This window comes from Hymenobacter sp. 5317J-9 (assembly GCF_022921075.1).
Classification (GTDB): Bacteria; Bacteroidota; Bacteroidia; order Cytophagales; family Hymenobacteraceae; genus Hymenobacter.
The window spans coordinates 4749563-4806413 of record NZ_CP095050.1; the positions used below are offsets into that span (position 1 = coordinate 4749563).

The window sequence follows — 56851 nt, forward strand, 5'->3', positions numbered from 1 at the left end:
CTGATGATTAGCCTATTTTCCTTTTTTCAATTCCCTTTCTAGCGATTGGGAGTGCAAAGGTAAGAAAACTTTTTGAATTGGCAAGCAAAAGGTGAAAATTTTTATTTTTCGTCGTTTTGCTTTTGAATCCATTTCCGCCTCCTATTGAAGCGGGGTGCAAAGGTAAGGCGCTTTTTTCGACTTTCGCAAACACTTTCGAAATTTAATTTTCTGAGGGTTTGCGCAGCGGGCACGGGTGGCAATACAAGCATCGATGCCGTGAAGTTCCTGACCTTTCAATTTTCTCTGCGGCGCGGTTGCGGTGGCAGAGTCCAATGCCCTGTTGGCGATTGGGAGTGCAAAAGTAGAAAGAAATATTGGGGACGCAAGGGCTGGAGGACAACATTTATGGGATGCGGTCGTAATGGCGTCCTTTTTGATGCAGTGACATTCTTGAAATCAGGAACTTACCAAGTATGATATTTTAGAAAAATTTAGCGATTGGGTTCGGGGGCGAAGAACTCGTTGAGGTTGGGGCGGTGGTGGCGGGGGCGCTGGGCTTCGTATTGCTGGATTTGGCGACCTAATTGAGCGAGAAAGGGCTGCCCAATGATTTCGTATTCGTAGGCTCCGTCGTTGATGATACCGTCCTGGTTGACGTAGAGGACGGCGCTGAGAAGGAATTCGGACTGGTGGAGAGAATCGGCGAAGTAGGCCACATCGGCCAAGTAGCCATGCGACATGCCGACGATGTTGTAGATGTGGAGGGCAGACTGCCGGGGAATTTCAGGGTTGCGGCCGTAGTAGAGGTACTTCTTATAGGCGTCGAAGTAGCGGAGGGGAGCGTAAGTGTGGAAGCCGGACTCGTGAGGAGTGGCGTGCAAGTAGCGGCGGAGGAAGGCATAATCGGTAGGCGTAAGGCGGAGGCGCTGGGTGGGGGGACGGATTCGGGGAAGAGAATGCTTTGGAGGAGGGCGGTAATGTCGGGGAGTGGGAGGTGGTTGGCGGTGGTGAAATCGTAGGGTTCGGGGATGAATCGGCGGCCGGCCTGGTGGGCGCGGCCTTTGAGGACGCGGCCGAGGGGGCTGCGGTAGGTGATGGGGTTGTACTGGGCGGGTTGCTTATAAATGGTGTCGCCCTGGGGGGTGTGGAAGCTGATGGGGTTGGTGTGGCGGTTGGCAGCGGTGTCGCAGGGGGCGAAACGGCGGGTGATGCGGGCGTTGGGGTAGCCGAGTTCCTGGAGACGCTGGTTGAGGGGGCGCTGGCCGAGAAATTCGTAGAGACGGTTGTAGGCGACGTTGTCGCTGACGAGGAGCATCCGCTTGATGTAGTTGCCGACGGTGGCGGTGCGGTCGCTGTCGGCAGGGGCAACGAAGGGGACAGGGGTTTGGCAACGGTAGGCAGTGCCGGTGGCCATGATGGTACGACGGTTTACCCCCGGCTTATTGAGGTCGTTGAGCTTTTCGAGGGAGAGGGCGACTACGGGGAGTTTTACAAGACTGGCGGGGTTGAAATACTGCTTGGGGTTGAGGTGGTAGGTGTGTGGCGTGAAGATGGGACGGTTCTGCGCGTCGCGGTCGATTTGGGTGTAGATGATTTGCAGCTCGTATTGGGGATTGAGGGCGACGCGCTTTAGTAGCGGGTTTGCTTTCAGGAGGGAGTCCAATAGTGGCGAGTCGGCTGGCGTTGAATTCTCTCCCGGGCCGCTCATCTGCTTCATGCGCAGAACGGCATGGAGAGGGGAAGCCAGCCGGCTATTTGCGGAGACGGCTGCGAGGGTGGTTAGAGTCAGCAATGAGGCTACTCCTATTACATACCATAGAGCGCGGCGAAACTGACGAGGCGTTTTCATAGTGTAGCGACAATAAAAAGGGCCGTGATGTTGCCACCACGGCCCTGTGGGGCAGCTTCGGGGTTGCTTAATCGGCCAAGGGAACCTGGCGTTTGGCCAACATAAGGTTGGAGTCGGTTTGGCGCCAGTTGTAGCCGGTGCCGAAGGGAAGCGGTTTGGGTGGGTGAATGCTGTCGTGGTAGGCAGCGGTGAGCTCGGGTTGGTACTGCTTGGCGAAGAGGTTGATGGGGCGGCGGTAGGTGCCGTAGTAGTCGAACTGCCAAGCGCCTTTCTGGAAGTATTTCATGGCGATGCCGGAATCGTCTTGCAGGATGTAGCGGCTGCGGCGCAGGACGGTGCGGCGCACTTTGTTGAAATACGACTTGTGCATGAGGTAGGTGGCCGACTTCACGTAGGTGGTGAGGGGGCCGAGATGGCGCACAAATTCGAGCGGGGCGCTTTTGGAAGTGAGTTTCCAGTCGCTGAGGTCGGCGGAGAAGTAGTAGACGGTTTTGGGCTGGCCGTCGGGGCCGCGGAGCTTCATTTCGACGCCGGGAATGGATTTCGGGTCGGGGGTTTGGGTGGTGTCGTTGGGGGCGGCCTGGAGTTGGCCGGCGGCATCGAGCTGCACGGGGCGGATGGCAGTGATTTGGTTGCCGGTGCGGGCTGCGAAGAGCATCATCAACGGCAAAGCGCCGTCGAGCTCGACGGATTTCAAATCCACGGCCATGTCATTGGTGCGGAAGAAGCTGAAATTGAGCACCGACCAGAGCGAGGTTTTGACGGCGGGCAGCAACTTGGGGTTTTCGAGGGAGGCGCGGGCCGGGATGCTGCCCACGGGTTCGAGGCCCATGAGCACGTAGGTTTGGCTGGTGGGGAACATCGTGACGACGTTCAGAAAATCGGGGCCGCTGAAGGGATAGAAGATAGTGGGGCTACTGGCATGCACCGAATCGAGCTCGGTGTTGGCCCACTGCGTCATGCGGGTGGTGTGGGTGGCGCGGTATTTATCCCAGCTTTTATCCTGGTCTTTGGCGAAAGCCTGCCAGGCGGGCGTAGCGGCCAGGGCGCTGAGGTCGCTGTGCTGGCTGGGCTGCAGGCCGCCGAGGAACAGGGCTACGTCTTGGGCGTAGGCAGTGTCGGGAGCAGTGAGGCGGTTGGGGCGCGGGGTAGTGGCGGCGGCTTTACCCGATGCGGCGACGGGCGACTTGGTGGAGTCGATGGCATCGGCCGTGGTGGCCATGGTTTCTTCCTTGCCGGAAGTGGCAGTTTCGGTTTTCTTGTTCGACTCGGAGCAGGCGGAAAGCAAGAGCAAGGCGGCGGGCAGGAGACGAAGCGCGGCGGTGCGGAAGAGCATTATATAGTAGGAGTGATTGGGGGTGCAAGTTACAGAAGCTCGTTCGGGCGGGTCACTTCACCCCCCGGCCCCTCTCCTTAGAGAGAGGGGAGACTGGCTGAGAACTAATGAGTCGGCGGCGCTAAGCGCTGGTGCGGCTGGAAGTTTCGTCGGCTACGGGCCGGCCGATGCGCGTGGTGAGGAAGTAGACCAGCGCGCCCACGGCCAGGGTGGCGAGGCCATAGAGCGACTCCCAGGGCTTGTCGCGCAGAATGAAGAAAAGCGTCCAGCCGCTGAGGGCAAGGAAAAGCAACGGGGTAATGGGGTAGCCCCAGGCGCGATATGGGCGCGGCAGGTTGGGCCGGCGCACGCGAAGGACGAACAGGCCGAGCACCGTGAGGAAAGTGAACAGGTTCAGCACAAAGCCGGCATACACGAGTACGCCCTGGAAACTGGGCCGCAGAATGAAGGCCAGGGTAATGGCCGTTTGCAGCAGCAGGGCGCGTACGGGAATGCCCGCGCGGCTTTTGGGGGCCAGGAAACGCAGGGCGGGCAGGTCCTCCCCCATCGTCTGGACGATGCGGGGGCCGGCAAACACCATCGAGCTAATGGTGGAAACCAGCAACGCGGCGATGACGCCACCCATCAGCCGGCCACCGAGCGGACCAAAAAGCGAGGTGGCGGCAACAAACCCGACTTCGACCTGCCCCTTCAAACCGGCAATTGAGGTAGAGCGCAGAAATACGTAGTTCAGCCCTACATATAATAGGAGCACGACGGCGGTGCCGGCCAGCAGGATGCGCGAGAGGTTGCGCCGGGGGTTTTCGATTTCGCCGGTGACGTACACGGCGGCGTTCCACCCGGAGTAGGCGTAGCTCACATACACGAGGCTGACGGCGAACGCCGGGCTGAGCAGCGCCTGCCAGCCGGCGGCATCGGCCACAAAGCTGATGGGCTGCCCCTCCCCTACCACCATGCCCGCGCCAATGAATACCACCAGCACGCCCACTTTGAGGGCGGTAATGATAATCTGAAGGCGGCTGCCGACGCGGGTGCTGCTGCCGTGTACCAGCGTGAGCAGCAGCACCACGGCCACCGAAAGCCAGGTGGGCTGCAAGCCTGGCCACACGCTTTTGGCGTATTGGCCCAGGGCCAGCGCGGCCAGGGCAGTGGGCGCTGCAAAGCCCACCGTGGCCGAAACCCACCCCGAAAGAAAGCCCAGCGCGGGGTGGTAAATCCGGCTCAGATAATGGTATTCGCCGCCCGAGCGGGGCATGGCGGCCGCCAGCTCGGCGTAGCTTACGGCCCCGCAGAGGGCAATGAGGCCGCCCACCAGCCACAGCATCAGCAGCGCAAATCCGCTCTGGATGCCCATTACCTGAAAGCCGAGACTGGTGAACACGCCCGTGCCCACCATGTTGGCCACCACAATAGCAGCCCCGGTGAGGAAGGTGATTTTATAAGGGGTTCGGGCAAGCTCGGGCATGGTGCAAAGATGCGAACCAATGCGAGAGGCCCAGCTTAGCCGTCCTGCTGAACGCAGTGAAGCACCTTATCACGTCCGAACAGGTCGTCCTGACGTGATAAGGTGCTTCACTGCGTTCGGCAGGACAGGCGGAGCAACTATTCCACTGCGCTGGCAGCCTTCGGCTTTTTGTAGAGCGGCACGGTGCTGCACGGCTCGCCGTACATGATGCTGCTCGTGACCGGCAACAGCTTTTGCATGACGGCCACATAGGCAAAAGTGGGCACGGGCTTGTCGCCGCAGCCCTTCACCACCACTTTGGCGTCGCGGTATTCTTCGAGATTGAGGGCGGCAATGGCTTCTTCGAACAGCGACTGCTCCAGCGCGTCGAGGTTGCCAAACACGTAGCGGTGGGCGTGGCCCTGCAGCTTGGTGGCGAGCAGCATGTAGGCCCAGGTGGGCACAATGGCATCGGCCGAGCAGACGATGGCGACGTTCTGGCCGTCGTACTGCGTCCAGTCGTGGGTTTTTACGAACTCGCGGAAGTCCTTTTCGCGCAGCATCAGGCCGTGGAAGAGGTTGTCTTTGATGTCGTACACCACCCGCTCGCCGGGATGGATGAATTCTTCCAGATTGAGGGTGACCAAGCCGGAATTAGCGACACGGTTGACGAAAAGAGGTTCCATATAGTAGCGCGGAATTTTAGTCCGCGATGAATAGGGTTTTGAAATGCAAAAGGCCTTCCGGCGCTGACTCGCGGACTAAAAGTCCGCGCTACTTCGCTTTCGGCGTGGTCGTGTATACTTCCTTCAGGTAAAACGGCTCGTAATAGGCCACATCCTGAAACTCCTGCCGGTGGAAGGCAGCAACGCCCAGCTGCCCTACCGAAATCGCCGAAGGCTCAATCCCCGCCAGGAAACCAGCATTGGAATGCGCCCTCAGCACCGCCTGAAACTTGGCCGCACCGTGACCAAAGAACAACACGGAACGATGGGCCAATTGTTCGGCCAGCGTGTCGGCGTCGAGGATGAGCGGTATGGGCGCGAGGACTTCCCGGCCATCGTGGGTATAAAGAGCGGCGTATACTTCCTGTCGCCGGGCATCCAGCATGGGGCAATACAGGAATTTTTCGGGCCATGCAGTGCCGGCTGCCACCTGCGCGGCCAGCGCCCGCAGTGTAATCACGGCCACCAGCGGAATATCGAGCGCGAAGCAGAGGCCTTTGGCGGCAGCCCCGCCAATGCGCAAGCCGGTGTAGGAACCCGGCCCGTCGCTCACGGCCACGGCGCCAAGGTCGGCCAGTTTGTGGCCGGTGTTGGCCAGCAACTGCTCGATGAGCACGGTGAGGTGGGTGGAATGCGACTTATCCAGCCGCAATTCTGACTGACCGAGGAGGGAGCCGTCTTCGAGTTGGTGCAGGGCCACCGAGCAGACGGGGGAGGAGGTTTCGAGAGAGAGGAGGAGCATTATTAAGCTAGCTGGCTACGTAGTTAGGATTACGGCTGATGTAATCCTCTATCACATCCTCCAATAAATAGTCTTCTTCATCCTCAGAGAAATGGTCAATGTATTCCGTCAGTTCCTCCGCGGAAAATACAGGGCTAATTAACACCTCCTGGATATGGTCAGCCAAAAGCTGCTGCAAAATGGCTTTGTAAGTGCCCGTGAAAATGATGTCAGCTTTTTCCGGTCCCTCATCACAATCCCAAAACTCATATCGCGTGACACTTCTGGCTTCCAGTGAAGTGTAGAACCATTCATCGGCATGCTGGTTGTCGCCCCAAGAAGTACTGTGTGCTCGAAATCGCCACAAAAAGCCATTCTTAAAATCGTCAATCTCAACTAGCTTTTCTGAGAAGCTGGGTATTCCCCAAGCTTCCCGGTTGGTGTTAAAGTTTTCTGCATCCTGATTTCGAATAAAAGCCGCTCTACTTCTCGAAGCCTCAGTTGCTAAAGCATCCAGCCGTCGCGCAATTTCTGATTGCAACTTGCTGGAGTTGCTCACACTTTCTAACTCTGTTGGTGAATCAACAACAGACACTAGAATACTTGGCTGCTTGACGAGCTCTTCAATTGACATTTTTCCTTCGCTCATGATACTCAATAAAAAAGCAGGCACCTCCCAGCGCCTGCTTTTCCAATTCTAACGCAACTCAAAATTACTTCGTCCCGGCCGACTTGCGGGCGCTGGCGGCCTGGCCCGTGGGCTTGAGCAGGGCGGCGTAGCGGTTCGGGTCGTTCAGGACGGCGACAGCGGCGATGATGTTGGGGTCGTCGTCGAAGCCGGCTTCTGTACGGCCCTTCTCGAAGTAATAGCGCGACACGATTTCCTGCTCCAACAGCTCCTTGATTTCGGGCTTGAAACGCTGCAGGTCGTTGGCCTTGTTCACGGTGATTTTTTTGCGGACGGCTTCAAGCTCCAGCTTCACGTCGTCGTAATGCTTTTCCTCTTTCACCTTTTTGCTGAGGTCGGTGAGGGCCTTTTCGGCGTCGGTGCTGTAGCTGATGTTCTTGCCTTGCAGGAAAGCCACGAATTTCTGGTACTCCGCATCGGTGAGCTTGAAGGCGCGGGCGGCCGGAATGCTGGCGTGCTCGGCGCGGTAGCGGGTGGCGTAGTCGAAAAGGTAGCTTTTCTGGAGCAGGATGCGGGTGATGTCGGCGATTTCGCGGTCCTGCACCTCAATGTCGGGGGCCACACCGCCGCCGTCGTACACGGTGCGGCCGGCGGTGGTTTTGAAGGCCGTGCGCAGTGAATCGGGGAATTTGCCCAGCGTGCCATCGTCGGCACGGTGCGCATAGTCGATTTCCTGAATGCAGCGGCCACTCGGGATGTAGTATTTGGCGGTCGTCACCTTCAGCTGCGAGTTGTAGCTCAGCGGCCGGGTGGCCTGCACCAAGCCCTTGCCGAAGGTGCGCTCGCCCACCAGCACGGCGCGGTCGTAGTCCTGCAACACCCCCGACACGATTTCTGAGGCCGACGCCGAGCGATTGCTCGTGATGATGGCAATCGGAATCTGGGTATCGAGCGGCTGGTCGAGGGCTTTGTAGGTTTTGTTCCACTCCGTCACCTTGCCCTTGGTGCTCACCACGTCGAGGCCTTTGTCGATGAAGAGGTTGGAGATATTCACCGCCTCGTTCAGCAGGCCGCCGGGGTTGTCGCGGATGTCGAACACAATTTTCTTCGCGCCCTGCTCCTTAAGCTTGGTCACGGCGTTGCGCACTTCTTTGCCAGCATCCACCGTGAAACCGCCCAGCTGGAAGTAGCCCACATCGCCGGAAATCATGCCGGTGTAGGGCACGTTGTCGACCTGAATTTTATCGCGGGTGATGTCGATTTCGATGGGCTTGTCTTGGCCGTAGCGCGTTACCATCAGCTTCACCATCGAATTGGCCTGGCCCTTGAGGAGCTTGCTGATGTCGGCGTTCGACTTTTTATCCACCACCACGCCGTTGATGTCGAGGATTTCATCGCCGGGGAGCAGGCCGGCTTTCTGGGCCGGGTAGCCTTCGTAGGCGCTTTGCACCACGGTTTTGCCGTTGCGCTTCACCACCGAGGCCCCGATGCCGCCGTACTGCCCGGTGGTCATGGTCCGAAAATCCTCGATGTCGTCTTCCGGAATGTAGTTGGTGTAGGGGTCGAGCGAGCGCAGCATGGCGTCGATGCCGGTTTTCACCAGCTTGGCGGGCGTAATCTCGTCGACGTAATAAGTGTTGACTTCCTTAAAGAGCGTAGCGAAAATGTCCAGATTCTTGGCAATCTCGAAGTACCGCTCGTTATCGGAGCCGGCTCGGAAGGAAGCCAGCCCCAGGGTGCTCAAGGCCAGGGCAGCGAGTAGCTTTTTGCGGATAGTCATACGGAACAGGTAGCGGCTAAGCGAATCTACGGAGCCGGCGGCGGGGCGGATGCCTCAACCGTCGTGCCCACCAAACGAAGAATACCGGAAATTAATTTTTTTTCCACCAGGACCAGTGGACTTTTTTCCTTCCCCGTGAAGATAATACCTAGCAGAGCGACTTGGTGCCCGCCTGGTTGCTCCGTAAGCCGATATTTATTGAGCCGATACGCCTCCCGAATGAGCCGCTTGAGGCGGTTGCGGTCGACGGCCCGTTTGAAGGTGCGCTTGCTCACGCTGATGAGCACCTGCGGCGGAGCCGTGGTGGCTACCTCGGTTTTGGTGTAGACGAAGCGCAGGGGATAAACGCCAAAAGAGGAACTCTGCTTCCCAAAAAGCTCTTCGATGAGCTTCTTGCGGCACAGGTGTTCCTCTTTCGGAAAGGTATGGCGGCGCGGGGGCGGCGCGGTACCGGTAGCCTCATCCCCCGGCCCCTTCTCCGGAAGAGAAGGGGTGCCAGGTGATTGTGGGTCTTGCATTTTCAGCGGTTAGCTAACAGCTATTAGCTAGTGGCTAACAGCTTAATTCCTAGCGCTTGTGCTTGCCTTCGTCGGATACGGTGAGGCGCTTGCGGCCTTTGGCGCGACGACGGGCCAGTACGTTACGGCCGTTGGCAGTTTCCATGCGGCTGCGGAAGCCGTGCTTGTTGACGCGCTTGCGCTTCGAAGGTTGGAAGGTACGTTTCATATCAAGGAATCTTAAAAAGACGAGTTTCGAGTTGGGCCGGCAAAGGTACGGGCTTCAACTGGAAAAGACAAGGGCCTCAGCTACTTTTACGAAGGGCACGTTGGCGAGCCGTAGCTTTAGGCCGTTCTAACCCGTTTTGGCGATGATTCACTACCGCGTTTCCTACGAGAACCCGCTCACCTTTTACCTCCAGATTGAACTCACGCTGGAAGTAGCGGCCGATGCCGCCGCGCCCCTGGAGCTGCAGCTGCCGGCTTGGCGTCCGGGCCGCTACGAACTGCAGAACTTCGCCCAGAAAATTCAGAGAGTGGAGGTTTTCGACGCTGGCTCCAGCCAGCCCCTCCCCTACCGCAAGCTCACCAAAGACCGGTGGGAAGTGGCGAACGCCGCCGGCCGCACGGTGCAGGTGCGCTACAATTTCTACGCCCACCAGATGGACGCCGGCGGCTCCTGGCTCGATGAGTCGCAACTCTACCTCAACCCCGTGCAGGCACTGATGTACGCCGAGGGCCGGCAGCAGGAGGCGTGCGACCTGACCCTGATGCTGCCCGATGACTGGGAAATAGCCTGCGGCCTGCTTCAAACCGCTCCCAATGTGCTTTCGGCGCAGAATTTTGACCAGCTCGCCGATTCGCCGCTGATTGCCAGCCCTACGCTGGCGCACCACGAGTACGAAGCCGGCGGGCTGCTCTTTCATGTGTGGGTACAGGGCGAGGCCGATGTGAACTGGCCGCAGCTGCTACACGATTTCAAAGCATTTTCGGAGGTGCAGTTGGAGTTGTTTGGGGGTTTTCCGGTGCCCGACTACCACTTTCTGAACCAGTTTCTACCTTACAAGCACTACCACGGCGTGGAGCACAACAACTCCACGGTGATTACGCTGGGACCGGCCGAGCTGATTATGAGCGAGGGCTTGTACAAGGAGTTGCTGGGCGTGAGCTGCCACGAACTGTTCCACACCTGGAACATCAAGAGCATTCGGCCCGCTGAGATGCAGCCCTACGACTATAGCCGCGAGAATTACTTCCGCACCTGCTTCATCGCCGAGGGCATCACTACGTATTACGGCGAGTACCTGCTGGCCCGCAGCCACGTGCGCACACCGGCGCAGTATTTTGAGGAGCTGAACACCGTGCTGCGCAAACACTACGACGATGCCGGCGGCGACAATCTCTCCCTGGCCGACGCCAGCATGGACCTGTGGCTGGACGGTTACAAAAACGGCGTGCCCGACCGCAAGGTATCGGTGTACCACAAGGGCGCGCTGGCCGCGCTGATTCTGGATTTGACCCTGCGCCAGCTGTCGGGCCACGCCCGCAGCCTCGATGATGTGATGCGGCGCCTGTACGAGGAGTTCGGCAAAACCGGCATCGGCTACACCGAGGACGACTACGTGCGCGTTGTAAACGAAGTGGCCGGGCGCGACATGCATGCGTATTTCGACAAATTCATCTACGGCACGGCGCCGCTGCAGGAAACGCTCGACCGGGTGCTGCACACCGTGGGCTGCCAACTGCTGGTGGGCGAAAACGCCTCGGCCTCGGAAGGGCTGTTCGGGTTTCGGACGGTGGTGAAGAACGAGCGCACCGAAGTCACGGCCATCTGGCCCGGCTCGCCGGCCGCCGCGGCCCTGACCGTCGACGACGAGATAGTGGCCATCAACGGCCGGCGCGTCGACATGAACCTGCAGTCGCTGCTCAGCAGCGGCGCGGCAGACTTTGAGGTGAGCGTGTTTCGCCAAAACCGTTTGCTGACCGTGCGGCTGGCCGCCACGCCCGGCGTCAGCTTCGGCCAGCGCTACGCCATCGACAAGCTCGACACGACCGACGCCGCCCAGCAGCGGGGGTATCAGCAGTGGCTGGGCTGGGAGTTTTAGGTTATTGGTAAATAAAAAGGCCCCGCCGGACGAGTCCGACGGGGCCTTTTTTATAGATGTAGCAGCTGCTAATTGCCCTGTTTGCCGGGGCCTTTGCCGCCGCCAACCGACATGGGGCGGTTGCCCTGCGGGTTGCTGCGGATGTTGTCGACGCCATGGCCGGCGCTGTTGCCGTCGGTGGTGTTGCCGTGCGCGGAAACGTCCATCGTGTTCGGGCTCTGCACTTGGGTGCTTTTCTTTTTGGTATTGGCGGCCGGGTTCACAGACGTTTTCTCATTCTGCAAGTCGGTGTCTTTCTTGGCGTGTCCCATGGCGGAAGGTGGTTGAGTGGAAGATGAGTAGTTGTACCCCTCCGCCGCCAAAAAGTTGCCTCCGATAACCTACGCCGGCACGTTGGCCACGGCCGTGGCCGGCACCACCTTCACCAGTTCGCCAAACTGGGCTTCGCGGGCTTCCACCTCCTCGTCGGTGAGGTTGAGCAGGCGCTCCGAGCCAAACTTCTCGACGCAGAACGAGGCCATGGCCGAACCGTGAATCACGGCGCGCTTCATGTTTTCGAAGCTGATGTCGTCGGTGGCCGCCAGGTGGCCAATGAAGCCGCCCGCAAACGTGTCGCCGGCGCCGGTGGGGTCAAACACTTCTTCCAGCGGCAGGGCCGGGGCGTAGAACACCTTGTTTTTGTGGAAAAGCAGCGCGCCGTGCTCGCCCTTCTTGATGATGAGGAACTTGGGGCCCATGGCCAGGATTTTCTTGGCAGCCTTCACCAGCGAATACTCGCCGGAAAGCTGACGGGCTTCCTCGTCGTTGATGCTGAGCACGTCCACCATTTCGATGGTGGCGATGAGCTCCTCGAGGGCAATGTCCATCCAAAAGTTCATCGTGTCCATCACAATCAGCTTGGGCCGGTTCACGAGGCGCTGAATGACGAGGCGCTGCACCTGCGGGGCCAGGTTGCCCAGCATGAGGTATTTGCAATCCTGGTAAGAATCCGGGATGATGGGGTCGAAATCGGCCAGCACGTTGAGCTCGGTCACGAGGGTTTCGCGCGAGTTCAGGTCCTTGGAGTACTTGCCCGACCAGAAGAACGACTTCTCGCCCTGCTTCACCTGCAGGCCTTCGGTGTCGACGCCGTGCTCTTCCAGCAGCAGGATGTCGGACTGCGGAAAGTCCTCGCCCACCACGGCCACCAGCTTCACCGCTTTCAGCGAATAGGATGCCGACAGGCTGATGTAAGTAGCGGCACCGCCGATGATTTTATCGGTTTTGCCGAAGGGCGTTTCGATGGCGTCGAACGCAACGCTGCCGATGACGAGAAGACTCATGGATGAAAAATGTGGTGAGTAAAAACGGTCGAAATTAGCTCCGCATTAAAACGGTGTTAAAGCAAGCAACAAAAAAGTCCCCGGATAATTCTCCGGGGACTCATTTTTGGTGGGTAAATAATGGGGCTCGAACCCACGACCTTCGGAATCACAATCCGACGCTCTAACCAGCTGAGCTATATCTACCGTGTTTGTTTTGGTAGGGCAAAGATAGAAAAAGAAGCGGGAATCGGCAAAAAAAGTTCGGACGGGTTGTGTAGAACGTCATGCACAGCGCCGCGAAGCATCTTGCCCGCAGTCACTAAACATAAAGTGGCAACGATTGAATTAGTAGTAGCGAGCAAGATGCTTCGCTGCGCTCGGCATGACTGCCTTTTGTTTCGGGAGAAGAAAGGCCGCATAAAAAATGCCGACCTTTGCCGGATGGAACCCACTACTGTCCCGTCGTTCAACGATTTCAAGCTCAATAAACAACTGCTCACCGCCGTGGCCGACGCCGGCTTTACGGAGCCCACGCCGGTGCAGCAGCAAACCATTCCGCTGCTACTAGCCGGGCACGACGTGCTGGGCATTGCCCAAACCGGCACCGGCAAAACGGCCGCCTTCGGCCTGCCGCTGCTGATGAAGGTGAAATATGCCCAGGGCACGAACCCGCGGGCACTGGTGCTAGCGCCCACGCGCGAGCTGGCCATGCAGATTGAGACCCACCTGAAAGCGCTGGCGGTGAATACCGACCTGCGCATTTTCGCCATTTACGGCGGCTTGGGGCCCAAAACGCAGATTGAAACCATTGCCCAGGGCCTCGATGTGCTGGTGGCCACGCCAGGCCGGCTGCTGGAAATCTACCTGAAAGGCGCCGTGCGCCTCACCGACCTGAAGACCTTCGTGATGGACGAGGCCGACAAGATGATGGACATGGGCTTCATGCCCCAGATTCGGCGCATTCTGGAAATTATTCCGCGCAAGCGGCAGAACGCGCTATTCTCGGCCACCATGCCGGAGCGCGTGACCGCGCTGAGCGAAGAATTCCTGGAATTTCCGGTGCGGGTGGAGGTGAGCCCGCCGGCCAAGACGGCTTCCACGGTGAGCCAGGTGCTGTATGAGGCGCCCAACCTGCTCACCAAAATCAACCTGCTCCACTTCCTGCTGCACCGCGACGCCGATACCATGACGCGGGTGCTGCTCTTCTGCCGCACCAAGGAGCACGCCGACCAGGTGGCTCACTTCCTGGAGCGCAAGGCTCCGGTGGGTGAGGTGCGCGTCATTCACGGCAACAAGGGCCAGAACGCCCGCATCAACAGCATGGACTCATTTCGGGCCGGCGAGGTGCGCTACATGGTGGCCACCGACGTGGCCGCCCGCGGCATCGACGTGCCGCAGGTGACGCACGTTATCAACTTCGACGTGCCCATCGTGCACGACGACTACGTGCACCGCATCGGGCGCACGGGCCGGGCCCAGCACATCGGGGCGGCCATCACCTTCGCCAACGAGGCCGAAATGGTGCACATCGGCGAGATTGAACAACTCATCAACCAGCAGATTGAGCTGCTGCCCCTGCCCGAAGAAGTGAAAGTGGAGGAAACGCCTTTTGAGGAAAAGCAGAAGATGGGCCGCGAACTCGACGACCGCCGCAAAAAGCTGGACCCCGAATTCAAGGGCGCTTTCCACGAGCGCAAGGAATGGATTAAGCCGGGCGTGACCATCGACAAGCGCACGGGCAAGCCCTTCGTGGAAGGCCAGAAAAAGAGCCGCAAGGGCGCCAAAGCCTTTGTGGGCAAGAAAGGCGGCTCGAACCCCGGCGTGAAGGCGCTGAAGCGGCGCGGGCGGTAGAGGAGTCGAGTTAACAAAAATCAGAACGTCATGCTGAGCGCCGCCGAAGCATCTCTACTGCAGCACTAAATCAAATTAGTCGCGCAGTAGAGATGCTTCGGCGGCGCTCAGCATGACGTTCTTTCTTTCTCAATTGTCAATTCAGCCAGCTACCTGCCGTGGTGGAACAGGTGCCCGAAGTGCATGCTGGCGAAGGTGAGGGCCGAGCCCCAGAACACCGCGCTTAGAAACATGTGGAGCAGGATGCGCTGCCGCGGCACGCCCAGCAGCGTGGCGATGACCGTGCCGCCGATGGGCGAGAGCAGAATGGGCGTGAGGAAGGCAATACCGCCCATCCCAAACTTGCGGAAAACCTTGATGATGTTGCGCGAGCGTTTGGTAAAAATGGGCTCGCGGCGCAGGCGGCGCTGCTTCTGGCGGTGCTGCATCCAGGCGCGGCCCACGCCCGAGAAGACGAACACGCTGGTCATCATGCCGGCCACGGTGAGGGCCAGCGTGGGCCAGAAGTGCAACCCCATGGAAGTGCCGGCCAACGGGCCGCCCAAAAACTTGACCGTGCTCAACAAGAACACGGACGCGCATTTAACGGCGGGATGAAGCACGGGACGACGGAAGGCAGGCGGTGGAAGGGGCAACAAACGCGGGGTGGGCGCGTGGCAAAGATACCCATTTCGAGGAGCCAGGGTTCAAAAGCACGTGAAGGATTTTAAACCCTGGCGATGCCTACAGCTTGCTGCCGTAGCTGAGGTCGCCGGCGTCGCCGAGGCCGGGCACGATGTAGGCCTGCTCGTTGAGCTTTTCGTCGATGGCGGCCACCCAGAGGTTGGCTTCGGGTATTTCGCGGGCCACGTAGGCCAAGCCTTCGGGCGAGGCAATAACGGCAGCGATGTGCACCTGACGCGGCGTGCCGAAGCGCAGCATGGCCCGGTAGGTTTGCACGAGGCTTTTGCCGGTGGCCAGCATGGGGTCGGCCAAAATCAGCACCCGCTCGTCGAGACTGGGGGCCGAGAGGTAGTCGACCTGCACCTGCACCTGGGCTGTGCCCTCGATGCGGTAGGCGGCCACGAAGGCGCTGGGCGACTGGTCGAAATAATTCAGAAAGCCCTGGTGAAACGGCAGGCCGGCGCGCAGCACCGTGGCCAGGATGGGAAAGTCGTGCAGCAGTTTGCCGCGGGTTTCGGCTAGCGGCGTCTGAATGACTTGCTCGGTGTAGCTGAGGTGGGCGCTGATGCGGTAGGCAATAATTTCGCCCAGGCGCTGCAAGTTGCGGCGGAAGCGCAGGCTGTCTTTCTGCACGTCTTTGTCGCGCAGCTCGGCCAGGAAGTGGTTGGCGATGCTGGGCTCGGCGCACACCACGTGAATGTTGGCCTGAGCCTCGGCGGCCTCGGTGCGCTGCGGCACCGAGGGGTTGGCGGGAGTGAAAAGCGGGGGTGTGGCCATGCGAGGAAGAATTGGGGGATGACGCTGGGAGACAGAGCCCGGCCGGGCCCCGAAGTTGGCACAAAAAGCGGCGGCGGGCAAGAAACGCCCCCTTAATTCGTCTTACGGACGAGCACGGCCCGGGTGGCAGCAGCCGGCCCGCTCCGCGGGTCCTTTCGCCCTTGCCAACGCCTTGCTGCGTAGGTTTGTTAAGAAATTACCGCCAGTGGCCAGTGTGTGGCCCCGCCGTTCCGCTTATCAGGCGTCCTATCTCTATTTATGCACAAATCTCTGCTGCTGTGCGCCGGATTGGCGCTATTGGCGGGCCCCGTGGCGGCCCAAACCGACCCCACTCCGCCGGCGCCGACGCCCGCCTCCACCCCGGAAGCCAAATCGCCGTGGCTGGTGTTCGACCAGCCCGTGCCGCCCACCGATACCCCGCCGGCGAAGGCCAGCAAAACCACCCAGGGCGCCAACTACGTGCCCCTCGACGTGAACACCTACCGGCTGATTGACCGGTACGCCATCAAGTTCGGGCCCGACTCGCTGAACGACCCGCACACCAGCGTGCGGCCCTACACGCGTGCCGCGGTGGCCCGGCTGGGCGAGCGTATGCTGTCGCCGGACAGCGTGACGCGCTCGGGCGGCAGCCTTTCGCGGGCCGACCGCTTCAACGCCCAATACCTGCTGAAAGACAACTGGGCCAACAGCGCCCGCGGCGCGGCCATCAACCAGAGCGCAAAGCCCTTCCTCACCTACTTCTACCGCGACCAGACCGACTTCTACCACGTCGAAACCAAGGACTTCACGCTGCGCGTGAACCCGGTGCTGCTACTCGAAGGCGGCAAAGACAGCGAGTTGAGCGGCCTGCGCTACGTGAACACGCGCGGCGTGCAGATAGAAGGCACCATTGACCAGAAACTGGGCTTCTACACCTTTCTAACTGATAACCAGGAGGCCGTGCCGGGCTACGTGCAAACGCGCATTCAGCGCGACCAGATTGTGCCGCACGAGGGCTTCTGGAAGTACTATAAGAACAAGCCCGACCAGTACGACTTCTTCACGGCGCGGGGCGGCATTACTTACGCGGCCGGCAAGCACATCAACCTGCAGCTGGCGCACGACCGCAACTTCATCGGCAACGGCTACCGCTCGCTCATTCTCTCGGACTACAGCACGCCGTATTTCTTCCTGAAAATCAACACGCGGGTTTGGAAATTCAACTACCAGAACCTGTTTGCCGAGATGACGGCGCAGAAGGAATCCAGCGACCAGGTGTACCCGAAGAAGTACATGGCGCTGCATCACCTCAGCTTCGATGTGACGCCAAATTTCAACATTGGGGTGTTTGAAAGCACCATTTTCGGCAGCGACGGGGTTGATTCGCTTTACACTCGCCAGGGAGGAGCACCGCAGTTGGTGCTGCGGCCCCGGCACCGCTTCGAGGCCCAATACCTGAACCCGGTCATCTTCTACCGGGCCATTGAGCAGCAGGTGGGCTCGGCTGATAACGCCATTTTGGGCCTTGATTTCAAATGGAATATCCTGCACACGGCGCAGCTGTATGGCCAACTGGTGCTCGACGAGTTCAAAATCAGCGAAATACGCGCCGGTAACGGCTGGTGGGGCAACAAGCAGGCCTTCCAGTTGGGCGGCAAGTACATCGACGTGGCCGGCCTGCGCAACCTCGACCTGCAGGTAGAATTCAACTACGTGCGGCCCTACACTTACCAGCACGAGGATATTTACACCAGTTACCAGCACTACCAGCAGCCCCTCGCCCACCCCATGGGCGCCAACCTGGCCGAGATTCTGGGCGTGCTGAGCTACCAGCCGCTGCCCCGCCTGATGCTGGTGGGCAAAGCCTTCTACTCGGAGCAAGGCCTCGACATCATCAATGGCGACGTGACCGGTGCCAACTACGGCGGCAACGTGCTCAAGTCCTACAACACCCGCGTGAGCGAGTACGGCAACAAAACCGCCCAAGGCAATAAGAGCCAGCTGCTGCACGCCGATTTCACGGCCACGTACCAGCCCCGCCTCAACCTGTTCCTCGACGCCAAGCTCATTGCCCGGCACCAGACCTACTCGCTCACGCCCAACCTGAACGGCAACGAAGTGTATGCCTCGCTGGCCCTGCGCTGGAACATCGCCCAGCGCCTCCACGAATTTTAACAGGGTATGAAAACCTATTTGCGCATCCTGCAGTACGCCCGGCCGCTGGCCGCTTTCCTGCCGCAGTATTTGCTGTATACGGTGCTGACCATCTTTTTCAGCATCGGCAACTTCACCCTCATCATTCCGCTGCTGAGCGTGCTGTTTGACAAAACCGACAAGGTGCCCATGCGCGCGCCCGACCACCTGCCGAATTTTAAGCCCACCATTCAGTGGGTCACGGATACGTTCAACTACTTCTTCGCCGATGTACTGACGACGCACGGCAAGATGGGGGCGCTGGCCTTTGTGTGCGGCGTGGTGGTGGTATCGGTGCTGCTGAGCAACGTGTTTCGTTACCTCAGCCTGCGCCTGCTGGCCAAGGTACGGGCCCGCGTCATCCGCAACCTGCGGCGCGACTTGTACCACCGCATCATTGGCCTGCAGCTGGGCTTCTTTTCGGGCGAGCGGAAGGGCGACCTGATGTCGCGCTTCACGGCCGATGTGCAGGAGGTGGAAACGTCGGTGGTCAACACCTTCACGGCCGTCATCAAGGAGCCGCTCACCATTGTGGCGTACTTCCTGGTGCTGTTTCACATGTCGGTGCCGCTCACGCTGTTTACGCTGGTGCTGCTGCCCATTTCCGGCGGCATCATTGCCACTATTGCCAAGCGGCTGCGCACCCAGGCCAAGCAGAGCCAGAAAACGCTGGGCTCCATGCTGTCGGTGATTGACGAGACGTTGGGCGGCATCCGGGTCATCAAGGCCTTCAATGCCCAGGAATACATTAAGGGCAAGTTTGAAGAGGAAAACGACCAGTACGCCCGCACCTCGCGCAACATCGACAACACCCGGGACCTGGCCTCGCCGTTTTCGGAATTTGCGGGCGTGAGCGTAGTGGCGGGGCTGCTGTACTTCGGCGGCACGCTGATTCTGGGCGGGCAGTCGGCGCTCGATGGCGAAACCTTTATCGGCTACGTCATCCTGTTTTCGCAGGTGCTCACGCCGGCCAAGGCCTTGTCCAGCTCCTTCGGCAACATCCAGCGCGGGCTGGTGGCCGGCGAGCGGGTGCTGAGCATCATCGACACCGAGCCAGCTATTCGCGACCGGCCCGACGCGGCGGTGCTGCCGCCTTTCGAGCGCGAAATCGAGTTCCACCACCTGAGCTTCAGCTACGGCGAAACGCCCGTGCTCCACGACATCAACCTGACTATCAAAAAAGGCCAGACCGTTGCCTTGGTAGGCGGCAGCGGCGGCGGCAAAAGCACGCTGGCCGACCTGCTGCCCCGCTTCTACGACCCCAGCGCGGGCCAGATTCTGGTTGACGGCCACGACCTGCGCGCGTGCAGCCTGCATTCGGTGCGCGACCAGATGGGCATCGTGACGCAGGAAAGCATCCTGTTCAACGACACCATTTTCAACAACATCCGTTTCAACACCGCCGCCACCGAGGCCGAGGTGATGGAGGCCGCCCGCATTGCCAACGCCCACGAATTCATCGTGGCCAGCCCTGAGGGCTACCAGACGGTGATTGGCGACCGGGGCTCGCGCCTCTCGGGCGGGCAGCGGCAGCGCCTGAGCATTGCGCGCGCCATCCTGCGCAACCCGCCCATCCTCATTCTCGACGAAGCCACTTCGGCCCTCGACACCGAAAGCGAGAAGCTGGTGCAGGAGGCCCTGCAGCGGCTGATGCAAAACCGCACCTCGCTCGTCATTGCCCACCGCCTGAGCACGGTGCAGCACGCCGACGAAATTGTGGTGCTGCAGCACGGCCGCATCGTGGAGCGCGGCACCCACGACGAGCTTATCCGGCGCGAGGGCGGCGTGTACCAGCGCCTGAGCTCGATGCAGACGAACGCGGCCCTGGTGTAGTCAGCGGCTCAAACCCTTGTCGGGGGGCGTCCTGGGCGCTATAGTTTACTTATTGGTTTCCCGCATGCTGCGCAAAAATCCTTTTCGCCTCTTCCTCTATCTCGTCATCGGGATAGTTGTGCTCAAGCTCTGTTACAACCTGGGGTACAGCTTCGTCAAGAAGCGGGCTGATGAAACGACGAATACGCCCCGCCACGTAAGCAACGCCCGCCGCCAGGGCCAGGAGCTACGGGGCGTGCAGGCCGAGCCCGTGGATTCTGCCGCCGCGGCCGACTCTGCCCGGTAGGCTCGGTAGCCTATTTCACCGGCCCCTCGTTTAATAAGCGCTATTTTGCGCACACAGCCGTCTTCCCGGCCAGCCACGCCCGGGCCTTACACTTCTCACCTTATACGCTTTTCGCCATGCTCGCCCTCAAACGCATTGTTACCGTTGCCGTGATGGTTTACCTCCTGCTGGCGGTGTTGTTCGTTCTTGCCCCCGCCGTGCGCACCTCCGTGATGGGCATGGGCGACGGCCTGTCGGCCTTGGAACAGGAGCGCAGCTTCTACTACACCATGTTCCTGATTGGGGCCGGCCTGCTGGCCCTGCATCTCATCACCGAAAACCTCGACAGCGTGTTGCTGCGCCGCTCGGTGAGCCAGCACGAAAACAAAATCAACGAACTGAAAGCCAAGCTCTACGACCAGCAGCAGCGCGCTGTACCGCCCGTGGGCGTGCCCAGCGCCCGCACCATCGACGGCCGGGTGAACACCGAGCACACCACCGTGCACCCCACCCAAAGCCAGGCCGCCGGCACCGCGAGCCTGACCGAAAACCGCACCGCCGACCACCTCCCCCAGCCCACCTTCCCGCAGAGCGACCCCAGCCTGACCAACACACCGCCCGCCGAGCGCCCGCCGCTGGCCTAAGCTTCCGCCTGCCCACCAGAATACCTTCCCAGTGCCCGATTCCGCCCTAACCGACCTCATCCACGCCGAGCTCAGCGAGGCCCGCTCCGTGCTCGACCGCTTTCTGGCCGAGCCCGAAAACCTGGCCCGCATTGCCGCCGCGGCCGATGTGTTTGCCACTAGCCTGCGCTCCGGCGGCAAAGCCCTCACCTGCGGCAACGGCGGCAGCCTCTGCGATGCCCAGCACTTTGCCGAAGAGCTCAGTGGCCGCTACCGCAACGACCGCCGCGCCCTGGCCGCCATCGCCCTCACCGAAGCCTCGCACATGACCTGCGTGGCCAACGATTACGGGTTTGAGTTCGTGTTCAGCCGCTTTGTGCAGTCTCTGGGCCGGCCCGGCGACGTGCTGCTGGCCATCAGCACCAGCGGCAACTCGCCCAACATCCTGCGCGCCGCCGAAGCCGCTAAAGAAGCCGGGATGCGGGTGGTTTCGCTCACCGGCAAGGACGGCGGCCAGCTGGCCGGCCTCAGCGACGTTGAAATCCGCGTGCCACACTTCGGGTACGCAGACCGGATTCAAGAAATCCACATTAAGGTGATTCACATCCTGATTCTGCTGATTGAGAAGCTGGTGCTAGCCTAATTCGTGCTTTGACTGTACCGCCTTTGGGTTGTGGGTCGCTGTGCGGATGCTGGCTGAAGCTGACGGGTGGCGCCATTCAGCATGGCAGCAACGGCGCTCAGCGTGCTTTTTGGGCCGGGTTAGATAAGAGTGAAGAACAAGGTAGAAATCCGCTCTAGCTTTGCGGGAGGATTTCCTTTGTCCTTATTCTATAGCTCTAACTCTACCAGCTTTTTATGCTTACCAAAACCTTCGGCTCGGCCGTGCAGGGTGTGAACGCCTACACCATCATCATTGAGGTGGTGGTTTCGGCCGGCACGGGGTTCAACGTGGTGGGCCTGCCCGACAACGCCATCAAGGAGAGCCAGCAGCGCATTGAGGCGGCGCTGAAGTTTCGGGGCTACCGCATGCCGCGCACCAAAACCGTGGTGAACATGGCCCCGGCCGACATCCGCAAGGAAGGCGCGGCGTATGACCTGCCCATTGCGCTGGGCATTTTGCACGCCTCGCAGCAGTTGAATACGGAGCGGCTGCCCGAGTACATCATCATGGGCGAGATGTCGCTCGACGGCGAGTTGCGGCCCATCAAGGGCGTGCTGCCCATTGCCATTCAGGCCCGTAAAGAAGGCTTCAAGGGCATTATTCTGCCCAAGGAAAACGCCGAGGAAGCGGCCATTGTCAACAACCTCGACGTCATTGCCGTGGCCAGCATGCAAGAGGCCATCGACTTCTTCGAGGGCCGGCTTGACATCACGCCCAAGAAGGTGGACACGCGCGACCTGTTCCAGCATTCCGTGAATAAGTACACGGCCGACTTCGCCGACGTGCAGGGCCAGGAAAACATCAAGCGGGCGCTGGAAATAGCGGCAGCCGGCGGCCACAACGTGATTATGATAGGCCCGCCCGGCGCCGGCAAAACCATGCTGGCCAAACGCCTGCCCAGCATCTTGCCGCCCCTGAGCATGCAGGAGGCGCTGGAAACCACCAAAATCCACTCGGTGGCCGGCAAGCTGGCGGGCGGCGGGCTGCTGAGCACGCGGCCGTTTCGGGCACCGCACCACACCATTTCCGACGTGGCGCTGGTGGGCGGGGGCGGCAACCCGCAGCCCGGCGAAATCTCGCTGGCCCACAACGGCGTGCTGTTTCTCGACGAGCTGCCGGAGTTCAAGCGCACGGTGCTGGAGGTGATGCGCCAGCCGCTGGAGGAGCGCCGCGTCACCATTTCGCGCGCCAAGGTCAGCATTGAGTTTCCGGCCAATTTTATGCTCATCGCCAGCATGAACCCCTGCCCCTGCGGATATTACAATCACCCCGAGAAGGAATGCGTGTGCGGCCCCGGCGTGGTGCAGAAGTACCTGAACAAGGTTTCGGGCCCGCTGCTCGACCGCATCGACCTGCACGTGGAGGTGACGCCCGTGACCTTCGACCAGATGACGGAAACCCGCAAGGCCGAAACCAGCGCCGACATTCAGCCCCGCGTGGACCGGGCCCGCGCCGTGCAGGAAGCCCGCTTTCGCGAATACGCCGACATTCACTCCAACGCCATGATGCCCCCGCAGATGGTGAAGGACCTGTGCGCCATCAGCGAAGAGGGGCGCACGCTGCTGAAGACAGCCATGGAGCGCCTCGGCCTGAGCGCCCGCGCCTACGACCGGATTCTGAAAGTGGCCCGCACCATTGCCGACCTGGCCGGCGCCGACGACATTCAGCTGCCGCACCTGGCCGAAGCCATTCAGTACCGCAGCCTCGACCGCGAGGGCTGGGCCGGCTAACGCCCGGTATCAGCCGTGACCGCAGCGGCTGGAAGATGCATTTTTTGCGCGCTGATGCGCCGCTGCCACCACATGATGACCGGGACGCCAACCAGCGTGGGCCACAGGAAATTGTAGGGAAAGGGAATGAAGCGCAGACTGGTGACCGAAAACGCCGACACGGCCGCGATGTAGGAAGCCAGAAAGCCGGAAATATGGTTGCGCAGCCACTGGTTTTTGGCCCAGTGCCCGGCGTTAGCGTAGCCGCGCAGCTGCCGGGCCGCCGTCATGGCGCCTATTGCGCCAAACACGCCCACGGGAATGTTGCGGGCCACTAAGGCATAGCCCACCGTGCCCAGAAATACGGCCAGCCCGACGCCGGCCACGGCCCAGTCGAAGGGCGCCACTTCGGCGTCCCAGGCCAAGTGCTTGAGGTAGAGCGAGCGGTAGCCAAAGCAGGCCATGTAGAGGCTGAACACGGCCGTGAGCAGCAAAAACAAGCTGTGGATGTGCTGTGCGCCCACCAGCGCCGTGAGGCCGGCCACGGCCATGGCCCAGAAAAACACCCGGCCCCAACGGCGGTGGGCCGCGCCGCCCTTGCGCACGGCCAGCGCCACGGGCGCCACGAAAAAGCCAATAAATCCGGCGGTGATGTGCAGGTAGCGGTTGACCTGAAAGAAGGTTTCCATGGCATTCGACGCGGTCAATGATTCACCGCAGCCGAAAGATGGCAGGCTAGGCCCGGCACAACCCCGGAAAAATGCCTGAACCGTCGGCTTCAGCAGCTGAAGCATCTTTTAGGACAGACCAGGCGATTGCGGCGCTACAGCTTCGCCCCTACTTTGAACTCTATCACGTCGGCGGCGCCGCGGTGAATTTTCAGGTCGATGGCGCCGAACAGCAAGTCGGTGAAGTGGTACTTCAGGCCCAGGCGCTCGTAGTAGGGCGTGCTCGATTTGTAGGGCGCGTACACGTAGAAGCCCAGGTGCGAATCGAAAGCCAGGCGACCAAACAGCAACTCGTGGCCGATAAATACGCCCGCCTTTTTCACGTCGGGCTGCTTGAGGCCGGCACGGGTGGTGTCGTTCAGGGTGGCTTTCAGGCTGCGGTCGTTGAAGCCCTCCACGCCCAGCAGCAGGTTGGATTTGCGGTTCATGCGGCGGCCCACGGCCAGCGTCACCGAGTTCACGAGGTACTTCTGCTTGTCGCCCTCGGTGCGTTGCTTGAAGCCCAGGCTGGTGCTCACGTTGTAGAACATGTGGCCCACGTCTTCCGGGGCCGGCGCGTAAGGGTTCACCTGCACGGGGTGGCGCTGCTCGTGGTAGTTGAGGCCCAGCACCAGCGAAGGCAGGTTCACGCCAAAGTTGGGCTTGGTGGTGGCGCCGTTGGAAAAGTGGTTCAGGCCGATGCCGGCCAGCAGGCCCAGGTGCGGGGTAAGGGCGTAGTCGTACTCAAACCGCAGCTGCAGCGTGGCGTTGAGGGCCGAGCTGGCAATGGTGTTTTTGTGGTTGGTTTCCTGGTTGTAGGGGTTGGTGAGGTAGGCCAGCCCGGTGCCCAGCCGGAAGCTAAAATCGTGCTTCTCGCCCCGCGAAAACGACTTGCTGATGTAGGGGCTGGCCGCAAAGGCGTAGCCCAGCACCGGGTTGTGAAAGTCGTAGTACGTGAGGGCCAAGCCAATTTTCGGAAACTTGTACCAGCCGTGCCAGGGCGCGGCGCCGGTGGTTTGGCGCTGCAGGTTGATTTCGAACCCCGTGGGGTGCGAGGCCACCAAGTGACGGATGGCGTAGGTGTGCGCCATGATGATGCTGCCCTGCGCATACGCTCCCACCACCAGCGGCATGCGCGGGGCCTCAGGCGCAGTAGCGGGCGCCTCCTGCGCGCGGGCGCCAAAGCCACTCAGGCAAAGAAAAGCCACCGGCTTCCATCGGCACGAGAAACGGAATAGAGGAAACATAGCGGGCACTTTAAGCCCAAAAATAGCACCCCGCAGCGCTCCACGACCGAAAAGGCATGAAACGTACAGAATTTTGGCAACCTCTGGCCGATAACCGTGGTATACGGCTCGGTTCACGGCTTCCGTGCGCCTCACCCCCCACCACTTTTTACTTATTCCTATCCCTTTGCCCTTATGAAAAAGCTCGCGCTTTCTCTCGCACTGCTGGCCGGTACCGCCGCCGCAGCCAATGCCCAATCTACCCGCTTCGGCCTCAAAGCCGGCGTGAACTACACCACTTTCTCCGGCGATGGCGTGGAAGACGCCAAGTACAAGTTCGGCGCCGTGGGCGGCGTGGCCGCCAACTTCGGCTTCTCCGAGTCCCTGTCGCTCCAAACCGAGCTGCTCTACTCGCAGAAGGGCACCGAAATCAAGAACAGCAACTACAATTTCAAGCTGAACTACATTGAGCTGCCCATCATGTTCCGCTACACCCTGGCCGATGGCAAAGGCCCTTTCCTGCAGGCCGGCCCGCAGATTGGCTACCTGGCCAAGGTAAAGCTGTCGGACGGCGACGGCAACGAAATCAAACTCGACAACGACGCCTACCAAAACATCGCGCTGGGCTACGTGGCCGCCGTGGGCTACCAGCTCGAGTCGGGCCTCAGCATTGAAGGCCGCTTCAACGGCGACATCAACAGCGTGGGCAAAGACAACGACGTGAACGACCAGCAGCGCAACCGCGTGTTCTCGGTACAGTTGGGCTACATGTTTGGCGGCAAGTAATTTTGCTTGCTTTTTGAGAAGGCCCGGTGTCCATGTGGACGCCGGGCCTTTTCTTTTGCAAAAGGAAATTAATGGCTGAATAAATACAAGTTGTTATTTGGATGAAGTTTCCCCGTAGCTTTGCGCCGCATTTTTAATTTCATTCTCACTTTTTTTCTCCGCAACAATGAAAAAAGTTATCCTTTCCCTGGCCCTGGTGGCTGGTATTTCGGCCACGGCTTCGGCCCAGGCTACGTTCGGCGTGAAGGCCGGCGCTTCGCTCACCACCCTCGGCGGCCCCGATGCTTCGGGCTTCTCTAACAAGGTAGGCCTCAACGCTGGCGTGCTGGCCAACCTGGCCTTCGGCGACGCGCTGTCGCTGCAGCCCGAAGTGCTGTTTTCGATGAAAGGCGCTGCTGATTCGAACAACTCGAAAAACAAAATCAACCTCAACTACATCGACGTGCCGGTGATGCTGCAGTACAACGCCGACGGCCTGTTCTTCGAAGCTGGCCCGCAGGTGGGCTTCCTGGCCTCGGCCAAAGCCACCGATGGCACCAACGACGTGGATGTGAAAGACCAGCTCAACACCGTGGACTTCGGCTACGCCGTGGGCCTGGGCTACAAGCTCGAAACCGGTCCGATGATTGGCCTGCGCTACAACGGCGGCATCACCAGCATCGACAAGGAAGAGTCCGGCACCACCGCAGCCAAGATTCGCAACAACGCGTTCCAGCTGTACGTGGGCTTCATGTTCGGCGGCAAATAAGCTTCCCGAAGCTCCATTCATGAAAACCCCGGCCTTGCGTGCAAGGCCGGGGTTTTTTGTGGCCCGTAGGCCCGCAGTGGCGTAGCTTCGAGGCTTCATCTTTTTCTCTTATTCCTTTCCATGAAACCACACATTCTATCCCTTCTTTTGCTGCTGGCGGCTGGCACGGCCGCGCAGGCCCAGAGCGCCCCCCGGTTCGGCCTCAAAGCAGGCGTCAGCTCGGCCACCTACGCGGGCAAAGACAACACGGCGACGACGGCCAAAATCGGCGTCAACGCCGGCATCACCCTCAACCTTGGGCTCACCGACCAGCTTTCTATACAACCAGAAGTGCTGTTTTCGCAGAAGGGCACCAAGCTGAGCTATAATCAGGACAACAGCGACGTGACGGTGTTTCTGACCAATGGCAACGCCTTTGGCCGCAAGGGCTCGGGCACCTACACCCAAACGCTGAACTACCTCGACGTGCCGGTGCTGCTGCGCTACAACATTGGGCCGACCGACGGCGCCGGGTTTTTCGTGGAAGCTGGCCCGCAGGTGAGCTTCCTGCTCTCGCAGCGCGGCGAGGTGAGCGGCGACAAAGCCACCGTGGTACTGGCCGGCCCCACCCGCAACGACATCAACTCGCCCCGCACCGAGCTGCCGTGCTTCACGGTCGACAACACCACCGCCGACCTGAACACGACGACGTTTGGCTACGCGTTGGGCGTGGGCTACCGCTTCAGCAACGCGCTGAGCCTGAGCGCGCGCTACACCGGCGATTTTAGCCGGGCCTACAAGAGCGGCGAAGGCAAGGCCGAAGTCCTCAAGCCCTACCGCGACCCCAACGTCAAGTTCACGAACCCGGAAGTGCGCAACTCGGCGTTTCAGGTGCAGGTGGGCTACGTGCTGGGCGGCAACTAGGCGCCGCTTCGATTCTCCGTTTTGGCCCGGTGCTGCTTGCAGTGCCGGGCTTTTTTGTGCCCGACGGCCAGCCCTGGCCACGGCGCCCACAACCCCGGTAGCAGGTGGCGAGTATACGGCACACATTCGCATAACTCACACATAATCAGCTTCATCAAACCTTCATCTTTCCCCTTCCGTCATGAAGAAATGTATCATCACCTTTGCCTTACTGATGGGTGCCCTGGGGGCCGCTCGGGCCCAGCAGGCCACATCCATCGGCCTCACCGTGGCGTATGGCCGCGACCGGCTGCTGAACAACAACCAGTACACTTCGGCGGCCCATTCCGCCTATCAGGCGGGCCTCACGGCTAATGTCGGCCTTTCGGACCACTGGGCGTTTCACCCAGAGGTGCTGTATACCATGCGCTACTTCGACACCTCGAATGATGAAAGCCTGAACCGCGACATCAACACCATTGACGTGCCGCTGCTGGGCCGCTACCACGTGGGCGGCCTGTTTCTGGAGGCCGGCCCGGAAGTGAGCTTTCCCATCAAGGCTGTGAACGAAGACGCGGCCAACGTGAAGAGTGAGCTGAACGGCGTGGTGCTGAACTACGTGGCGGGCGTGGGCTACCGCTTCGGGCAGGGCCCTTCGCTGGGCGTGCGCTACGAGGGCGGCGCGTCCAACGTGTTCAAGAATGACGCCTCCACGGTGCTGGGCACGGGCAAGTTCAAGACCAGCTCGGTGTGGCTGGTGCTGGCCTACTCATTCGGTAGCTAAGGCTTTGCGGCGTTGGCTGATTTTCGCAAAAGCCCGGTTTCTATACCAGAAACCGGGCTTTTGGCGTTAAGCGGGCCGCAGTGCGAGGCCGGGCGTAGCTTTGCGGCTCCTACCATATCAGCAGAAATCATGAAGAAAATCGTTTCTACCCTGGCCCTGGTGGCCGGCCTGGCGGGCGCGGCGCAGGCCCAAAGCAACGTGTCGCTGGGCCTGAAGGCCGGGCCTTCCTACGCCTCGTTTGTGGGCAAGGACGCGGGCAGCCAGGAAGGCTTGTTTGGCTTTCACGCCGGCGCGTTTGCCAATATCGGCCTCAGTAGCCTTTTCGCGTTTCAGCCCGAAATCATCTATTCGCAGAAGGGCAGCAAGCCCAAGGACGTGACCGACGTGCGGTCGCGCGTGTCGTACCTGGATGTGCCCCTGTCCTTCCACGTCAACGCCGATGGGCTGTTTTTCGAGGCGGGGCCGCAGGTGGGTGTTCTGCTCGCGGCCAAATACGAATTCGGCAACGTGAGCACCGACGTGAAGGACCAGCTCAACAGCGTCGACTTCGGCTACCTCGTGGGCCTGGGCTACCAGCGCAAAACCGGCCCCGGCATTGGCCTGCGCTACAATGGCGGGCTGACCAACCTGCCCAAAGAAGTGACGGTGGGCAATACCACGGTCCAAAACCGTCTCCGCAACAGCGTTTTCCAACTGTACCTGACCTACTCGTTCGGCGGGTAATGACAAGCGTTAATTCCACGAAAAAGCCCGGCATCTGCGCAGATGCCGGGCTTTTTCGTTGGGGTGAGGTGTTATTGCGCCGCCGCGTAGTTGCGGTAGAAGTGCGGGATGGTTTCGATGCCCTTGAGGAAGTTGAACACGCCGAAGTGCTCGTTGGGCGAGTGGATGGCGTCGGAGTCGAGGCCGAAGCCGAGCAGGACGGTGTCGAGGCCCAGCTCCGACTTGAACATGGCCACGATGGGGATGGAGCCGCCGCCGCGCGTGGGCACCGGGCGCTTGCCGAAGGTGGTTTCCATGGCATCGGCGGCGGCGCGGTAGGCTACTGAATTGGTGGGCGTTACCACGGGCTCGCCGCCGTGGTGGGGGCGCACCTCCACCGTCACGCCCTGGGGCGCGATGCTGGAAAAGTGCTTCTGGAATTTCTCGGTGATTTCGGCCGAAGTCTGGTGGGGCACCAGGCGCATGGAAATTTTGGCGTGGGCCTGCGAGGCGATGACGGTTTTGGCGCCCTCGCCGGTGTAGCCGCCCCAGATGCCGTTCACGTCGAGCGTGGGGCGAATGCTGGTGCGCTCCATGCTGCTGTAGCCTTTTTCGCCGTAGCTGTCGGGCAGGCCGATGCTTTGCTTGAACTCCTCTTCCGAGAACGGGGCTTTGGCCATTTCGGCGCGCTCGTCGGCGCTCAGCTCGTCCACGTTGTCGTAGAAGCCAGGGATGGTGATATGGCCGTTTTCATCGTGCAGGCTGGCAATCATCTCGCACAGGGCGTTAATGGGGTTCTGCACGGCGCCGCCGTAGAGGCCGGAGTGCAGGTCGCGGTTGGGGCCGGTCACGGTCACTTCGTGGTAGCTCAGGCCACGCAGGCCCACCTCGATGCTGGGCACGTCGTTGGCCAGAATGCCGGTGTCGGAGATGAGGATGACGTCGGCCTTCAGCTTCTCCTTGTTCGCTTTCACGAAAATTTCGAGGTTGTTGGAGCCGATTTCCTCCTCGCCTTCGAACATGAATTTGATGTTGCAGGGCACGCCGCCCTGGCCGTCGCGCATCATCATTTCGAAGGCCTTGACGTGCATGTACACCTGGCCTTTGTCGTCACAGGCGCCGCGGGCGTAGATTTTCTCGTCCTTAATCACCGGCTCGAAGGGTGGCGAGGTCCACAGTTCGTAGGGGTCGGCGGGCTGCACGTCGTAGTGGCCGTACACGAGGACGGTTTTGGCCTCGGGGCTCACCATGTACTCGCCGTAGACGATGGGATTGCCGGCCGTGGGGCAGATTTCGACGTTCTGCACGCCGGCTTCTTCGAGGCGGGTTTTCAAGTAGTCAGCGGCCCGCAGCACGTCGGCGTGGAACTTGGGGTCGGCAGAAACCGATGGGATGCGGAGCCAGTCCATGAGCTCATCGAGGAAGCGGGTTTGGTTATCGGCGAGGTAATTGGCCATGCGGAGCGGAAGTTTAGAGGGGTTGGGAATGCGGCGGTAAAAGTAACGGACGCCGAGCGCCCCACTAAAACGCCTTTTGGTAGAAATGCTCTTTATCGAGAATGGCGGCAATGGCCTTGAGGTTGCGGCGCAGGTCGGCCAGCGGGGTGATGGTGCGCTGGTCGTAGCCACTCAGCACCCCATCGCCCCGCACGGGTGAGGCCAGCATCACCAGAAAGTCGCCGGGAGTGGCGTTGTTGGTGCCAAAGGGAGAGCCCAGCTTTTGGGTTTCCTCGTCGACGGTGAAATCAACGTAGCGCAAGTGCAGAATGAGCTCCTGCCCGACGGCCAGCCGCGGCGCTCCGCTGAAGGTGATGCCGAGGGTGTTGCCTATCGGCCCGGTTATCAGCCGCACGGCGACGGTTTCGGCGGGCCGGCCCTGCCAGGTTTCGGCTACCCGTATTTTGTAGTAAGAGTGGTAGCACACGCTGCGACTCGAATCGGTGACCAGACTCAGCACGGTGCCGTGCACCACTTGGTCGGCAAATAAAGAAGATTCCTCGTAGGGCGCCGGGCCATCGATGCGGATACGGCGTTCCAATTCGCGCAAATTGATGCCGACGCGCCGAAATTCCGCCTCTTTGGTTACGTCGATGCGTGCTTTGTAGTATCCATCGGCGGGCCGTTGGAGACCAGCCTTGTGCACTGCCGCCGCGAAGGCGGCCTTGTGCCGGGCCGCCGCTTCGTCGGAGCCGAAGGCGGCGCGGGCAGGCTGTTGGGCGCGGGCCGGCCGGGCCGCCAGCAGGCAGATGGACAGCAGCGCAAGCAGCAGTTGGGGTTTCATTGGGGAAAGTTACTGCCGCGCATCCAGCACCCACGCTTGTATCATCTTCTCGCCTACGCGCCAGGCGGCGGGCCAGGCGGCTTCCGGCGCCTCGAAGGTGAGCAGGTAGAGCGTGTCGGTTTTGGCGTTGGCCAGGGCCATTTGATACACAATGCGGGTAGCGGCCTCGGGCGGCGCTTCGCGGTAGCGCACCGTGCGCTTGTAGAATGGCCCCTCCACCGTGGCCGTTTTCTCCAATTGCGTCTGCCCGGAGCCGAAGCCGGCACGCATCATCAGCAGCTCGGCATAATCGGCGGCGGGGCGGCCGGTTTTGCCCTTGGCCTTGCGCACCACCTGCACCGAGAGCCCTTCCTGAAATTCGTCGTTTTCGTCGGTTTCTTCCGGCGTCAGGTAATACGTGGGCGCGCCCTTCTCGCCCGTCACTTTAAAGTACCAGCCCGTTGGCAGCGGCATGGCGGCCTTGATTTCGGGCAGCACCTGCCAGGTCCAGCCAGCGGGCATGGTGCCCAGGGGCACGTTGTATTGCTGGGCGCGGGCGGGCCCGGCCAAGGCCGAAAGCAGCAGTGTACAAAGAAGGAGTAAACGGAGCATAAGAACGTCATGCAGAGCGGAGCGAAGCATCTCGCGTACAACAGTACCCAATAATTAGCGGCGGCACGCGAGATGCTTCGCTCCGCTCTGCATGACGTTCTGGATGGCTCATCAATGCCCCTAAATGTTCGCATCCAGCCGCAGCTGGGTTATCATGGTTTCGCCCAGCTTCCAGGCCTGGGGCCAGTCTTTTTCGGGGCTTTCGAACAGCAGCAGGTAGAACGTGTCCGTCACGGTATTGGCAATGGCCCATTGCTGAATGATTTTGGGACCGGCCGGGCCGCTGGCCAGGCGGTAGCGCACCCCGTAGAGGCGCAACGGCCCCTGGGCTTTGCGGTCCTGGCTAAGCACCTGCTGCCCGGCGCCGCGCCCGCTTTTGGCCGAAAAGGCCTGGGCGTAGGCGTCGGCCGGTTGCCTGGTTTTGGTACTCATCCGCCGCACCACGTTCAGCGAAAGGCCCGTTTGGAACTGCTTGCCCGGTAGTATTCTTTCGCGGGTCAGGAAATAGGCCTGGGCGTCGCGGCTGGCTTCGGCTTTGTAGTTCCACACGTAGGGCAGCAGCACGGCGGCTTTCACCTCGGGCAGCGCCTGCCAATGGTAGCCAACGGGCGCTTCGGCTTGGCGCGCAGCAGCGGGCGGCGTTTGGGCGTGGGCCGGGCGCATGAGCAGCAGGCCACAAAAGGCAATAACGGCGGGACGTATCATCAGGCAACGCACGATAAGTGGAGCTTGCCTATACGATTGAGCCACTTGAAAGGCCATTTCGGACCGGCCAGCCTTCAGCGAGCCGGCGGCTGGGAGGCCAGCAGTTCTTCCAGCCGCTCGGCCTCGCGCTCAAGGCCAGCCAGGCGGGCTTCGAGCAGGCCCTGGGGACCGGCCCCGCAGGCATAGAGCAACTCCACTTCGGCTTCCTGCTCGAAGCGGCTTAGCCAGGCATCGGCCTGGGCAGGGAGCGGGTCGGGCCCGGTCCAGGCCCGGAGGGTGGGCAAGGCGGCCCGGCGCGCCTCGTAGCACCGGGCCTTGTCGCGCAGAATTTCCAGCTGGTACCGCAGCCCACGGATGCGGTGCTGGCATTTGCGCAACTGGTCCTGTATGGGCTTGGCGTTGGGCGGCAAGGGGGGCAGCGGCGGCAGGGCCGGCACGGGGGCATTCGTCGCCGGGTCGAAGCCCAGGTTTGCGGCGGCCAGGTTCAGGCGCATCTCGCGCGGCCAGTAGTCGCCGAGCAGCGGGGGCAGGCGCCGGCCGGTTTCGCCCTCGGCAATGCTGGAACGGGCCACGCCCAGCCAAGCCGCCAACTGCTCCTGGGTGAGGCCAAAAAATTTGCGGGTCGTGCTCATGCCGCAAATTGCGACATTTTCTGCTGCGACATTTTACATTGTCGACGGCAAAATTGTCGCAGGCTCGCTATCCATGGCCGACCGGCGGCGCGCCTGGGGCTCGGGCAGTTGAACGGTACCAGGCCCGCGCCAGCGGCAGGGCACGGCTTCCACACCATAGGCATTGGTGGCGACGGGCTGCGCCCACCGCACCGGTTTTTATTTGCGCCCAAACAGCGGCACGCGGCTTTCGGTGCCGGCGCGCAGGCGGCCGATGTTGGCCCGGTGGGTGTAGATGAGCAGGGCCGCCAGCACGAAGCCGACGTAGACCATAAACGGCTGCTGCGGCCGAAACGGGGGCAGCAGCTGCAGCAGCGCAAAGCTCACGCCCGCTGTCATGGAGGCCAGCGACACGTAGCGGAACAGCAGCAGCATTACCACAAAAATGCCCATGCACACGCCCACCGTGGCCGGCGCCACGCCCAGCATCATGCCCAGAATGGTGGCCACGCCCTTGCCACCCCGAAACTGCGCAAACACCGGGTAGATGTGCCCCACCACCGCCAGCACCCCGCAGGCCAGCTTGAAATATAGCTCGTGCTCGGGCGCAATGGCGCCGTAGGTCACCAGCAGCTTCGGCAGGAAATACGCCGCCACAAAGCCCTTGAGCGCATCCACCAGCAGCACCGCCGAGCCCGCCTTGGGGCCCAGCACCCGGAAGGTATTGGTGGCGCCGGCGTTGCCGGAGCCGTGCTCCCGAATGTCGGCTAGGTTGAAAAAGCGGCGACCCACCCACAGGGCCGTGGGAATGGAGCCCAGCAAATAGGCCACGACGAGGGCAAGGGCAATGTAGAGGATGGTCATGCGTGAGCGAGGATTGGGGCCATAAAGAACGTCATGCTGAGCTTGTCGAAGCATCTCTGCCGCGAGAGTAAATGGTTACTTCCCCGGTAGAGATGCTTCGACAAGCTCAGCATGACGTCTTGTTTTAGCGACTGTAGCCTCCTAGCTGTCGCCGAAGGGGTCGTTTTCGGCTTTCTTCTTGCGCTTTTCTTCCTCCTTCTTCTTTTTCTCCTCCTCCTTTTTCAGCTTTTCGGCTTCCTTGGCCTGGCGCTCGGCTTCTTTCTTGGCCTGGGCGGGGTCTGGCTCGGTGGCCGGAGCGTCGGCGGCGGGTTCGGCGGCTTTTTCCTTGGTTTTGGTTTTCTCCTTTTTCGGCTCCTCGGTGGCCGGGGCATCGGCGGCGGGTTCGGCAGCCTTCTCTTTGGTCTTGGTTTTTTCCTTCACCGGCGCGGGGGCCGGCTCGTCGATGGTGCCGTCGCCGAAGGGGTCGTTGTCCTTGGCCTTCTTCTTTTTCTTGGTGGGAGCTTCTTCCGCCGGCTGCGAGCCCGGGTTGGCGTTGGGGTCCGCGCCGAAGGCGTCCTCATCCTTGCTCTTTTTCTTCTTTTTCTTGTCCTCGAACACGTCAAAGTTGCCGGTGGAAACCGGGGCGGCCGGGCGCGCGGCCAGCTTGCCGGACTTGCCCAGGAAGTCTTTCTGGAAGTGCGAGCGGAAAGCGTCTACGTCGGAGAAATCGCCCAAGAACGTGCCGTAGCTGGTGGCCGTCTCGTAATCGCCCTTCTGCTTGCCGCCAATTTCGGCGTCGAAGCTCTCGCTCGACGACTTCGCCTTGAGCAGGTTGTTGGCGTACTTGAGGTAGTACCAGGTTTGCGGCTCGGGCTCGAGGTAGACTTCCACCACGTCGGTGGCGTTTTCGCGGTGAATTTCCACGTAGCCGTTCACCAGCGCATTCAGGGGCGTTTTGCCCACGCCGGCCAGGCCAATCTCGCCCACCGAGTACCAGGCGCGCTTCTTCTCGTTCCAGCGCAGGTTCACCTTGCTCAGCAGAATGGTGTGGGCCAGCTTGGGCGAGAGCTTCATGAGCGGGTCGGCGGCGCCGCGGTGGCCGGCGTAGCCTTCCACGCCCTTGTCGCCAATGAACTGGCCCAGCTTGTACAACTCGTTGGTAGAGCCGTCCTGGGCCTCGGCCGAGCCCTTGGTGACCTTCACCAGCTCAGCACCCATCACCTCCACGGCTTTGGGCGGCATGTTGATGTCGATGCCCAGCAGGGCGTCCACGGAGTAGCGGGCGCTGTCGGGGTTGGCCGTGCCCACGCCGCTGGCCACCATCTTGTAGTCTTTGGTGGAAGTGATGAACGTCATCGGCCCGCGGAAGCTGAGCGAGTTCGTCTCGTCGGTATAGGTGAGGGCGGCGCCTTCGTAGGCATTCACGTCGTCGAGGTCGCGGCGCGAAATGCTGTAAATGCCCTTTTTGTCGTCGTAGCGCAGCTCCCCGTCCACCTTGAACAGGGGCACGTCGGTGGGGTTGGGCACCGTGGCGGCGTAGAGCGGATACACTTTGTTGCTCTGGTCCGACACGAACAGACCCGTCACGAGCGGCGTGCCGTCTTCGGCCTTGATGTCTTTCAGGTTGAGGCTAAAATTCTTGGGGTCGATGGAGTCCTTCACCGCAATCCACTCGGCCGATTTCCGGTCTTTGCCAAACTGCAGCTGCACCTGGCCGTCGAAGGCAAAGCCGCGGCGCTGCGAGTTCAGCTGCACGTTGCCCCGGTAGCCGATGCGCGGCGTGAGCTGAAACTTGCTGTTGGCGTTCACCACGGCCGTGGCCAGGGTGGCGGGGCCCGCTTCCTCATCGGTCAGGTCCGATTCTTTTTTACGGCTCAGCAGGCCCTTTTTACCCTTGCCAGCGCCGGCCAGCACCGCGCCGGGGTCAGGCTCAAAGTTGGAAAAGCGCAGGGCTACCGAGTCGCGCGCCGTCTTAAACGTGTATTCGGCGGTGCCCGTGAAGGCCACCTTCGACAGCACCTCGATGCTGCCCTTGCTCAGGCGGTGGAACTTGGCCAGCGAATCGAGCACCACCGTGGCGTTCTTGAAGCGTCCAATCTTGCCGTTGGCGCCAATGTTTACCTTGCCCGAGTCGGGGTACACCCAGGCGTCGGCGGCGGCGATGTAGGGCACGCCGCCCACCTTCATCTGGTACTTGGCCAGGTCGTAGGTGGCCGTGGAGGCCTTAAACTTCAGGCCCTGCTGGTCGGGGTTGGTGGAGTAGAAGTACGACTTCGTGGAATCGGCATTGGCCGCCACGCGCAGCTTCACCTGCTTTTTCTTGAAGTCCCAGTGCCCGCCGCTCAGGGTGGTTTTGAACTTGGAATACGGCAGGTCGATGCTGGCCTTGCTGCCTTCTTCGCGCTTGAAGTCGGCGTAGCCTTTCTGCAGGTTGTAGTCGAACGCCACGTCGTTGGCCGTAAGGGCCGGCTTGTTGGCCTCGGCCGATTTCACGCTCAGCGAGGCCTTGCGGCCCGAGTAGCTGTCCGACTTGAAGGTGAATTCCGGCGACTTAATGAACGACTGCGGCCCATCGAGGCGGCCGTCGCCGCCGGCATTCTTGGGCGTCAGCAGCGCAGTGCCTTTGAAGTTGTAGGCCGTGGTGGTCTTGGTTTTGGGGTCGAGGGCCGAGTAGAGGCGAATGGCTTCGCCGCTGGCCGGCGTGGTCAGGTACATCGAGTCCTGCCGCACCTTCCAGTTCATGAGGTAGCCGGCAGGCAGGTTCATCTTCGGAATGTCGGCCCCGTCGGCCTTCTTCGCCGCGATGGCGCCCGTCTTGCCCACGGCCACCACCGAGTCGCGGTAGAACACGAAGCTGTTCGAGGTAAACGTGCCGGACTGGTAGTTCACCTGGCCGTCGGCCTGCAGGCCCTTGCCATCCATCTTCACCTTATTGAATACCCGGCCCCGGCCCTTATACAGCGGGAAGCCGTCTTTGGGCACGTCGTACACGAAGCCCAACGAGCCGTCGGGCTGCACCGTGAGCTTGGTTTTGATGTCGGGAATGATGCCGCCGCTGCGGAACGTGCCATCGAAGCCCGACGCCGCCTTGCCGATGCCGTTGAGCGAATCGAGCTTAAACGGCGGAATGTCGAACACCAACGTTGAGTCGTAGGCCCCGCCCAGCACGTCCTGCTTGCCGAAGTACACGTTGGCCCCGCTCTTGGAGTCGAAGGACGGGTACTGCGGTTTTTTCTTGCGGCCCGACTTGTTCTTGGGGTCGTTCAGATACAGGCGGCCCGTCGAGACTTTGCCTTTGTTGGTGAGGGCAAAGTCGGCCCGCTTGCCGGTGGGCTTGCCCTTGGCATCCTTGGCTTCGCTGCGAATGACGATGGAGTCAATCTTGGCCATGTCGACGTAGAAACCGTCGTAGTCGAACTTAAACTCGCGCCCCTTGAAGCGCATGGCCGAGGCCACCACCGTGCCGCTGAAATCGATGTTGCGGTTTTTCTTGATGCGGATGATGGAGCTGTCCGGCTTCACAAACACCGTGGCCGAGTCGTCGGAAAAGTTGAACCGGTCCACGCCGCGCACCAGCAGCTCGTTGGTGTTCAGGTTGAGCGTGGCGTTGCGGCCCGAGCCCGACAAGGACTTGATGGCGATGTGGTCGTAGTCCTTCTTGTCGCGGGCCGAAGCCACGTAGTGGAAGCCCTTGGGCAGAATGGTCACCTCGCCGGTTTGGGGGTTCCAGCTCACGTAGCCGTCGCGGGTGAGGCCCGACGCGGCGCTCCGCATGTTGCCTTCCGAGGTTTGGAGGTCGCGAGCCAGGTCGCTCACGTTGATGGTTTTGGCGTTGCCGTGGGCCTGGCTGTAGCCCACCAGCATCTGCAGCGGGTGCAGCCGGTTGATGCTTTTGAGCTGCTGGTAGCGGTTGTTGGTAAAGAATTCCTTGCTCTCAAAATCGGCCGACTGCTGGTTTTTCGACGACAGCACCTCAAAGTCGACCGTGGGCTGGCGCAGGTTCCAGGTCAGGGCCTGCGTCCGGATTTCCATCTGGTGGTAGGAGTCGCTGTAGGGCGTGTTTTTATACAGGCCTTCCTCGCGCGAGAGCTTCAGCTGCTGCTTGCCCTTGTTGTACTTGAGCTGGGCGCCGGGGTGCGTCACCGAGTCTTTGGCGCCCTGGTAGATGGTGATGGCGGCGCGGCTGGCCGTAATCAGCGAGTCGCCCAGCACATAGGCCCGCGACGCGGCTTTAAACTTGGGCTTGCCGTCGAGGCTCACCGTGAGGTTGGACAGCGAGCCGTCGAGGGCCGCGCTGAGGACCCGGCCGCCCGCCATCGACAGGCCACCGCGGTAGGTGATGTTGTCGCCCAGGCTTTTGATGCGGGCGTCGTTGGTGAGGGAGATGAAGCGCGGGTAGCCGTTGTCGGTCACGCCGGGCTTGCGGCGCACGGCTTTGTAGCTGAGGGCGCCTTTCACGGGGGCTTCCAGCAGGGCCGGGTAGGTCAGGGTCACGGGCTGGGCCGTGAACTCCGGCTTGGTCATGTCGAAGTCGAACCCCGCCAGGTCGGCCGTCACCAGGTTGGTCTTGATGGACCATACAAACTGCCCACCGGTGGCAATGAAGCGGTTGGAATTGGGCACGGCCGTGCCGCTCACCTTCTTGATAAACACCGAATCACCGGCCGAAGCAATGAACAGGTCGGCATCCTTAATCACCATGACCGCCCCGCGCGCCGGCGGAGCCAGGTACTCCTCATATGGCGCGGCCGAGGGCGTGAAGCCGGTAGTGGGCGTCTCAAAATCGGCAGCTTTGGCCGCCACTTCCGAGGCCGAAGGCGTCTTGGCTGCCGCCGGGCTGGCTTTAGCGGCTGGCGCGGCTTTGGCCACGGGCTTTTTGGCGGGCGCCTTCTTTTTCACGGGCGCACCCCAGCCGTCGTCGGCGTCGCCCCAGCCCCCGCCCGAGGGCGACGACCACAAATCGGCGGTGTCCCAGCCGCTGCTGCTGGCTTTTTTCTTGGGGGCCGGCTTAGGCGCGGCTTTGGCCACGGGCTTGGCGGCCGGCTTTTTGGCGGCCGGTTTGGGCGCAGCGGGCAGGGGCTCTTCTTTCGGAGCCGGCGCAGCCGTTCCGAAATCGAGGTTGGAAACCGGCGCGGCAATGGGCGAATAGGCAAACGACACCGTGCCGCCCACGGCGCGCAGGGTGTTGTAGCCCGTTTTGTAGAGGTAGCCGCCGTTGAGGAAGCGGTTGGTGGACGTGATGAACTTCTCGGTTTCGGTGGGTGCCTCCTTGTCCAGGGTCTGGCCCAGCACGTCGAGGTACTGGTCCATTTGCGCGTCGCTGAGCTTGGCCTTGGTGGCGCCGCCCACAATGGCCCCAAACAGGCTCTCGAAGTGCGGCCGGGGCCGGAAGTGCTTGGCCAGCATGGTTTGCGACAGCGCCACGATGCGCGCCTGCTGCGACGAGGTGAGGCGGTTGCTGCCCCACAGCTCTTTGAGGCGCGCGGCACTGGCCATGGCCGCAGCATTCTTGGTGCTGGCCATCATGCTTTGCACGTCGGCGATGTACTGGAGCGGGTCGGTGGCCAGCTTGCCCACCTGGTAGCGCGGGGCCGCAGGCGGGGGCGTGCCCGGAGCCGCCGCTTTCGTCTGGGCCTGCGCCGCTGAGTAGCTGCCCAGCACCAGGCCCAGCCAGGCCGTTAGAATAATATATGGCTTCATAAAGTCTGTTTTCTGTGATAACGGCGTGTGGTGCAAGCCCGGGCCGGCCCGCAATGCCGGTCGCATCACGCCTCGCCCACTGATTTCGCGGCCGCCTCCTTCAACGACGCGGCCACCGCCCCACGGGCTGCTTTTTTGAACGCAAACACCTGGCACGAAGGATAGTGCCCGGCTTTGCACCCAAAAACCCGGTACAAGTTAGGCAGAATCAAAAAATCAATCTACCGCCCCCTGCCACTTAAGCACGATACCCGCTGACTATCAATTACATTACCAGCAAGGTGCGGTTGCACGCCCTTGCCATAGTTCACTTTTGAACAGATGCATGGGCCTGAACCAGGCCGTGGCTTTCTGAAGTGCGGCCGCCCGGACCCGGCAGCTGTTTGCCGCCACGCTTTACATTTGGCGCATGACCACTGCACCCATTCGCACCGCTTTGCTGGCCTACGGCATGTCGGGCAAGCTTTTCCAGGCTCCTTTCCTCACGGCGCACGCCGGCTTCGACCTCGTGGGCGTGGTGGAGCGCACCGAGCAGCGCATGCACCGCGACTACCCCGGCATCCGCAGCTACCCCAGCGTGGCCGAGCTGCTGGCCGACCCCAGCCTGGAGCTGGTGGTGGTGAACACGCCCAGCAACACCCACTTCGACCTGGCCAGCCAGGCCCTGCGCGCCGGCAAGCACGTGCTGCTCGAAAAGCCCGTGGCCACCTCCGTGGCCCAGTTGCAGGAGCTACTGGCGCTGGCCCGGCAGGCCGGCCGCCACCTGCTGGCCTACCACAACCGTCGCTGGGACACCGACTTCGGCGCCGTGCGCCGCGTGGTGGAAAGCGGGCAGCTGGGCCAGCTCATCGAAGCGCATTTCCGCTTCGACCGCTACAAGCCCGCCCTCAACGCCAAGAAATTCAAAGAAGAAGCGCTGCCCGGCAGCGGCCTGCTCTATGACCTGGGCCCGCACCTCATCGACCAGGCCATCAGCCTGTTTGGCCAGCCGCTGAGCTTCCACAAAACCGCGGGCCACTACCGCACCGACACGCAGGTCGACGACTACTTCTCGCTGCACCTGCGCTACCCGCAGGGCCTGAATGTGTGGCTGACCTCCGGCCTGCTCATCGCCGACCCGGTGCCGGCCTACGTGCTACACGGCACCCAAGGCAGCTACCAGAAAGGCCGCACCGACCCGCAGGAACCTCAGCTACTGCAAGGCATGTCGCCGCTGGCGCCCGAATACGGCCGCGAAAAACCCGGCGAAGAAGGCCGCCTGACCGTGGCCGGCCCCGATGGCGCGCTCACGACCCAACCCGACGCCGCCGCGCCCGGCAACTACCTCGGTCTGTTCGACGCCGTGCAGCAAGCCATTCGGCACAACGCCCCCTACCCTATTCGGGAGGACCAGCTGCTGTGGCAAAACGAGCTGCTGGAGGCACCCGCCGCCTGGGATTTCCGGAAATAGCGGCTCCTGCCCTACTGCGCGGCCACGGCCTGCAGCTCCTGCACCAAATCGGCGGAACCCACAAACAGGGGCGCGCGCTGGTGCAGGTCGGAAGTGGGGTGCACGTCGAGCACCACGTCGGCGCCGGTCACGGCCATGCCGCCTGCCTGCTCAATGATGAAAGCCAGCGGGTAGCCCTCGTAGAGCAGGCGCAGCTTGCCGGCCGGCTTCTCCACGGTGGGCGGGTAGAGGTAAATGCCGCCCGTGAACAGGTTGCGGTGGTAGTCGGCCACCAGCGAGCCCACGTAGCGGGCCGTGAGGCGGCGCTCCTTGCAAGTGGTGAGGAAGGTGCGCACAAACTCCGGGTAGTCGAACCAGTTGCCCTCGTTGCAGCTGAACACCGGCCCTTGGCGCGGAATCTTGATGTCGGGGTGCGAGAGGAAGAATTCGCCCAGCGAGTTTTCGTAGGTGAAGCCCGCCACGCCGTGCCCGGTGGTGTACACCAGCATGGTGCTGGAACCATACAGGATGTAGCCCGCGGCCACCTGCGCCCGGCCGCCCTGCAGAAAATCCTCCTTGCGGGCCGGGCCGCCAATGCGCGACACGCGGCGGTAGATGCTGAAAATGGTGCCGATGCTCACGTTCACGTCGATGTTCGAGGAGCCGTCGAGCGGGTCGATGGCCACCACGTACTTGCCGTGCCGGTTGCCGGTTTCGATGATGTGCTCGTCTTCTTCCGAAAGCACGGCGCAGGCCTCGCCGCCGTTGGTGAGGGCCCGAATGAAGCGGATATTGGCTTCCATGTCGAGCTTTTGCTGGTGCTCGCCCTGCACGTTTTTCTCGCCCATGGCCCCGGTGATGCGCGACAGGCCGGCGCGGTTGATTTCGCGATTCACGATTTTGCCGGCCAGCGCAATGTCGCGCAGCAGCTGGCTTAGTTCGCCGGTGGCGTAGGCAAATTCGGCTTCTTTGCGCTTGATGTAGCGCTCCAGGGTGGTGCCAACGGGCGTGGCAAGCGTGTTTTCGGTGGCTTGGGCTTGGGACATGGGTTTTAAACTGTCGGATATACGGCGCAAAAGCCGCGTCATGCAGAGCGCAGCGAAGCATCTCGCGCGCAGTGGTAACTCAATCGATTGGATTACTCCAGCACGCGAGATGCTTCGCTGCGCTCTGCATGACCGGTTAGCTGGCTTGTTTCTGGGCCTGCCACAGCACCACCTGCCAGCCTTTTTTCTTGTCCTTGATTTGCACCACCACGTATTTGATGCGTGCCACGCTGGTGCTGCCGTCGGCCTGCGGCGGCGAGGTGATGCGAATGGTGCCGTTCACCACGGCCGTCCGGCCGTCGTTGTAAGGCCGCACGTTCAGCGCATCGATATCAATTTTGCCGTATTGGCTTTTGCCGTCTTTGATGCTCTGAATGTATTCGGCCTTGGTGTTTTGCACGCCGCTGCCGTGGGTATACACCAAGTCGTCGGCAAAGGCCTTTTCCAAAAAGGCATAATCCTTCTTCACCTGCGCCGCAAAGCGCTGACGTTCCAGAGCTTCGATTTCCGTTACCACAGCTGCGGCTTTGGGGCCGGGCGCCTGGGCAAGGGCAAGCAAGGGCAAGGCCAGCAGGATTGCCAGCAACAAAGGGAGCTTTTTCATGTCCGAAATGGGGTTGTTATTCGTCGTCGAGCTTGATGGGCTCCATGCGCGGCACCAGCGTAAACATCAGCACCCAAGCCAGCAGGTAGGCCGCGCCGCAGATGAAGAACATGATGTAATACGCCTTGTCAATCTGCCCGATGCTCTCGAAATGCACGAACATGCGCTTCTGCACCAGCGCCGTGAGGGCAATGCCGCCCAGGCCGCCGGCCATGCCGCCAATGCCCGTGACGGAGCCCACGGCCCGCTTCGGGAACATGTCCGACACGGTGGTGAAGATGTTGGCGCTCCACGCCTGGTGGGCCGCCGCCGCAATGCCAATCACCAGCACCGCCAGCCACATGTTCAGCCCGCCCAGCCACTGCGCAAACACGATGGGAAACACGCAGAAGGCAATGACCAGCATGGCCGTCTTGCGGGCCTTGAACGCGGGCATGCCGCGCTTCATAAAGCTCAGCGGCAGGTAGCCGCCGCCCACGCTGCCAATGCTCGACAGCACGTACACCGCCGCTACCGGCAGGGCAATATCGGTGCCTTTCAGACCGTATTGCTTGCCCAGAAAATCCGGCAACCAGAACAGGTAGAACCACCAGATGGGGTCCGTGAGGAACTTGCCAATGACGAAGGCCCAGGTTTGACGGAAGCCCAGCAGGATGGCCCACGACGCCTTGGGCTTTTCTTCGGTCACGCCCTCGGCAGGCAGTCCCGCGGGAATGTCAGCGTTGATGTAGTCAAACTCTGCTTTCGACAAGCGCGCGTGCTTGGCGGGCGTTTCGTAGAAATACATCCACAGCACCAGCCACACAAACCCCAGCGCGCCCGTGATGATGAAGGCCCACTTCCAACCAATGGTTTCGGCAATGAGCGGCACGGTGAGCGGCGCCACAATGGCGCCCACGTTAGAGCCCGAGTTGAAAATGCCCGTGGCCAGGGCCCGCTCCCGCTGCGGAAACCACTCGGCCGTGGTCTTGATGGCGGCCGGGAAGTTGCCGGCCTCCGTGATGCCCAAAAAGCCGCGCGCAATGCCGAAGCCAAACGTGCTGCTCACCAGCGCGTGGCCCATGGCGGCCACGCTCCACAGGGCCGTAGACAGGGCGTAGCCCAGCTTCGTGCCCAGCTTGTCAATGATGCGGCCGGCGCCCACCATGCCCACGGCATAGGCCAGCTTGAAGGCAATTTCGATGTTGGCGTAGTCGCCCGCGTTCCAGTGAAACTCGGTTTCGAGATAGGGCTTCAGCAGCGAGATAACGGCCCGGTCGAGGTAGTTGATGGTGGTGGCGAAAAACACCAGGCCGCAAATGGTCCAGCGAAATTTGCCCATCACGGCGTTGGCCGTGGCCAGTGGAGATTCAGGCGGCGCCTGAGCGGAAGTTGGATTCATCGAGTTCGGGAATTTGAAACCAGGGCACTACTCGGAAACTACCCACAAGCGCGCTCAACGCGCCCGCGGAAACTATTTTTTTAGGCCGTCGACCACCTGCATCAGCTGGCCGATGCTGGCGGATAGCGCGGCCGTATCGTCGGCATTTTTGAAGAGTTGCGAGCCCATGCCCACGGCATTCACCCCGGCGCCAAACCAGGCGCTGAGACTGGCTTCGGTAGGCTCCACGCCGCCCGTCACCATGAGCTTGATGTGGGGCATGGGGCCGCGCAGGGCCTTCACGTAGTCGGGCCCCACCACGTTGCCGGGGAAAATTTTCACCACGGCCGCGCCGAACAGGCTGGCGTGGTAAATTTCGGTGGGCGTCATGGCGCCGGGCAACCACGGAATGTTGCGGGTGCGACACACATCGGCCACTTCGGCCGTGGCACAGGGCTGCACCACAAATTCGGCGCCCGCTACAATAAATTTTGCGGCTTCCTCAGCCGTGTAAATCGTGCCAATGCCCAGAATCATCTCCGGGCACTGCTCGGCTACGAAAGCCTGCAGCTGCTCAAACACCTCCAGCGCCTTCTCGCCCCGGTTCACGAACTCAAACACGCGGATGCCGCCGACGTAGCAGGCCTGCAGAATGCGCTGGGCATAGGCCACGTCGGCGTGGTAGAATACGGGCACCACCGGGTAGCGGAGCAGCGTGGCAAGGGTTTCGTCGGCAGAGTGTCGGGGCATGTTTTTAAATCAGAGCGGTAAAAGGAACGTCATGCTGAGCGCAGCCGAAGCATCTCTACCGCGCAAGTAATGTAATTAGTATTGAGGTAGAGATGCTTCGACTGCGCTCAGCATGACGTTCTACTGTTCGTTGTTGATAACCTAGCGCAGCAACCGGCCGCTGGTGTTGCCTTTCATGATTTCTTCCACTTCGGCTACTGTCACCAGGTTCACGTCGCCGTGCACGGTGTGCTTCAGGGCCGAAGCCGCTACGCCGAAGGTAAGCGCCTGCTGGGGGTTGGTGTAGGCCAGCGAGCCGTAGATGAAGCCGGCCATGAAGGCATCGCCCCCGCCAATGCGGTCCACGATGGGGTTGATGTCGTAAGTGACGGTTTCGAGGAACTGCTGGCCGTCGTAGTAAATGCCTTTCAGGCCGTTGTGCGAGGCGCTGTGCGTTTTGCGACGCGTGGTGATGACCTGCTTGATTTGCGGAAACCGCGCCATCACCTGCCGGGCCACCGACACGAACTTATTATCGGTGCCGGGCTCGGGCACGATGCCGAACAGGTCTGCCGCGTCGTTTTCCGAACACACCACCACGTCGCAGCCCTGCACCAATTCCGACATCACGGCCTGAGCCGTTTGGCCGTACTGCCACAGGTTGCGGCGGTAGTTCACGTCGGCCGACACGGTGATGCCCAGGCGGCGCGCGGCGGCAATGGCCTGGCGCGTGGCCTCGGCCGTGCTGGCCGAAATGGCGGGCGTGATGCCCGTCCAGTGCAGCCAGCCGGCATCTTTCAGGATTTCATCCCAGTTGAAGGCGGCCGGGTCGAGGTGGGCGAAGGCGGAGTTGGCGCGGTCGTATACCACCTTGCTCGGGCGCATCCCTGCCCCCACTTCCAGAAAATACAGCCCGAGGCGGTCGCCCTGGTACACGGTGGCGTCCATGTTCACGCCCAGGGCGCGAAACTGCTGAGCGGCGGCGTGGCCCAGGTCGTTGGCCGGGAAGCAGGTGACGTGGGCGGCCGGCACCCCAAAGCCAGCGAGCGAAGCGCCCACATTGGCGTCACCGCCGCCGTAGACAATTTCGAGGCTTTGCGTTTGGGCGAACCGGTAGTTCAGCGGCGGCGACAGCCGCATCATGATTTCGCCGAACGTGACAACTTGCTTCATGCTTGGGGGACTTTGGGTATTCAGAACGTCATGCAGAGCGCAGCGAAGCATCTCGCGTGCAGCAACAAATCAATTACTGTTAGTCGTCATTAATTAGTAGTAGCACGCGAGATGCTTCGCTGCGCTCTGCATGACGTTCTGGCTACGCCGTTACGGCCGCGGCTTCCACCACTTTGCCAAAGCCAAAGTACTCACTGGCGTTACCATAGCAGATGTTTTGCACCGTGCGGCCCAGCAGGTCCATATCGGCCGGCAACTCGCCGTTTTCCACGTCGTTGCCCAGCAGGTTGCAGAGCACGCGGCGGAAGTACTCGTGGCGCGGGTACGAGAGGAAGCTGCGCGAGTCGGTGAGCATGCCCACGAAACGACTCAGCAACCCCATGTTGCTCAAGGCGTTGATTTGCTTCTCCATGCCGTCCTTCTGGTCGAGGAACCACCAGCCGGAGCCGAACTGAATTTTGCCCGCCACCGAGCCGTCGTTGAAGTTGCCAATCATTGTGGCAATGAGCTCGTTGTCGGCCGGGTTGAGGTTGTAGATGATGGTTTTCGCCAGCTTGTCCTGCCCGTCGAGGCAGTCGAGGAAGGTGGAGAGGGCGCGGCCCTGCGGGAAGTCGCCGATGCTGTCCCAGCCCGTGTCGGGGCCCAGCTCGCGGAGCATGCGCGAGTTGTTGTTGCGCAGCGCGCCGATGTGGTACTGCTGCGTCCAGCCTTTCTCCCAGTCCATCACGGCCAGCAGCACCAGCATGGCCGATTTGAATTTGAGCACTTCATCGGCAGCCAGCTCGGCACCGCCGCGCACTTTCGAGAAGATGGCATCGATTTCCGACTGGGTGTAGTCGGCGGCATAAATCTGCTCCAGGCCGTGGTCCGACAGGCGGCAGCCCACGCTGGCGAAGAAGTCGTGACGCAGGCGCAAGGCCTTTTCCAGGTCGGCAAACGTGCGGATATCAACCTCAGCCGCGGTGCCCAGCTTGTCGAGATACTGGTTGTAGCCGCTGGCCGATTCCGGCGCCATGGCCTTGTCGGCGCGGAAGGTGGGCAGCACGCGCACCGCGAAGCCCGAAGCGGCCAGCGCCTGATGATGCTCCAGCGAGTCGGCGGGGTCGTCGGTGGTGCAGAGGGTTTCCACGTGCATCATGCGCAGCAGGCCCTGCACCGAAAATTCGGGAGTTTGCAGCTTGGCGTTGCACTCGTCGTAGATGCGGCGGGCGCTGTCCTTATTCAGCAGCTCCGTGATGCCAAAGTAGCGGCGCAACTCTAGGTGCGTCCAGTGGTAGAGCGGGTTGCGCAGGGTGTAGGGCACGGTTTCGGCCCACTTCTCAAACTTCTCCCAGTCCGACGCGTCGCCGGTGATGTAGCGCTCGGGAATGCCGTTGGCCCGCATGGCGCGCCACTTGTAGTGGTCGCCGTAGAGCCAGATTTGGGTGATGTTCTCGAACTGCTTGTCCTCGGCTATCTGGTCGGGCAGCAGGTGGTTGTGATAGTCGATGATGGGCATCTGCTTGGCATACTCGTGGTAGAGCGTGCTGGCCGTGGCCGTTTGCAGCAGGAAATCGTCGGAAAGAAAGGGCTTCATAAGCAGCGTAGGATAGGATGGGTGGGAACCCTGGAAGGTGCGAATGCTCAGAAAATCGAAGGTAGGCCGGAGCCGCGCCCGCAACCATCATGCAGCCTCCTGATTTGGGTATTTATTAGCGAAAACGGTTGCGTAAATAATTTGTGTAGTCGGTAGGGGAACAGACCGTCATGCTGAGCGCAGCCGAAGCATCTCTCCCGCTTCGTTGCAGCGAAGGGATTACTCTCTTGGTAGAGATGCTTCGGCTGCGCTCAGCATGACGGTCTTTTTGCTTTTGTTCTTACAAGCTCACCCCGCGCTTCCACGGAATGAAGTCGGTTTGGTCGTGGCGCACGGCGGCCACTTCTTCGCCGCTGGCCACGCGGATGACGTAGTCGAGAATGCGCTCGCCGGCCTGCTCGATGGTTTCTTCGCCGTCAATCACCGTTCCGGTGTTCACGTCGATGATGTCGGGCATGCGCTTGGCGAGGGCCGTGTTGCTGGCCACCTTGATGACCGGCGCAATGGGGTTGCCGGTGGGCGTGCCCAGGCCGGTGGTGAACAGCACGATGTTGGCCCCCGAGCCCACTTCGGCGGTGGTCGATTCCACGTCGTTGCCGGGGGTGCAGAGCAGGTTCAGACCGGGCTTGGTGACGGGCTCCGGGTAGTCGAGCACGGCCACTACGGGCGAGGAACCGCCCTTGCGGGCCGCGCCGGCCGATTTCATGGCGTCCGTAATAAGGCCGTCGCGGATGTTGCCCGGCGAGGGGTTCATGTCGAAGCCCGAGCCCACGGCTACGGCGCTGTCGCCGTAGGCCTTCATCAGGCTGCTGAACCGCTCGGCCACGGCGGGCTCCACGCTGCGGTCCACCAGTTCCTGCTCCACGCCGCACAATTCCGGGAATTCGGCCAGAATGACCGAACCGCCCAGCGCCACCAGCATGTCGGACACGTGGCCCAGGGCCGGATTGGCCGAGATGCCGGAGAAGCCGTCGGAGCCGCCGCATTCCAAGCCGATGTTCAGGGCCTTGAGCGGCGCGGGCTCGCGGCGGGCCTGGTTGGCAATCATCAGGCCGGCGAAGGTTTGGCGCAGGGCCGTGCTGATGAGGTTTTCCTCGGTGCCGAGCTTCTGCTGGTCAAGAATGTAGAGGGGCTTGCTAAAGTTGGGGTCGCGCTTGGCAATTTCCTCCTGCAGCATGCTGGCCTGCGCGTTTTGGCAGCCCAGGCTGAGCACGGTGGCGCCGGCCACGTTGGGGTGCGTGATGTAGCCGGCCAACAGGCCGCACAGCGACTGGGCATCTTGTCGGATGCCGCCGCAGCCGCCCTCGTGCGAGAGGAAGCGGATGCCGTCCACGTTCGGGAACGGGCGCGAGCTCTGGGCCACGTCCTCCCCTGCCGCCAGGTCGGCGCTCAGGATTTCTTCCACCGACTTGCCGGCCTGTAGCAGTTCCAGCAGCTTGCGGGTTTCGGGCTGGTAGTTTTTGCGGCGCTCGTAGCCGAGGTCGGTAATCAGGGCGTCTTTCAGCACCTGGATGTTGCGGTTTTCGCAGAACACCAGCGGAATCACCAGCCAATAGTTGGCGGTGCCCACGCGGCCGTCGGCGCGGTGGTAGCCCAGGAAGGTGCGGTCTTGCCAAGCCGATACGTCGGGGGCCTGCCAGGCGGCGCGCTGGTGACTTTGCTCGTCGTAGCTGTTGGTGGCGTGCTGCATGTTGGCCGTGGTGAGGCGGCCGCCGGGGCGAATGGCTTCCTTGGCTTTGCCCACCAGCACGCCGTACATCGTCACGGGCTCGCCGGCGTTCAGGCCCAGCGGCGTGAGCTTGTGCTTGGCCGGAATGGCTTCGGCGGTGGTCACGTAACCGCCTTCCCAAGGCACTTCGGTGCCGATGGGCAGGTCGACGAGGGCAACAAGAACGTTATCGGCTGGGTGAATGCGGGCAACTTGGTGTTTCATAGCAGTCATATTCAAAACGGCCAATACTAATTAGCGAGGGCTGTTTTTTTGGTGAAAAACGCCGCCAGGGTGCCCGAGGCACCTTCTTCCACCAGCTGGTTCAGGTAGCGGGTCACGGTCTCGGCAAAGCCGGGCAGGCGGGTGAGGTCCTGGCCCCACAGCACGGTGTTGCGCAGCGCCGTAGTAGTCAGCTCCTCGGGCGAGAGGCGGGCCCACAGGTCGGCGAAGTAGCCGGCGCGGTCGTCCGTGATGGTGTAAGGCTCGCCGTTGGCTTCGCCCTGGCCCACGCCCGGCGCCGAGGCCGTATTGCGCATAAACAGCAGGTAGGCCGCGAAGCCCAGCGCCATGTAGTGCGGCACGGCATTATGCGTCTGGTAGTAGTGCAGCAGCGTGGGCACGTTGCGCATCTGCATCTTGGCAGTGCCCTGCATGGCAATGGCCAGCCAGCGGTGCTCCAGATAGGGGTTGCGGAACCGGTCGAGCACCTGCATGCCGAAGCGCTGGCCCACTTTCTCGTCTACCTGGTACGGAATGCCGGGCAGCAGGTCGGCCAGCATCAGGTTGTGGATGAAGCGCGCCAGGTCCTCGTTGTCAAGGGCCTCGCGCACGGTAGTGCAGCCCACCAGGTGGGCCAGGGCGTAGCTCAGCGTGTGCGTGCCGTTGAGCAGGCGCAGCTTCAGCTCGCGGAACAGGGTGATGTCGGGGCGAATGACCACGCCTTTGGCCACGGAGTGGAACGAGAGCACTTCGCGCACCTTCTCGCCGCCTTCAATGGCCCAGAGCGCATAGGCTTCGCTCATGGTCAGCAGCTCGTCTTTGTAGCCCAGCTCCTCTTGCAATTGGGCATAGAGAGCCGGCTCGGGGCGGCCGGGCACAATGCGGTCGACCAGCGTATTGCAGAAATGGTTGGCGGCTTCAAGCCAGTCGATGAAGGCGCTGCCCAAGTCGTTGCGGTGGGCCAGCTCCAGCACAATGGCCTCCAGCTTGCGGCCGTTGTCGGGAATCAGTTCGGTGGGCACAATTACCAACCCGCGGTTCACGTCGCCGTTGAAGGCCTGAAAACGGGTGTAAAGCACGGCCAGCAGCTTGCCCGGAAACGACGACGGCGGCGTGAGGTGAATGTCCTCGTTCACCAGCTGAATGCCCACTTCGGTGGTGTTCGATATCACTACCTGCAGGTCGGGGCTGGTAGCAAACTTTAGCACGTCGGCCCACTGGCTTTTGGCCGAGAGCACGCGGCTGATGCTGGCGCACACCACGTTTTCTTCCACCGGCTTGCCGTCTTCCACGCCGCGCACGCACACCGTGTACAGGCCGTTCTGGCGCTCGAAGGCCGTGGCGTCGCCGCCGTCGGTGCTTTTCACCACCACCACGCGGCCGTTGAACACGCCCTGGCGGTTGGCCTCGTCAATCATGAAATCGGGCAGGCCGCGCAGCAGCACGCCGGTGCCAAACTGCAGCACCTTCTCGGGCAGGTCAAACAGGTTCTTGGCGGGCCAGGCCACTACGGCGCCACCCGAAGCCGGGGCGGCCAAAGCCAGCGGTTGATTCAAAGTGTCCATCGGAATGGAGTTGGAATAAAGACGGGGTGAATAAATTGGGCGTAACGAAGCTAGGGCAGCGCTTTAGGGCTTCTCTCCCGTACTCACCCGTTTCTGCCAGGCGGGGTAATCCTTTTCGAGGAGCTTGGCAGGCCAGGTGCCGGCGTAGAGGTAGCCGGCGCGGCGCTCGTTTTCAATCTCGCTGAGCTGATAATGCACCTTGCTGTCGCGCCCCACGTAAATCGGGCGGTCGGTATCGAGCTCGTAAAACCGGGCCCAGAGGGTGGCGCCGGCTTCGGGCACTATCACCCGGTCGCGGCCCGATTTTTCGCCAGGCGCCGCAATTTCCTTCATCGTGTAGCCGGTCAGCTTCACTTTCTGGAACCAGGCCACCGCGCTTTCGATGGCCTTGCGCACGGCCGGCGAGGGCTGCTCCACCCCCATCAGAAACCGCACAATTTCCACCGACTCGTCGCCGCTCAGCGAGGCCAGCTCGAAGGCGCGGGCTTTGGCCGGTTGCAGGGTTTTCTCGTCGTACTGCGCACACCAGGCCGTGGGCTGGCCCTGGCGCACGTACTGCGTTTTCAGGATGCAGTCGATGCCGCGCTCTACCGCCGCTTTGGCCTGCGGCACCAGCGCCGCGTCGAGGCCGTTGTACGGGGCCTTCTGCTGGCTTACTTCGCGCAGCACCTGCAGCACGCGCACCATGGCGTTGTCGTTGTAGGTAATCTGGTGGCGGTAGTTGCTGAAATCGGGGTAGTACTGCGGAAAGCCGCCGTTGGCGTACTGCATTTTCAGCAGGTAGCGAATGCCGCTTTCGGCGCCTTGGCGGTAGGCCGGGTTGTTGGTTTTCTGGTAAGCCCGGGCCAGGTAGATGATTTCGCGCGAGGTGGCGTTGTTGTCAATCGTGGCATCGTTGCGGTCTTTGTTGGCCAGCGTGCGGGCCCGGTCGGCCGCGCTCATGGGGTGCTTGTAGTCCACCTTCTCGCTGCCCACGGCTTTGGGCCAGCCGCCCACGGTGCGTTGGTACACCAGCATTTTTTCGGCCGTGCTATCCTGTAGCGCGGCTTGGGGCTGCGCCACGGGATTGGCCGTAGTGGCAGGGTCGGTGCCGGGGGTGCTCACGGTCTCGGCGGTGAGCGTTTGGCGGGCGCAGGAGGTGCCCACGGCCGTAGCCGCCAGCCCGCTCAAAAGCAGCAATAGTCGAAGCATGGTGTAGCCAGGGAGGGAAAATTCCCGGCGGCAGGCGCAGAACCTGCTGGGCCCGCCGCCGGGGTTAATTAGTAGCCGAAGTTTTGCTTCAGGGCCGGGTCGGCGCTGATGGTAGCCTGCGGGATGGGCAGCAGCTCCTTGCCACGGCCGGGCACGTATTCAGCTGCCAAGCCCGAGCCAACGCTGGTCACGCTGGTGGTGGCGCCGGGCAGCGTGTACACCGTGCCCGAGGGCTTGGTGTTGGCCACGTAGCTCGCGTCAATGGCCTGGCGCCAGTTCACGCGGGTGGTGCCGGCCGGGGCCGTGTTGGGCGTGGGCGAAGGCCGGTAAAACGAGCGCACCCACTGAATGGGCTGCACCGCCAGCGAGGGGCCGGTGGGCGTGCGGTAGTACTGGTACAGGGGCACGTTCTGGTAGGGAGGCAGGCCCTGGGCCATCTTCTCGATGTTGGTCTTTACTTCGGCCATTTTGGTCTCGAAGAGGTTCCAGCGCAGCAGGTCGTACTTGCGGATGCCTTCGCCACCGAACTCGATGTAGCGCTCGTTCACGATGGCGTTGAAGAAGCTGGCCTTGCTGGTCAGGCTAAAGCCAGCCTGTGCCAGGGTCGAAGCAGCCAGGGCGCGGTTGCCGCCAAAGCCGCGGGTGCGCACTTCCATGAAGGCATCCTGGGCCGCCTGGGTGGGGGCGCTGTTGAGCTCGTTCTCGGCCTCGGCAAACATGAGCAGCACGTCGGCGAAGCGGATGATGGGCCAGTTGTAGTCGAGGTAGTTCACCGAGCCCGTTACGGGCGGGATGTGCCAGTCGCGGCGCCATTTGCCGTCGGTGGCCGAGTTCAGGGCCACGCCAATCTGGAACGTGCCGGTGCTGGCAATGCCGTAGGTGGTGATGGTCACGTCGCGGCGCGTGTCGGTCGAATCGAAGGCGTAGAAGTAGGGCGGCGCAATGGTCACGGCGCCCTGCGTCGAGCCGTAGATGCTGGACGGGTTTTGCAGGCGCGGGCCGTTGTAGTAGCCAATCTTGCTGCCCGAAGCGCCCGTGGCCGTGCCCATGCCCACCTGGAACATGATTTCGTTCGAGCTCTCGTTGCGCAGCTCATTCATGCTCTTGAACACTTCCAAGAAGCTCGGGTTCAGGTTATGCTCCAGGCGCGCGGTGGGCGTCATCAGTTCCGCGCACTCCTGACGGGCAATGCGGTAATAGTCGAGGTAGTCGGCGGGGCGCGTCATCTGGTTGCCCTGCAGCGAGTAGCCGCCACGATACATGGCAATGCGGGCGCGCAGGGCCTTGGCGGCGCCCTTGGTGATGCGCTCGTTGGCCGCACCGGCCTGCGAGCGCCAGGGCAGCAGGTTTTCGGCCACCAGCAGGTCGTCGACGAGCTGCTTCAGCGTGGCGGCGCTGTTGGAGTTGGGCAGGTTGAAATCCTGGCCCGACACGGCCGGCGTGAACTGCACGGGCACGTTGCCCCAGTTGCGCACCAGCTCAAACAGGTACTGCGCGCGCAGCGTGAGGGCTTCGCCGTGCAGGCGCTTCAGGGCGGCAATGTCGGTGGCGCTGCCGCCGGTGTAGAGGGCCATCTTCGGAATCTGGTCGATGCAGATGTTCGAGCGCTCCACGCCCTGGTACAGCTGGTTCCAGGGGTTGTTGATTTCGGTGTTGTTGGGCAGGGCCGTGTAGCGGGCTATGCTGCGGCGGGCGCCGTCGGCGGCCCCGGCCGAGCCAATCAGCTCGTCCGAATCCAGCGGGTAGTACATGCTGATGCGCGTGCCGTAGCCGTTGTCGCCCGACAGCGGGTCGTAGGCGCCGATGACGGCCGCCGTGGCACCGCTCACGCTGCTGAACGTGTACTCGGTGGTGTTCAGCGCCAGGGGCTCCACTTCGAGGTAGTCTTTGCACGAAGACAGCAGCCCGCCGGCACCGGCCAGGACCACCGCGGCCAGCGCAACCCGGCCAAAAGAATGAAACGATTTCATATAGTTGAGGCGAAAAACGGGTGGGAATTAAAGCGACAGGTTCACGCCGAAGAGCAAGGCGCGGCTGCGGGGGTAGGCGGCGTAGTCCACGCCCGGCGTGAGCGGGGTGGCGCGGCGGGTGTTCACCTCCGGGTCGTAGCCCGTGTATTTGGTGAAGGTGTACACGTTGTTGGCCGTGAGGTAGAAGCGCAGGCTCTGAATCTTGGCGCGGCCGGTCAGTGCCTTGGGCAGGGTGTAGCCCACGGTGATGTTGTTCACGCGCAGGAACGAGCCGTCTTCCACGGCCCAGGAGTGGAACACCAGGTTGCGGGTGGGCGTCCAGATGTTGGCGTTCTGGTTCACTTCGTTCAGGCGGGCAATGGTGGTGATGGGCGAACCATCGGCCTCGATGATGCGGTAGCGGTTGCCCATGATGCCCAGCACGTTGTTGAAGGCCGTGTTGGCGGTGTTCGACGTGAACTCAATCTTGTTGGCGTTGTACACGTCGTTGCCCAGCACGAAGTTCAGGAACACGCTGGCGTCGAAACCTTTGAAGGTAAACTGCTGGTTCAGGCCGCCCACCATTTTGGGGTTGGCGTTGCCAATCACCGTCTGGTCGTTGGCGTCAATCTTGCCGTCGCCGTTCAGGTCCTTCAGCTTCAGCAGGCCGGGGCGGTAGGCGGTTTCACCGATGAGGCCCAGGTTATCCACAAATTTGATGTCGGTGCGGGGCGTCCAGGAGGTGGCGATGCTGCTGGTGCTCGTGGTGGGGGGCACGTAGCCCGAGAAGTCGTTGGCAGTCAGGTAGCCGTCGGTCACGTAGCCGTACATCTCACCCACGGGCCGGCCCACGCGGGCCAGGTAGTCCTGGGTGAGGGCCGTGCCGCCCCAGCCCGAGGTGATGCCGAGGATTTGCTGCTGGTCGCCGCCGAGGCTTTCGATGCGGCCGCGGTTAAACGAGGCGTTGGCCGTGGCCGTCCAGGTGAAGCTCTCGTTGCGAATCACGGTGCCGGTCAGCTGCAGTTCGAGGCCCTTATTCGAAGTCGAACCCACGTTCTGGAGCTGCGTGGTGTAGCCCAGGAAGGCCGGCACCGGCTTGTTCAGCAGCAGGTCGCTGGTGGTGTTGTAATAGGCGTCGGCCGTGAACTGCACGCGGTTGTCGAGCAGGGCCACGTCGATGCCGATGTTGCGGGTCGTGGTCGATTCCCAGATGAGGTTGGGGTTGGCCAGGCCGGTGGCCGCGGCGCCCAGCACCAGGGTGTGGTTCAGCGCATAAGGGGCGCTGCCGGCCTGGAACAGCTGGTTGTAGAGGAAGTCGTTGATGCGGTTGTTGCCGGCCTGGCCGTAGCTCAAGCGCAGCTTCAGGTCCGTGATGGTGGGGATTTCCTTGAAGAACTCCTCACGCGAAATGCGCCACGCGGCCGAAGCGCCGGGGAAGAAGCCCAGCTTCTTGCCGGGGGGGAATTTCGACGAGCCATCGACGCGGAACGTGCCCGTGAACAGGTACTTGTCGTCATAAGAGTAAGTCAGGCGACCGAAGCCCGAAAGCTGGCGGTAGTCGGCCGGAATGCTCGTCTGGGGCAGCACGGGCTGGGCCGTCTGGCCGGCCGGAATCACGCCCTGGTTGATGTTGGCCAGCGCGCGCTCGGCGGTGATTTCCAGCGGCAGGAAGTTGGTTTGGATGTAAATCTGGTCAGCCCGCTGCTGGTAGATTTCTTCGCCCAGCAGCACGCCGCCCGAGTGCTTGCCGCTCTTGAAGCTGTAGTCCAGCACGTTCGAGTTGTTGAGCGTGGCCTGCTTGGTGACGGTGAGCGTGGCGAAAGGCAGGTTGGAGTAGCCCCCCGAGGGCGAGCGCAGCGTGGGCGAGTACCGGCCGTTGAACGTGCCCAGGTTGATGTCGGTGATGTCGAAACCGGCCGTGGTGCGGAAGGTCAGGCCTTTCACAATCTCATAAGAAGCGTTGGCGCCGATGTTGATGGTGCGGCGCTTGTCGTTGCGGTATTCGTTGTCGATGGTCACGATGGGGTTCACCAGGCCCGAGAAGTCGGCCACGTCCGAGTCGAACACGGCGGGGTCGGGCACGAAGCCGTCGGGACGGGGCACCAACAGCGGCTGGTACTGCACGGCGTTGCGCAGGCGCGAAGTGGTGTTCGAGCCCGTGGTGGAGGTGCCGGCGCCCATGGTGCCCTGGTCGTTGTAGCGGGCGTTCAGGCCGATGCGGAACTTGTCGCTGGCCTTGGTGTCGAAGCGGAAGTTGAGCAGGTTGCGCGAGTAGTCCGAGCCGCGCTGAATGCCCTGCTCGTCGTTGCGGGTGAGGCTGAGCGAGTAGGTGGTGCCCTTGGCGCCGCCGGCCACCGACACGTTGTGCGTCTGTTGGAAGGCGTCGCGGCCAAATACCTCTTTCTGCCAGTTCACAAAGGGGGCGTTGCGGGCACGCAGCAGCGTGTCGCTGTTGAAGTTGGTGCTGCCGTACAGGCTCTTGAACGTGGGCAGGCCGCCCGAGACGTTGCCAATCACGCGCGAACGCTCGTACTCGTAATTCAGGTAATCCTGGGGCTGCAACACGTCCAGCGTCTTGGCAATGCGGCGCACGCCTGCAAAGCCGTTGTAGCTCACCACCGTGCGGCCTTCGGTGCCTTTCTTGGTGGTGATGATGATAACGCCGTTGGCGCCGCGGGCGCCGTAGATGGCCGTGGCCGAAGCGTCCTTCAGCACGTCGACGGAGGCGATGTCCTGCGGGGCAATCACGCTCAGCGCGTTTTCAATCTGAATGCCGTCGACCACGTACAGCGGCGAGTTGTCTTGG

The 56851-nt window shown here is 61.8% G+C and carries 48 protein-coding genes and 1 tRNA gene (1 of these 49 only partly in view); 15 read left to right on the forward strand and 34 right to left on the reverse strand.

Annotated features, from left to right (window positions below):
• Positions 1 to 473: 473 nt before the first annotated feature.
• Entirely contained in the window at positions 474 to 863 is a 390-nt protein-coding gene (locus MUN81_RS19965; protein ID WP_245113722.1) for a hypothetical protein, read from the reverse strand.
• 80 nt (positions 864 to 943) lie between these two features.
• Between MUN81_RS19965 and MUN81_RS19970 the strand changes: the two genes are divergently transcribed.
• Complete coding sequence (locus MUN81_RS19970; RefSeq protein ID WP_245113724.1) at positions 944 to 1615, forward strand: hypothetical protein; 672 nt, start codon at positions 944 to 946, stop codon at positions 1613 to 1615.
• 283 nt (positions 1616 to 1898) lie between these two features.
• On the opposite strand, the gene MUN81_RS19975 is transcribed toward MUN81_RS19970, so the two are convergent.
• The 8 genes from MUN81_RS19975 to rpmH all read right to left on the reverse strand — a co-directional run bounded on the left by MUN81_RS19975 (position 1899) and on the right by rpmH (position 9191).
• Entirely contained in the window at positions 1899 to 3167 is a 1269-nt protein-coding gene (locus MUN81_RS19975; protein ID WP_245113725.1) for a hypothetical protein, read from the reverse strand.
• A gap of 121 nt (positions 3168 to 3288) precedes the next feature.
• The gene (locus tag MUN81_RS19980) at positions 3289 to 4632 is read right to left on the reverse strand and encodes an amino acid permease (RefSeq protein ID WP_245113727.1); all 1344 of its coding nucleotides are present in this window, start codon (positions 4630 to 4632) and stop codon (positions 3289 to 3291) included.
• Positions 4633 to 4769: 137 nt separating this feature from the next.
• A complete protein-coding gene (locus MUN81_RS19985; protein WP_245113729.1) occupies positions 4770 to 5297 on the reverse strand; it encodes a DUF2480 family protein in 528 nt (175 codons plus the stop codon).
• 88 nt (positions 5298 to 5385) lie between these two features.
• On the reverse strand, positions 5386 to 6078 hold the full coding sequence (tsaB, locus tag MUN81_RS19990) for a tRNA (adenosine(37)-N6)-threonylcarbamoyltransferase complex dimerization subunit type 1 TsaB (protein WP_245113731.1): 693 nt from the start codon (positions 6076 to 6078) through the stop codon (positions 5386 to 5388).
• A gap of 7 nt (positions 6079 to 6085) precedes the next feature.
• Complete coding sequence (locus tag MUN81_RS19995; protein WP_245113732.1) at positions 6086 to 6706, reverse strand: hypothetical protein; 621 nt, start codon at positions 6704 to 6706, stop codon at positions 6086 to 6088.
• Positions 6707 to 6770: 64 nt separating this feature from the next.
• Positions 6771 to 8465: a S41 family peptidase gene (locus tag MUN81_RS20000; protein ID WP_245113734.1), complete on the reverse strand. Its 1695-nt coding sequence runs from the start codon at positions 8463 to 8465 to the stop codon at positions 6771 to 6773.
• Positions 8466 to 8491: 26 nt separating this feature from the next.
• Entirely contained in the window at positions 8492 to 8983 is a 492-nt protein-coding gene (locus MUN81_RS20005; protein ID WP_245113736.1) for a ribonuclease P protein component, read from the reverse strand.
• Positions 8984 to 9032: 49 nt separating this feature from the next.
• Positions 9033 to 9191 (reverse strand): 50S ribosomal protein L34, encoded by a 159-nt coding sequence (gene rpmH, locus MUN81_RS20010; protein ID WP_190928465.1) that lies wholly within the window; start codon positions 9189 to 9191, stop codon positions 9033 to 9035.
• Between the two features lie 142 nt (positions 9192 to 9333).
• Between rpmH and MUN81_RS20015 the strand changes: the two genes are divergently transcribed.
• Positions 9334 to 11067, forward strand: coding sequence for a PDZ domain-containing protein (locus MUN81_RS20015; protein ID WP_245113738.1), 1734 nt, complete (start codon positions 9334 to 9336; stop codon positions 11065 to 11067).
• A 68-nt stretch (positions 11068 to 11135) separates the two neighbouring features.
• Here MUN81_RS20015 and MUN81_RS20020 read toward each other — a convergent pair whose 3' ends face one another.
• From MUN81_RS20020 to MUN81_RS20030, 3 genes are all read right to left on the reverse strand, one after another.
• Entirely contained in the window at positions 11136 to 11378 is a 243-nt protein-coding gene (locus MUN81_RS20020; RefSeq protein WP_190928460.1) for a hypothetical protein, read from the reverse strand.
• Between the two features lie 69 nt (positions 11379 to 11447).
• A complete protein-coding gene (locus MUN81_RS20025; RefSeq protein WP_245113740.1) occupies positions 11448 to 12389 on the reverse strand; it encodes a PfkB family carbohydrate kinase in 942 nt (313 codons plus the stop codon).
• A 111-nt stretch (positions 12390 to 12500) separates the two neighbouring features.
• A tRNA-His gene (locus tag MUN81_RS20030) sits at positions 12501 to 12576 on the reverse strand.
• A 236-nt stretch (positions 12577 to 12812) separates the two neighbouring features.
• Here MUN81_RS20030 and MUN81_RS20035 point away from each other — a divergent pair.
• Positions 12813 to 14222: a DEAD/DEAH box helicase gene (locus MUN81_RS20035; protein WP_245113742.1), complete on the forward strand. Its 1410-nt coding sequence runs from the start codon at positions 12813 to 12815 to the stop codon at positions 14220 to 14222.
• 149 nt (positions 14223 to 14371) lie between these two features.
• Here the strand turns inward: MUN81_RS20035 and MUN81_RS20040 are convergent, their stop codons facing one another.
• The gene (locus tag MUN81_RS20040; protein WP_245113744.1) at positions 14372 to 14740 is read right to left on the reverse strand and encodes a hypothetical protein; all 369 of its coding nucleotides are present in this window, start codon (positions 14738 to 14740) and stop codon (positions 14372 to 14374) included.
• Positions 14741 to 14945: 205 nt separating this feature from the next.
• Positions 14946 to 15662 (reverse strand): uracil phosphoribosyltransferase, encoded by a 717-nt coding sequence (upp, locus tag MUN81_RS20045; RefSeq protein WP_245113746.1) that lies wholly within the window; start codon positions 15660 to 15662, stop codon positions 14946 to 14948.
• Positions 15663 to 15920: 258 nt separating this feature from the next.
• Between upp and MUN81_RS20050 the strand changes: the two genes are divergently transcribed.
• From MUN81_RS20050 to MUN81_RS20075, 6 genes are all read left to right on the forward strand, one after another.
• Entirely contained in the window at positions 15921 to 17816 is a 1896-nt protein-coding gene (locus MUN81_RS20050; protein WP_245113747.1) for a capsule assembly Wzi family protein, read from the forward strand.
• Positions 17817 to 17822: 6 nt separating this feature from the next.
• Entirely contained in the window at positions 17823 to 19667 is a 1845-nt protein-coding gene (locus tag MUN81_RS20055) for an ABC transporter ATP-binding protein (protein WP_245113749.1), read from the forward strand.
• 64 nt (positions 19668 to 19731) lie between these two features.
• Complete coding sequence (locus MUN81_RS20060; RefSeq protein ID WP_245113750.1) at positions 19732 to 19953, forward strand: hypothetical protein; 222 nt, start codon at positions 19732 to 19734, stop codon at positions 19951 to 19953.
• Positions 19954 to 20069: 116 nt separating this feature from the next.
• A complete protein-coding gene (locus MUN81_RS20065) occupies positions 20070 to 20576 on the forward strand; it encodes a hypothetical protein (RefSeq protein ID WP_245113752.1) in 507 nt (168 codons plus the stop codon).
• 31 nt (positions 20577 to 20607) lie between these two features.
• Positions 20608 to 21198 (forward strand): D-sedoheptulose 7-phosphate isomerase, encoded by a 591-nt coding sequence (lpcA, locus tag MUN81_RS20070; protein ID WP_245113754.1) that lies wholly within the window; start codon positions 20608 to 20610, stop codon positions 21196 to 21198.
• Positions 21199 to 21413: 215 nt separating this feature from the next.
• Complete coding sequence (locus tag MUN81_RS20075; protein ID WP_245113755.1) at positions 21414 to 22949, forward strand: YifB family Mg chelatase-like AAA ATPase; 1536 nt, start codon at positions 21414 to 21416, stop codon at positions 22947 to 22949.
• On the opposite strand, the gene MUN81_RS20080 is transcribed toward MUN81_RS20075, so the two are convergent.
• Together MUN81_RS20080 and MUN81_RS20085 are read right to left on the reverse strand one after the other, a co-directional pair.
• Positions 22946 to 23617, reverse strand: coding sequence for a hypothetical protein (locus MUN81_RS20080; RefSeq protein WP_245113756.1), 672 nt, complete (start codon positions 23615 to 23617; stop codon positions 22946 to 22948). The genes MUN81_RS20075 and MUN81_RS20080 overlap by 4 nt on opposite strands.
• A 134-nt stretch (positions 23618 to 23751) precedes the next feature.
• Complete coding sequence (locus tag MUN81_RS20085) at positions 23752 to 24882, reverse strand: acyloxyacyl hydrolase (RefSeq protein WP_245113758.1); 1131 nt, start codon at positions 24880 to 24882, stop codon at positions 23752 to 23754.
• Positions 24883 to 25056: 174 nt separating this feature from the next.
• On the opposite strand from MUN81_RS20085, the gene MUN81_RS20090 reads away from it, so the two are divergent.
• The 5 genes from MUN81_RS20090 (at position 25057) to MUN81_RS20110 (ending at position 28784) form a co-directional block, all read left to right on the forward strand.
• A complete protein-coding gene (locus MUN81_RS20090) occupies positions 25057 to 25647 on the forward strand; it encodes a porin family protein (RefSeq protein ID WP_245113760.1) in 591 nt (196 codons plus the stop codon).
• Between the two features lie 166 nt (positions 25648 to 25813).
• Entirely contained in the window at positions 25814 to 26395 is a 582-nt protein-coding gene (locus MUN81_RS20095) for a porin family protein (RefSeq protein ID WP_245113762.1), read from the forward strand.
• 120 nt (positions 26396 to 26515) lie between these two features.
• Positions 26516 to 27298, forward strand: coding sequence for a porin family protein (locus MUN81_RS20100; protein ID WP_245113764.1), 783 nt, complete (start codon positions 26516 to 26518; stop codon positions 27296 to 27298).
• Between the two features lie 181 nt (positions 27299 to 27479).
• The gene (locus MUN81_RS20105) at positions 27480 to 28061 is read left to right on the forward strand and encodes a porin family protein (protein ID WP_245113765.1); all 582 of its coding nucleotides are present in this window, start codon (positions 27480 to 27482) and stop codon (positions 28059 to 28061) included.
• Between the two features lie 129 nt (positions 28062 to 28190).
• On the forward strand, positions 28191 to 28784 hold the full coding sequence (locus MUN81_RS20110; protein ID WP_245113767.1) for a porin family protein: 594 nt from the start codon (positions 28191 to 28193) through the stop codon (positions 28782 to 28784).
• 71 nt (positions 28785 to 28855) lie between these two features.
• On the opposite strand, the gene MUN81_RS20115 is transcribed toward MUN81_RS20110, so the two are convergent.
• From MUN81_RS20115 to MUN81_RS20145, 7 genes are all read right to left on the reverse strand, one after another.
• Complete coding sequence (locus MUN81_RS20115; RefSeq protein WP_245113768.1) at positions 28856 to 30220, reverse strand: dipeptidase; 1365 nt, start codon at positions 30218 to 30220, stop codon at positions 28856 to 28858.
• 64 nt (positions 30221 to 30284) lie between these two features.
• Positions 30285 to 31043: a hypothetical protein gene (locus tag MUN81_RS20120; RefSeq protein WP_245113770.1), complete on the reverse strand. Its 759-nt coding sequence runs from the start codon at positions 31041 to 31043 to the stop codon at positions 30285 to 30287.
• Positions 31044 to 31052: 9 nt separating this feature from the next.
• Positions 31053 to 31634 (reverse strand): hypothetical protein, encoded by a 582-nt coding sequence (locus tag MUN81_RS20125; RefSeq protein ID WP_245113772.1) that lies wholly within the window; start codon positions 31632 to 31634, stop codon positions 31053 to 31055.
• Positions 31635 to 31754: 120 nt separating this feature from the next.
• The gene (locus MUN81_RS20130; RefSeq protein WP_245113774.1) at positions 31755 to 32339 is read right to left on the reverse strand and encodes a hypothetical protein; all 585 of its coding nucleotides are present in this window, start codon (positions 32337 to 32339) and stop codon (positions 31755 to 31757) included.
• 74 nt (positions 32340 to 32413) lie between these two features.
• Positions 32414 to 32971 (reverse strand): hypothetical protein, encoded by a 558-nt coding sequence (locus MUN81_RS20135; RefSeq protein WP_245113776.1) that lies wholly within the window; start codon positions 32969 to 32971, stop codon positions 32414 to 32416.
• A 198-nt stretch (positions 32972 to 33169) separates the two neighbouring features.
• Positions 33170 to 33814, reverse strand: coding sequence for a glycerol-3-phosphate 1-O-acyltransferase PlsY (plsY, locus tag MUN81_RS20140; RefSeq protein ID WP_245113777.1), 645 nt, complete (start codon positions 33812 to 33814; stop codon positions 33170 to 33172).
• Between the two features lie 141 nt (positions 33815 to 33955).
• A complete protein-coding gene (locus MUN81_RS20145; protein ID WP_245113779.1) occupies positions 33956 to 39493 on the reverse strand; it encodes a hypothetical protein in 5538 nt (1845 codons plus the stop codon).
• A 409-nt stretch (positions 39494 to 39902) separates the two neighbouring features.
• Between MUN81_RS20145 and MUN81_RS20150 the strand changes: the two genes are divergently transcribed.
• A complete protein-coding gene (locus tag MUN81_RS20150; RefSeq protein ID WP_245113781.1) occupies positions 39903 to 40943 on the forward strand; it encodes a Gfo/Idh/MocA family oxidoreductase in 1041 nt (346 codons plus the stop codon).
• 11 nt (positions 40944 to 40954) lie between these two features.
• Here MUN81_RS20150 and fbp read toward each other — a convergent pair whose 3' ends face one another.
• The 11 genes from fbp to MUN81_RS20205 all read right to left on the reverse strand — a co-directional run.
• Positions 40955 to 41968, reverse strand: a complete 1014-nt coding sequence (gene fbp, locus MUN81_RS20155; protein WP_245113783.1) for a class 1 fructose-bisphosphatase — start codon at positions 41966 to 41968, stop codon at positions 40955 to 40957.
• A gap of 136 nt (positions 41969 to 42104) precedes the next feature.
• A complete protein-coding gene (locus MUN81_RS20160; protein WP_245113791.1) occupies positions 42105 to 42572 on the reverse strand; it encodes a nuclear transport factor 2 family protein in 468 nt (155 codons plus the stop codon).
• Positions 42573 to 42588: 16 nt separating this feature from the next.
• Positions 42589 to 43953 carry an MFS transporter gene (locus MUN81_RS20165; protein ID WP_245113792.1) on the reverse strand — a complete coding sequence of 455 codons (1365 nt, stop codon included), beginning with the start codon at positions 43951 to 43953 and terminating at the stop codon, positions 42589 to 42591.
• Between the two features lie 72 nt (positions 43954 to 44025).
• Entirely contained in the window at positions 44026 to 44682 is a 657-nt protein-coding gene (locus MUN81_RS20170; protein ID WP_245113794.1) for a bifunctional 4-hydroxy-2-oxoglutarate aldolase/2-dehydro-3-deoxy-phosphogluconate aldolase, read from the reverse strand.
• 141 nt (positions 44683 to 44823) lie between these two features.
• The gene (locus MUN81_RS20175) at positions 44824 to 45834 is read right to left on the reverse strand and encodes a sugar kinase (protein ID WP_245113795.1); all 1011 of its coding nucleotides are present in this window, start codon (positions 45832 to 45834) and stop codon (positions 44824 to 44826) included.
• Between the two features lie 142 nt (positions 45835 to 45976).
• Complete coding sequence (gene uxaC, locus MUN81_RS20180; RefSeq protein WP_245113797.1) at positions 45977 to 47410, reverse strand: glucuronate isomerase; 1434 nt, start codon at positions 47408 to 47410, stop codon at positions 45977 to 45979.
• Positions 47411 to 47690: 280 nt separating this feature from the next.
• Positions 47691 to 49343, reverse strand: coding sequence for an altronate dehydratase family protein (locus tag MUN81_RS20185; protein ID WP_245113799.1), 1653 nt, complete (start codon positions 49341 to 49343; stop codon positions 47691 to 47693).
• Between the two features lie 26 nt (positions 49344 to 49369).
• Positions 49370 to 50905, reverse strand: a complete 1536-nt coding sequence (locus MUN81_RS20190) for a tagaturonate reductase (protein ID WP_245113805.1) — start codon at positions 50903 to 50905, stop codon at positions 49370 to 49372.
• 63 nt (positions 50906 to 50968) lie between these two features.
• The gene (pelA, locus tag MUN81_RS20195) at positions 50969 to 52096 is read right to left on the reverse strand and encodes a pectate lyase (protein WP_245113806.1); all 1128 of its coding nucleotides are present in this window, start codon (positions 52094 to 52096) and stop codon (positions 50969 to 50971) included.
• A 68-nt stretch (positions 52097 to 52164) separates the two neighbouring features.
• Complete coding sequence (locus MUN81_RS20200) at positions 52165 to 54066, reverse strand: RagB/SusD family nutrient uptake outer membrane protein (RefSeq protein WP_245113807.1); 1902 nt, start codon at positions 54064 to 54066, stop codon at positions 52165 to 52167.
• A gap of 27 nt (positions 54067 to 54093) precedes the next feature.
• Positions 54094 to 56851, reverse strand: partial view of a TonB-dependent receptor gene (locus MUN81_RS20205; protein WP_245113808.1) — the 3' portion only. The gene runs 530 nt beyond the window's last position; the window shows 2758 of its 3288 coding nt (coding positions 531-3288); its start codon lies off the right edge, out of view; the stop codon is at positions 54094 to 54096.

What these genes read in the sequence shown, in the direction of transcription:
- MUN81_RS19975 (WP_245113725.1), bottom strand. Translation starts at nt 3,167, where the DNA reads ATGCTCTTCCGCACCGCCGCGCTTCGTCTCCTGCCCGCCGCCTTGCTC.
- MUN81_RS19980 (WP_245113727.1), bottom strand. Translation starts at nt 4,632, where the DNA reads ATGCCCGAGCTTGCCCGAACCCCTTATAAAATCACCTTCCTCACCGGG.
- MUN81_RS19985 (WP_245113729.1), bottom strand. Translation starts at nt 5,297, where the DNA reads ATGGAACCTCTTTTCGTCAACCGTGTCGCTAATTCCGGCTTGGTCACC.
- tsaB (WP_245113731.1), bottom strand. Translation starts at nt 6,078, where the DNA reads ATGCTCCTCCTCTCTCTCGAAACCTCCTCCCCCGTCTGCTCGGTGGCC.
- MUN81_RS19995 (WP_245113732.1), bottom strand. Translation starts at nt 6,706, where the DNA reads ATGAGCGAAGGAAAAATGTCAATTGAAGAGCTCGTCAAGCAGCCAAGT.
- MUN81_RS20000 (WP_245113734.1), bottom strand. Translation starts at nt 8,465, where the DNA reads ATGACTATCCGCAAAAAGCTACTCGCTGCCCTGGCCTTGAGCACCCTG.
- MUN81_RS20005 (WP_245113736.1), bottom strand. Translation starts at nt 8,983, where the DNA reads ATGCAAGACCCACAATCACCTGGCACCCCTTCTCTTCCGGAGAAGGGG.
- rpmH (WP_190928465.1), bottom strand. Translation starts at nt 9,191, where the DNA reads ATGAAACGTACCTTCCAACCTTCGAAGCGCAAGCGCGTCAACAAGCAC.
- MUN81_RS20015 (WP_245113738.1), top strand. Translation starts at nt 9,334, where the DNA reads ATGATTCACTACCGCGTTTCCTACGAGAACCCGCTCACCTTTTACCTC.
- MUN81_RS20020 (WP_190928460.1), bottom strand. Translation starts at nt 11,378, where the DNA reads ATGGGACACGCCAAGAAAGACACCGACTTGCAGAATGAGAAAACGTCT.
- MUN81_RS20025 (WP_245113740.1), bottom strand. Translation starts at nt 12,389, where the DNA reads ATGAGTCTTCTCGTCATCGGCAGCGTTGCGTTCGACGCCATCGAAACG.
- MUN81_RS20035 (WP_245113742.1), top strand. Translation starts at nt 12,813, where the DNA reads ATGGAACCCACTACTGTCCCGTCGTTCAACGATTTCAAGCTCAATAAA.
- MUN81_RS20040 (WP_245113744.1), bottom strand. Translation starts at nt 14,740, where the DNA reads ATGGGGTTGCACTTCTGGCCCACGCTGGCCCTCACCGTGGCCGGCATG.
- upp (WP_245113746.1), bottom strand. Translation starts at nt 15,662, where the DNA reads ATGGCCACACCCCCGCTTTTCACTCCCGCCAACCCCTCGGTGCCGCAG.
- MUN81_RS20050 (WP_245113747.1), top strand. Translation starts at nt 15,921, where the DNA reads ATGCACAAATCTCTGCTGCTGTGCGCCGGATTGGCGCTATTGGCGGGC.
- MUN81_RS20055 (WP_245113749.1), top strand. Translation starts at nt 17,823, where the DNA reads ATGAAAACCTATTTGCGCATCCTGCAGTACGCCCGGCCGCTGGCCGCT.
- MUN81_RS20060 (WP_245113750.1), top strand. Translation starts at nt 19,732, where the DNA reads ATGCTGCGCAAAAATCCTTTTCGCCTCTTCCTCTATCTCGTCATCGGG.
- MUN81_RS20065 (WP_245113752.1), top strand. Translation starts at nt 20,070, where the DNA reads ATGCTCGCCCTCAAACGCATTGTTACCGTTGCCGTGATGGTTTACCTC.
- MUN81_RS20075 (WP_245113755.1), top strand. Translation starts at nt 21,414, where the DNA reads ATGCTTACCAAAACCTTCGGCTCGGCCGTGCAGGGTGTGAACGCCTAC.
- MUN81_RS20080 (WP_245113756.1), bottom strand. Translation starts at nt 23,617, where the DNA reads ATGGAAACCTTCTTTCAGGTCAACCGCTACCTGCACATCACCGCCGGA.
- MUN81_RS20085 (WP_245113758.1), bottom strand. Translation starts at nt 24,882, where the DNA reads ATGTTTCCTCTATTCCGTTTCTCGTGCCGATGGAAGCCGGTGGCTTTT.
- MUN81_RS20090 (WP_245113760.1), top strand. Translation starts at nt 25,057, where the DNA reads ATGAAAAAGCTCGCGCTTTCTCTCGCACTGCTGGCCGGTACCGCCGCC.
- MUN81_RS20095 (WP_245113762.1), top strand. Translation starts at nt 25,814, where the DNA reads ATGAAAAAAGTTATCCTTTCCCTGGCCCTGGTGGCTGGTATTTCGGCC.
- MUN81_RS20100 (WP_245113764.1), top strand. Translation starts at nt 26,516, where the DNA reads ATGAAACCACACATTCTATCCCTTCTTTTGCTGCTGGCGGCTGGCACG.
- MUN81_RS20105 (WP_245113765.1), top strand. Translation starts at nt 27,480, where the DNA reads ATGAAGAAATGTATCATCACCTTTGCCTTACTGATGGGTGCCCTGGGG.
- MUN81_RS20110 (WP_245113767.1), top strand. Translation starts at nt 28,191, where the DNA reads ATGAAGAAAATCGTTTCTACCCTGGCCCTGGTGGCCGGCCTGGCGGGC.
- MUN81_RS20115 (WP_245113768.1), bottom strand. Translation starts at nt 30,220, where the DNA reads ATGGCCAATTACCTCGCCGATAACCAAACCCGCTTCCTCGATGAGCTC.
- MUN81_RS20120 (WP_245113770.1), bottom strand. Translation starts at nt 31,043, where the DNA reads ATGAAACCCCAACTGCTGCTTGCGCTGCTGTCCATCTGCCTGCTGGCG.
- MUN81_RS20125 (WP_245113772.1), bottom strand. Translation starts at nt 31,634, where the DNA reads ATGCTCCGTTTACTCCTTCTTTGTACACTGCTGCTTTCGGCCTTGGCC.
- MUN81_RS20130 (WP_245113774.1), bottom strand. Translation starts at nt 32,339, where the DNA reads ATGATACGTCCCGCCGTTATTGCCTTTTGTGGCCTGCTGCTCATGCGC.
- MUN81_RS20135 (WP_245113776.1), bottom strand. Translation starts at nt 32,971, where the DNA reads ATGAGCACGACCCGCAAATTTTTTGGCCTCACCCAGGAGCAGTTGGCG.
- plsY (WP_245113777.1), bottom strand. Translation starts at nt 33,814, where the DNA reads ATGACCATCCTCTACATTGCCCTTGCCCTCGTCGTGGCCTATTTGCTG.
- MUN81_RS20145 (WP_245113779.1), bottom strand. Translation starts at nt 39,493, where the DNA reads ATGAAGCCATATATTATTCTAACGGCCTGGCTGGGCCTGGTGCTGGGC.
- MUN81_RS20150 (WP_245113781.1), top strand. Translation starts at nt 39,903, where the DNA reads ATGACCACTGCACCCATTCGCACCGCTTTGCTGGCCTACGGCATGTCG.
- fbp (WP_245113783.1), bottom strand. Translation starts at nt 41,968, where the DNA reads ATGTCCCAAGCCCAAGCCACCGAAAACACGCTTGCCACGCCCGTTGGC.
- MUN81_RS20160 (WP_245113791.1), bottom strand. Translation starts at nt 42,572, where the DNA reads ATGAAAAAGCTCCCTTTGTTGCTGGCAATCCTGCTGGCCTTGCCCTTG.
- MUN81_RS20165 (WP_245113792.1), bottom strand. Translation starts at nt 43,953, where the DNA reads ATGAATCCAACTTCCGCTCAGGCGCCGCCTGAATCTCCACTGGCCACG.
- MUN81_RS20170 (WP_245113794.1), bottom strand. Translation starts at nt 44,682, where the DNA reads ATGCCCCGACACTCTGCCGACGAAACCCTTGCCACGCTGCTCCGCTAC.
- MUN81_RS20175 (WP_245113795.1), bottom strand. Translation starts at nt 45,834, where the DNA reads ATGAAGCAAGTTGTCACGTTCGGCGAAATCATGATGCGGCTGTCGCCG.
- uxaC (WP_245113797.1), bottom strand. Translation starts at nt 47,410, where the DNA reads ATGAAGCCCTTTCTTTCCGACGATTTCCTGCTGCAAACGGCCACGGCC.
- MUN81_RS20185 (WP_245113799.1), bottom strand. Translation starts at nt 49,343, where the DNA reads ATGAAACACCAAGTTGCCCGCATTCACCCAGCCGATAACGTTCTTGTT.
- MUN81_RS20190 (WP_245113805.1), bottom strand. Translation starts at nt 50,905, where the DNA reads ATGGACACTTTGAATCAACCGCTGGCTTTGGCCGCCCCGGCTTCGGGT.
- pelA (WP_245113806.1), bottom strand. Translation starts at nt 52,096, where the DNA reads ATGCTTCGACTATTGCTGCTTTTGAGCGGGCTGGCGGCTACGGCCGTG.
- MUN81_RS20200 (WP_245113807.1), bottom strand. Translation starts at nt 54,066, where the DNA reads ATGAAATCGTTTCATTCTTTTGGCCGGGTTGCGCTGGCCGCGGTGGTC.